54 protein-coding genes and 2 pseudogenes (1 of these 56 running past the window's edge) are annotated in these 57671 nt (G+C 40.3%); 16 read left to right on the forward strand and 40 right to left on the reverse strand.

From position 1 onward, the window contains the following. Window positions 1-20 precede the first annotated feature (20 nt). From ACFE93_RS09930 to ACFE93_RS09945, 4 genes and pseudogenes are all read right to left on the reverse strand, one after another. Entirely contained in the window at window positions 21-389 is a 369-nt protein-coding gene (locus ACFE93_RS09930; RefSeq protein ID WP_375473138.1) for a pentapeptide repeat-containing protein, read from the reverse strand. Continuing rightward, the gene (locus ACFE93_RS09935) at window positions 379-693 is read right to left on the reverse strand and encodes a hypothetical protein (protein WP_375473139.1); all 315 of its coding nucleotides are present in this window, start codon (window positions 691-693) and stop codon (window positions 379-381) included. Before ACFE93_RS09935 ends, ACFE93_RS09930 begins: the two co-directional genes overlap by 11 nt. A 224-nt stretch (window positions 694-917) precedes the next feature. Beyond that, window positions 918-1448 (reverse strand): hypothetical protein, encoded by a 531-nt coding sequence (locus ACFE93_RS09940; RefSeq protein ID WP_375473140.1) that lies wholly within the window; start codon window positions 1446-1448, stop codon window positions 918-920. Between the two features lie 121 nt (window positions 1449-1569). Continuing rightward, window positions 1570-1668, reverse strand: a pseudogene (locus ACFE93_RS09945) (DNA-binding response regulator); the annotation flags it as partial. Window positions 1669-2102: 434 nt separating this feature from the next. Between ACFE93_RS09945 and ACFE93_RS09950 the strand changes: the two are divergent. Genes ACFE93_RS09950 through ACFE93_RS09960 form a run of 3 tightly spaced genes read left to right on the forward strand, consistent with a single transcriptional unit; the run spans window position 2103 to window position 7107 of the window. Further along, on the forward strand, window positions 2103-3080 hold the full coding sequence (locus ACFE93_RS09950; protein ID WP_375473141.1) for an ABC transporter substrate-binding protein: 978 nt from the start codon (window positions 2103-2105) through the stop codon (window positions 3078-3080). A gap of 9 nt (window positions 3081-3089) precedes the next feature. Then, window positions 3090-5750: an ATP-binding protein gene (locus ACFE93_RS09955; protein WP_375473142.1), complete on the forward strand. Its 2661-nt coding sequence runs from the start codon at window positions 3090-3092 to the stop codon at window positions 5748-5750. Beyond that, window positions 5740-7107, forward strand: coding sequence for a diguanylate cyclase domain-containing protein (locus ACFE93_RS09960; RefSeq protein ID WP_375473143.1), 1368 nt, complete (start codon window positions 5740-5742; stop codon window positions 7105-7107). The genes ACFE93_RS09955 and ACFE93_RS09960 overlap by 11 nt, the downstream gene beginning before the upstream one ends. A gap of 76 nt (window positions 7108-7183) precedes the next feature. On the opposite strand, the gene aat is transcribed toward ACFE93_RS09960, so the two are convergent. Beyond that, on the reverse strand, window positions 7184-7759 hold the full coding sequence (gene aat / locus ACFE93_RS09965; RefSeq protein WP_375473144.1) for a leucyl/phenylalanyl-tRNA--protein transferase: 576 nt from the start codon (window positions 7757-7759) through the stop codon (window positions 7184-7186). A gap of 103 nt (window positions 7760-7862) precedes the next feature. Between aat and ACFE93_RS09970 the strand changes: the two genes are divergently transcribed. Then, the gene (locus ACFE93_RS09970) at window positions 7863-8192 is read left to right on the forward strand and encodes a hypothetical protein (RefSeq protein WP_012410384.1); all 330 of its coding nucleotides are present in this window, start codon (window positions 7863-7865) and stop codon (window positions 8190-8192) included. A gap of 76 nt (window positions 8193-8268) precedes the next feature. Here the strand turns inward: ACFE93_RS09970 and rpsN are convergent, their stop codons facing one another. The 6 genes from rpsN to ACFE93_RS10000 form a co-directional block, all read right to left on the reverse strand. After that, complete coding sequence (rpsN, locus tag ACFE93_RS09975) at window positions 8269-8571, reverse strand: 30S ribosomal protein S14 (protein ID WP_292869287.1); 303 nt, start codon at window positions 8569-8571, stop codon at window positions 8269-8271. 76 nt (window positions 8572-8647) lie between these two features. After that, window positions 8648-9337 (reverse strand): endonuclease III, encoded by a 690-nt coding sequence (gene nth, locus ACFE93_RS09980; RefSeq protein ID WP_375473145.1) that lies wholly within the window; start codon window positions 9335-9337, stop codon window positions 8648-8650. Continuing rightward, the gene (gene rseP, locus ACFE93_RS09985) at window positions 9313-10413 is read right to left on the reverse strand and encodes an RIP metalloprotease RseP (RefSeq protein WP_375473146.1); all 1101 of its coding nucleotides are present in this window, start codon (window positions 10411-10413) and stop codon (window positions 9313-9315) included. The genes nth and rseP overlap by 25 nt, the downstream gene beginning before the upstream one ends. 138 nt (window positions 10414-10551) lie before the next feature. Next, complete coding sequence (serS, locus tag ACFE93_RS09990) at window positions 10552-11832, reverse strand: serine--tRNA ligase (RefSeq protein WP_375473147.1); 1281 nt, start codon at window positions 11830-11832, stop codon at window positions 10552-10554. Between the two features lie 196 nt (window positions 11833-12028). Beyond that, window positions 12029-12271: a hypothetical protein gene (locus tag ACFE93_RS09995; RefSeq protein WP_375473148.1), complete on the reverse strand. Its 243-nt coding sequence runs from the start codon at window positions 12269-12271 to the stop codon at window positions 12029-12031. Between the two features lie 416 nt (window positions 12272-12687). Then, the gene (locus ACFE93_RS10000; RefSeq protein WP_375473187.1) at window positions 12688-13266 is read right to left on the reverse strand and encodes a DUF3611 family protein; all 579 of its coding nucleotides are present in this window, start codon (window positions 13264-13266) and stop codon (window positions 12688-12690) included. Window positions 13267-13885: 619 nt separating this feature from the next. Between ACFE93_RS10000 and ACFE93_RS10005 the strand changes: the two genes are divergently transcribed. Both ACFE93_RS10005 and ACFE93_RS10010 read left to right on the forward strand, forming a co-directional pair. After that, window positions 13886-14233, forward strand: a complete 348-nt coding sequence (locus tag ACFE93_RS10005) for a PadR family transcriptional regulator (RefSeq protein WP_104909191.1) — start codon at window positions 13886-13888, stop codon at window positions 14231-14233. Window positions 14234-14285: 52 nt separating this feature from the next. Further along, window positions 14286-14816 carry a cofactor assembly of complex C subunit B gene (locus tag ACFE93_RS10010; protein ID WP_375473149.1) on the forward strand — a complete coding sequence of 177 codons (531 nt, stop codon included), beginning with the start codon at window positions 14286-14288 and terminating at the stop codon, window positions 14814-14816. A 449-nt stretch (window positions 14817-15265) separates the two neighbouring features. Here the strand turns inward: ACFE93_RS10010 and ACFE93_RS10015 are convergent, their stop codons facing one another. Beyond that, window positions 15266-15583: a DUF3155 domain-containing protein gene (locus tag ACFE93_RS10015; RefSeq protein ID WP_041566316.1), complete on the reverse strand. Its 318-nt coding sequence runs from the start codon at window positions 15581-15583 to the stop codon at window positions 15266-15268. 286 nt (window positions 15584-15869) lie between these two features. Between ACFE93_RS10015 and ACFE93_RS10020 the strand changes: the two genes are divergently transcribed. Next, window positions 15870-17225, forward strand: coding sequence for an ATP-binding protein (locus ACFE93_RS10020; protein WP_375473150.1), 1356 nt, complete (start codon window positions 15870-15872; stop codon window positions 17223-17225). A gap of 120 nt (window positions 17226-17345) precedes the next feature. Here ACFE93_RS10020 and ACFE93_RS10025 read toward each other — a convergent pair whose 3' ends face one another. The 5 genes and pseudogenes from ACFE93_RS10025 to ACFE93_RS10045 form a co-directional block, all read right to left on the reverse strand. Beyond that, window positions 17346-20072, reverse strand: coding sequence for a hypothetical protein (locus ACFE93_RS10025; RefSeq protein ID WP_375473151.1), 2727 nt, complete (start codon window positions 20070-20072; stop codon window positions 17346-17348). A 941-nt stretch (window positions 20073-21013) separates the two neighbouring features. Beyond that, window positions 21014-22255, reverse strand: a complete 1242-nt coding sequence (locus ACFE93_RS10030) for an S-layer homology domain-containing protein (RefSeq protein ID WP_375473152.1) — start codon at window positions 22253-22255, stop codon at window positions 21014-21016. A 415-nt stretch (window positions 22256-22670) separates the two neighbouring features. Beyond that, window positions 22671-23312: pseudogene (locus ACFE93_RS10035) on the reverse strand (S-layer homology domain-containing protein); the annotation flags it as partial. A gap of 1635 nt (window positions 23313-24947) precedes the next feature. Then, window positions 24948-25661, reverse strand: a complete 714-nt coding sequence (locus tag ACFE93_RS10040; RefSeq protein WP_375473153.1) for a conjugal transfer protein TrbI — start codon at window positions 25659-25661, stop codon at window positions 24948-24950. Window positions 25662-26065: 404 nt separating this feature from the next. Next, the gene (locus tag ACFE93_RS10045) at window positions 26066-28330 is read right to left on the reverse strand and encodes an NACHT domain-containing protein (protein WP_375473154.1); all 2265 of its coding nucleotides are present in this window, start codon (window positions 28328-28330) and stop codon (window positions 26066-26068) included. A 162-nt stretch (window positions 28331-28492) separates the two neighbouring features. Between ACFE93_RS10045 and ACFE93_RS10050 the strand changes: the two genes are divergently transcribed. Together ACFE93_RS10050 and sbcC are read left to right on the forward strand one after the other, a co-directional pair. Beyond that, window positions 28493-28690 (forward strand): hypothetical protein, encoded by a 198-nt coding sequence (locus tag ACFE93_RS10050; RefSeq protein ID WP_375473155.1) that lies wholly within the window; start codon window positions 28493-28495, stop codon window positions 28688-28690. Window positions 28691-29045: 355 nt separating this feature from the next. Beyond that, window positions 29046-32072: an exonuclease subunit SbcC gene (sbcC, locus tag ACFE93_RS10055; protein ID WP_375473156.1), complete on the forward strand. Its 3027-nt coding sequence runs from the start codon at window positions 29046-29048 to the stop codon at window positions 32070-32072. A gap of 25 nt (window positions 32073-32097) precedes the next feature. Here the strand turns inward: sbcC and ACFE93_RS10060 are convergent, their stop codons facing one another. The 11 genes from ACFE93_RS10060 to ACFE93_RS10110 all read right to left on the reverse strand — a co-directional run bounded on the left by ACFE93_RS10060 (window position 32098) and on the right by ACFE93_RS10110 (window position 42315). Then, the gene (locus ACFE93_RS10060; protein ID WP_375473157.1) at window positions 32098-33519 is read right to left on the reverse strand and encodes a peptidoglycan-binding protein; all 1422 of its coding nucleotides are present in this window, start codon (window positions 33517-33519) and stop codon (window positions 32098-32100) included. 244 nt (window positions 33520-33763) lie between these two features. Next, entirely contained in the window at window positions 33764-34273 is a 510-nt protein-coding gene (locus tag ACFE93_RS10065; RefSeq protein ID WP_375473158.1) for an SH3 domain-containing protein, read from the reverse strand. 282 nt (window positions 34274-34555) lie between these two features. Then, window positions 34556-36067, reverse strand: coding sequence for an AAA family ATPase (locus tag ACFE93_RS10070; RefSeq protein WP_334852993.1), 1512 nt, complete (start codon window positions 36065-36067; stop codon window positions 34556-34558). Window positions 36068-36250: 183 nt separating this feature from the next. Continuing rightward, window positions 36251-37993 carry an AAA family ATPase gene (locus ACFE93_RS10075; RefSeq protein WP_375473159.1) on the reverse strand — a complete coding sequence of 581 codons (1743 nt, stop codon included), beginning with the start codon at window positions 37991-37993 and terminating at the stop codon, window positions 36251-36253. Window positions 37994-38181: 188 nt separating this feature from the next. Then, complete coding sequence (locus ACFE93_RS10080) at window positions 38182-38709, reverse strand: DUF177 domain-containing protein (RefSeq protein ID WP_375473160.1); 528 nt, start codon at window positions 38707-38709, stop codon at window positions 38182-38184. 182 nt (window positions 38710-38891) lie between these two features. Next, on the reverse strand, window positions 38892-39422 hold the full coding sequence (locus ACFE93_RS10085; protein ID WP_375473161.1) for a protein jag: 531 nt from the start codon (window positions 39420-39422) through the stop codon (window positions 38892-38894). Continuing rightward, window positions 39419-40570 carry a membrane protein insertase YidC gene (gene yidC, locus ACFE93_RS10090; protein WP_375473162.1) on the reverse strand — a complete coding sequence of 384 codons (1152 nt, stop codon included), beginning with the start codon at window positions 40568-40570 and terminating at the stop codon, window positions 39419-39421. The genes ACFE93_RS10085 and yidC overlap by 4 nt, the downstream gene beginning before the upstream one ends. 155 nt (window positions 40571-40725) lie before the next feature. Beyond that, window positions 40726-41118, reverse strand: a complete 393-nt coding sequence (locus ACFE93_RS10095; RefSeq protein WP_375473163.1) for a PH domain-containing protein — start codon at window positions 41116-41118, stop codon at window positions 40726-40728. Then, window positions 41105-41527, reverse strand: a complete 423-nt coding sequence (gene rnpA, locus ACFE93_RS10100) for a ribonuclease P protein component (RefSeq protein WP_375473164.1) — start codon at window positions 41525-41527, stop codon at window positions 41105-41107. Before rnpA ends, ACFE93_RS10095 begins: the two co-directional genes overlap by 14 nt. Before the next feature lie 28 nt (window positions 41528-41555). Then, window positions 41556-41690 carry a 50S ribosomal protein L34 gene (gene rpmH, locus ACFE93_RS10105; RefSeq protein ID WP_334918028.1) on the reverse strand — a complete coding sequence of 45 codons (135 nt, stop codon included), beginning with the start codon at window positions 41688-41690 and terminating at the stop codon, window positions 41556-41558. 112 nt (window positions 41691-41802) lie between these two features. Further along, window positions 41803-42315 carry a DUF2808 domain-containing protein gene (locus ACFE93_RS10110; protein WP_375473165.1) on the reverse strand — a complete coding sequence of 171 codons (513 nt, stop codon included), beginning with the start codon at window positions 42313-42315 and terminating at the stop codon, window positions 41803-41805. Between the two features lie 813 nt (window positions 42316-43128). Between ACFE93_RS10110 and ACFE93_RS10115 the strand changes: the two genes are divergently transcribed. From ACFE93_RS10115 to ACFE93_RS10125, 3 genes are read left to right on the forward strand one after another with little or no spacing between them, the layout of a single operon-like run. Further along, window positions 43129-44295 (forward strand): Re/Si-specific NAD(P)(+) transhydrogenase subunit alpha, encoded by a 1167-nt coding sequence (locus ACFE93_RS10115; protein ID WP_375473166.1) that lies wholly within the window; start codon window positions 43129-43131, stop codon window positions 44293-44295. 31 nt (window positions 44296-44326) lie between these two features. Continuing rightward, a complete protein-coding gene (locus ACFE93_RS10120; protein ID WP_322710495.1) occupies window positions 44327-44620 on the forward strand; it encodes an NAD(P) transhydrogenase subunit alpha in 294 nt (97 codons plus the stop codon). Continuing rightward, a complete protein-coding gene (locus ACFE93_RS10125; protein WP_375473167.1) occupies window positions 44617-46023 on the forward strand; it encodes an NAD(P)(+) transhydrogenase (Re/Si-specific) subunit beta in 1407 nt (468 codons plus the stop codon). The genes ACFE93_RS10120 and ACFE93_RS10125 overlap by 4 nt, the downstream gene beginning before the upstream one ends. A gap of 54 nt (window positions 46024-46077) precedes the next feature. Here ACFE93_RS10125 and ACFE93_RS10130 read toward each other — a convergent pair whose 3' ends face one another. The 6 genes from ACFE93_RS10130 to ACFE93_RS10155 form a co-directional block, all read right to left on the reverse strand. After that, window positions 46078-47043 (reverse strand): radical SAM protein, encoded by a 966-nt coding sequence (locus ACFE93_RS10130; RefSeq protein ID WP_375473168.1) that lies wholly within the window; start codon window positions 47041-47043, stop codon window positions 46078-46080. A gap of 87 nt (window positions 47044-47130) precedes the next feature. Further along, window positions 47131-48420, reverse strand: coding sequence for a three-Cys-motif partner protein TcmP (gene tcmP, locus ACFE93_RS10135; protein ID WP_375473169.1), 1290 nt, complete (start codon window positions 48418-48420; stop codon window positions 47131-47133). 98 nt (window positions 48421-48518) lie between these two features. Further along, complete coding sequence (locus ACFE93_RS10140) at window positions 48519-48659, reverse strand: hypothetical protein (protein ID WP_375473170.1); 141 nt, start codon at window positions 48657-48659, stop codon at window positions 48519-48521. A 217-nt stretch (window positions 48660-48876) separates the two neighbouring features. Beyond that, window positions 48877-49089, reverse strand: coding sequence for a type II toxin-antitoxin system VapC family toxin (locus ACFE93_RS10145; RefSeq protein WP_375473171.1), 213 nt, complete (start codon window positions 49087-49089; stop codon window positions 48877-48879). After that, window positions 49086-49364, reverse strand: a complete 279-nt coding sequence (locus ACFE93_RS10150) for a hypothetical protein (protein WP_375473172.1) — start codon at window positions 49362-49364, stop codon at window positions 49086-49088. The genes ACFE93_RS10145 and ACFE93_RS10150 overlap by 4 nt, the downstream gene beginning before the upstream one ends. Window positions 49365-49399: 35 nt before the next feature. After that, window positions 49400-49555, reverse strand: coding sequence for a hypothetical protein (locus ACFE93_RS10155; RefSeq protein WP_375473173.1), 156 nt, complete (start codon window positions 49553-49555; stop codon window positions 49400-49402). A gap of 835 nt (window positions 49556-50390) precedes the next feature. On the opposite strand from ACFE93_RS10155, the gene ACFE93_RS10160 reads away from it, so the two are divergent. Then, a complete protein-coding gene (locus tag ACFE93_RS10160; protein ID WP_375473174.1) occupies window positions 50391-52076 on the forward strand; it encodes a SulP family inorganic anion transporter in 1686 nt (561 codons plus the stop codon). A gap of 463 nt (window positions 52077-52539) precedes the next feature. Here the strand turns inward: ACFE93_RS10160 and ACFE93_RS10165 are convergent, their stop codons facing one another. The 3 genes from ACFE93_RS10165 to ACFE93_RS10175 form a co-directional block, all read right to left on the reverse strand. Beyond that, window positions 52540-53166, reverse strand: coding sequence for a pentapeptide repeat-containing protein (locus ACFE93_RS10165; protein ID WP_375473175.1), 627 nt, complete (start codon window positions 53164-53166; stop codon window positions 52540-52542). A 225-nt stretch (window positions 53167-53391) separates the two neighbouring features. Then, entirely contained in the window at window positions 53392-54066 is a 675-nt protein-coding gene (locus ACFE93_RS10170; RefSeq protein WP_375473176.1) for a cadmium resistance transporter, read from the reverse strand. A 290-nt stretch (window positions 54067-54356) separates the two neighbouring features. Then, entirely contained in the window at window positions 54357-54599 is a 243-nt protein-coding gene (locus ACFE93_RS10175; protein WP_375473177.1) for a hypothetical protein, read from the reverse strand. 73 nt (window positions 54600-54672) lie between these two features. Here ACFE93_RS10175 and ACFE93_RS10180 point away from each other — a divergent pair, with 73 nt between their 5' ends. Then, window positions 54673-55113, forward strand: a complete 441-nt coding sequence (locus ACFE93_RS10180) for a Crp/Fnr family transcriptional regulator (protein WP_375473178.1) — start codon at window positions 54673-54675, stop codon at window positions 55111-55113. Window positions 55114-55181: 68 nt separating this feature from the next. Next, window positions 55182-55529 carry a GNAT family N-acetyltransferase gene (locus tag ACFE93_RS10185; protein ID WP_375473179.1) on the forward strand — a complete coding sequence of 116 codons (348 nt, stop codon included), beginning with the start codon at window positions 55182-55184 and terminating at the stop codon, window positions 55527-55529. Between the two features lie 380 nt (window positions 55530-55909). Here ACFE93_RS10185 and psb35 read toward each other — a convergent pair whose 3' ends face one another. The 3 genes from psb35 to ACFE93_RS10200 form a co-directional block, all read right to left on the reverse strand. Further along, complete coding sequence (gene psb35, locus ACFE93_RS10190) at window positions 55910-56137, reverse strand: photosystem II assembly protein Psb35 (RefSeq protein WP_375473180.1); 228 nt, start codon at window positions 56135-56137, stop codon at window positions 55910-55912. Between the two features lie 380 nt (window positions 56138-56517). Next, the gene (locus ACFE93_RS10195; RefSeq protein WP_375473181.1) at window positions 56518-57177 is read right to left on the reverse strand and encodes a Uma2 family endonuclease; all 660 of its coding nucleotides are present in this window, start codon (window positions 57175-57177) and stop codon (window positions 56518-56520) included. Beyond that, a complete protein-coding gene (locus ACFE93_RS10200; protein WP_375473182.1) occupies window positions 57170-57391 on the reverse strand; it encodes a hypothetical protein in 222 nt (73 codons plus the stop codon). Before ACFE93_RS10200 ends, ACFE93_RS10195 begins: the two co-directional genes overlap by 8 nt. A gap of 129 nt (window positions 57392-57520) precedes the next feature. Between ACFE93_RS10200 and ACFE93_RS10205 the strand changes: the two genes are divergently transcribed. Beyond that, window positions 57521-57671: the 5' end (the start) of a hypothetical protein gene (locus ACFE93_RS10205; RefSeq protein WP_375473183.1), read on the forward strand. It continues 470 nt past the right edge of the window; 151 of the gene's 621 nt are visible here — the first part of the coding sequence; its start codon is at window positions 57521-57523; its stop codon lies off the right edge, out of view.

A 57671-nucleotide genomic window follows, 5' to 3' on the forward strand; every position in this document is an offset into this window, starting at 1 on the left:
CCCCCAGTCCCCAGTCCCCTTCACATCTTCCGCATATTTCTACTGATAGGGTCAAAACCCTTAGAAAACCGCGTACTTTCATCGTAGTAAGCGCCAGTCAGATTCGCTCCATACAACTTGGCATAATTAAGTTTTGCTCCCCGGAGATTTGCTTCATTCAGATTGACACCGCTCAAATTAGCTCTGGTCAAATTCGCTTTAGCTAAATTAGTTCTACTCAAATCTGCTCCCCAGAGTTTAGCTTTAGCTAGGTTAGCTCCACTCAAGTCAGATCCCCATAAATTAATTCCAGGCAAATCGGCTCCAATCAGCTTGTCCTTACTCAAGTTGATGGCTGGAAAATATCTTTCTCCTGCGGCAAAACGCCTTTTTAATTCTTCAGCATTCATGCGTCACGTTGACCTTCTTTAGCAATACAGAAGTTATTTGTTCCCATTCCTGGCTTAGTTCTCCGGAAAATTCTGGCTGACCACTGCGTTGATACCAGAAATGGGCATTTTTCAAATCGCCTTCTTTGCGGTGCAGATAAGCATGAACCCAGGCACTGTCAGCATCACTGGCATTTGCAATTATTTCATGAGCCTTGCTCCAATCACCTTTGTTGTCATACCACATTGCTTGCAGCCCTTTTGGTAGTGTCTGAGGACATGGGGGCTGCTTTTCGATCAATCGCAGGAATTCCTTTGTATTCACGATCGCCACCTAACAAGAATCAAACTTCTATCTCTAAGATACTCCTCAGTTTCAGGGGAAGATGGGATTAGGGACTGAGGAAAATAAGAGAGCAGGGGAGCAGAGGAGACAAGGGGGACAAGGGGGACAAAAGGGAATTATTGAACAAGTCTCTCCCTTGTCTCCCCCCTCTTCTTCGTCTAGCTTGTCTCTTCTCCATGCCCAATGCCCAATGCCCTTCATCTCTACTTAACTGGAATAACTTCAAACTGGAAAGTACCGATCAAACGGTCATTAATATAGACTTCTATTCTATGCTTACCAACTGGATCGCCAGGGGCGATTGTCCAAAAATTTTCAATTACACCTTCTGGAGCCGACTGTGTGCGTCGTGTTACAGATGTCTTCCCGTCTGCTGATATTGAGAAATCTTCACCATTATCTGTTCCCCAAGTTTCTGGAGGTTTTGGTAAATACAAGACTTCACGCCATTTCACTTCATCTTGGTAGTTTTTGAGTTTAATCCGCCATCCGTAGGTGTTTCCTTCCTGAAGTGGCACTCTTGTTGTCTGGAAAATGGTAACGTTTCCTTTGGAGTCAACTCTCTTCAGACCAAACTCGGTGTTACTGACAGTAATCTGTTTTGCATTCGTTGGCGCCGGAGATGATATGGCATTTTCTACCAAAACAGAAGTAGCGTTGATTGGCTCAGAACTGATGATCCCAGATATTAGCCAAAAAGCAGCTAGCACAGCAGTAGTAGTCCAAATTCTCATTAGTATGGTTTTCCTGTCAGACTTTTGGTACTTATTCAAGTAATCTGCCATGTTTTCCGGGTCAAGGTTAGCGATGGTTAGACAAAGACGAAATTGCTTTAAGAAATTTGGCGGATTTAATCAACCCACTGACTTTGGTCAACATCCAATCTAAAATCAGTAAATCATAGTCTTTGCGAAAGGCAAACCATTGCGCCGTCCTTTCTCCATCTGCGTAGGCGTAGTCCGCCGTAGGCATCGCATTTACCAACTCAGTACTGATTGCTGATTATATAGTATTATTTATTACCTAAATACTTTGGTACTATAGTAAATGCCCCGCAAGCTGGTAGCCAGGGTAGTGAAACACACGCTTGAGGACTTTTCAAACATCCTTTTATATAACAGTGGAAAAGAGCGATCGCTCTCTTTGCAATTACAGCCTTTTTGATTGATTTGAACCATAACTCCTTGTTGGGGCGGCTGCAAAACAATAGTGAATAAAATTTTCAAGCCGCTCTTGCGCTCAGAATTTATAAATCTGGAAGCAATACCAACAACCAAAACTCGTTTAATACAATCACTGACGAAATTTACACGGCAATTTAAATTTGAATAATTAGTTTATTTAACTGAATCTTTAATTATCAATAATTAAAAAATATCAAAAGTTCTATGCTTAAACTACTCAGATACATTAGTATCTTACTCATTACCGCCTATTTACTACTTGCTTGTAAGACTTCAACACCAACTGAAGTAAAACGCCCTCCCTTGAAAGTTATATTTGCATCTTTTGTTGGAGAGCTTCCAGGCATCATTGCTCAAGAAAAAGGATTCTTCAAAGCCCAAGGGGTAGATGTGGAACTAATTCATAAACAATACGCCCAATTGGAACAAGCAAACTTCAATGCGGGTAAGTATGATGGTATTACGTCGTCCTTGGGAAAGTTTATCATCTTGAGTGCCACCAATCCAGATATACAAAGCGCGATCGTTATAGATGAATCAATAGGAGCAGATGTGGTAGTCGCTCAATCAAAAATTAAAACTGTCGCTGATTTGAAAGGAAAAAAGTTGGGTACAAATCTAGGCGGTTTTAGTGAAGTTTTCGTGACTGAAATGTTGAAAACTGCCAATTTAACTAGTGATGATGTGAACTTGGTTCAATTAGAGGCTTCAGAAATTCCTCAACGCCTGAAAAATAATACGATTCAAGCCGGACACACTTGGCAACCCTATCTCTCTGAAGCGATGAAATTAGGGGGAAATATCCTATTTACTAGCAAACAAACCCCTGGCTTGATTTTAGATTTGATTATCTTTCGTGGTGAGACAATCCGCGATCGCCCCGAAGACATTCGTGCTTTTGTGCGAGGATGGCTGCAAGCCTCGACCTACTGGAAAGCAAATGTTGAGGAAGGAAAAGCTATCATCAGCAAAGCGTTAAAAATTCCGCTCGATACTCTCTCTCTAAAGGGAATAAACCTAACTGATTTAGGTGAAAATCAAAAATATTTTCAATCTAGCAACCCTAACTCTATCTACAAAACTGCCAAGATATATGCAGACTTTTTTATTCGCTCTGGAAACATTACGCGTTTACCCAATATAGACGAATTGTTCAATTCTTCCTTCTTGAATCCCCCCTAATTTGAAGCTATGCAGCACTCCTTTTTGGGCGGCATCCGTACAAAGTTGATCGCCTCGTTTCTCGTTGTTGCTTTGATTCCATTGCTGTTATTGGCATTTGTCAACAAACAGACAACCGAAAAAGCACTAACTGACAACGCCCGACAAGCCCTATCTGCGGCGGCTAACGAAACCGCTAACAGAATAGATGCCTTTATTGATGGAAATCTCAATGCCGTGCGCGTAGAGGCGATTTTACCAGGTTTGGCACCCTACCTCAGCCTAACTCCAAAACAGCGAGATGACAGCCCCGAAATGCGATTGGCGACAGAAACATTAATCCGTCTCAGTCGCAAAGATATGCTCAATATTCTCTCTTATGCTTTGCTCGACTTAAACGGTAAAAATGTATTAGATACACGTACACTGAATATTGGCAAAGACGAATCAGTTCAAGATTATTTTAAAAACCCGCTAAAAACTGGTTTCTCTTTTGTTTCTAGCATGAAGCAGTCGCCGACAATTCCCGATCTTATAACCCTCTTTTTTAGCAGTCCGGTTCGCAATGCCAAGGGAGATATATTGGGTATATTGCGTGTTTCATATAATGCGACTGTTGTTCAACAGTTAGTAACTCGACAAACTGAACGGGCTGGGGCAAAATCTTTTGCTATTCTTTTAGATGATAATAATATTTATTTAGCACATAGTACTGCACCAGAACTGCTTTTTAAATCAATTGTGTCTCTGCCTGATGATGTAAATCAACTGCAACAGGAAGGTCATTTGCCTAATTCTTTTGTCAAAGAATTGGCAACTAATGAGTTAAAACTTAAACAAGCATTGGATAATAAACAATCTTATTTAATTGCATCTTTGAAAGCAACAGGTAATCAGGTTAATCTGATTGCGATCGCTCGTTTACAATATAAGCCTTGGTCTGTATTGTTTGCACGTCCCTTTGCTGTTGCTCTAGCACCTGTAGAAAAGCAAATTCGCGACGCAATTTTGCTATTTACATTTATTGCAGGAGTAGTGACAATCATCGCTTTTATCATTGGGCAACTGCTAACAAAGCCAATAATTCACCTTACCAATATAGTTTTCCAGTTTACCGCAGGTAACTTAAATATTCGCGCCAAAAATAACTCAAAGGACGAAATAGGTCAACTAGCAAAATCGTTTAACAACATGGCACTTCAGTTACAAACATCTTTTGAAACTTTGGAACAACGGGTACAGGAAAGAACATCAGAGTTAGCCATTGCTAAAGAAAAAGCCGAAGTAGCAAATCAAGCTAAAAGTTTATTTATTGCTAATATGAGTCACGAATTGCGATCGCCCCTCAATGCTGTTCTAGGTTTTTCTCAATTAATGTTACGTGCTAAAAACTTGCCTGCCGATCATTATGAAAATGCCGGGATAATTTATCACAGTGGTGATTATTTACTAACACTCATTAATAATATTCTCGATTTATCAAAAATAGAAGCGGGTAAAACTACTCTTAACCCCAAAGACTTTGACCTGTACCGCTTGCTGGATGACTTAGAAGATATGCTGTATTTACAGGCAAGTAATCAAGGCTTAAATTTAATATTTCAACGTAGTGAAAATGTTCCGTGTTATATTTGCACAGATGAGTTAAAACTCCGGCAAGTATTAATTAATTTAATTGGTAATGCCATTAAGTTTACTCAAAAAGGAACCATTAGTTTAACAGTACATAATAGTAGTAAAGAAATCATAGATATTTTAACTCTTGATTTTAAAGTCAGTGATACAGGAGTAGGGATTGCAGCAGCAGAATTACCCAAACTATTTAATGCTTTTTCTCAAGCACAAGCTGGAAAAGAATCCCAAGAAGGAACGGGTTTAGGTTTAACAATTAGTCGCAAGTTTATTCAGTTAATGGGAGGAGATATTTCTGTTGAAAGTAAATTAGGAATAGGGACAACTTTTAAATTTTATATTCAAGCAAAATTAGGTCAACAAACAAATAGTAATACTTTAGAAGCACATCCAAAAGTATTAGAGCTTGCACCAGGACAACCTATATATAAACTGTTAATAGTAGATGATAAACCCATTAATCGCCAATTATTAATTAAACTTTTACAACCCTTAGGGTTTGAGATGAAAGAAGCTAGTAATGGTAAAGAAGCGATCGCTATTTGGAATGAATGGGAACCCCACCTGATTTGGATGGATATGCGAATGCCTGTCATGGACGGTTACGAAGCTACAAAATATATCAAGTCCACTACCAAGGGGAATGCTACAGCTATAATTGCTTTGACGGCGAGTGTTTTAGAAGAAGAAAAAGCGATCGTCCTTTCAGCCGGGTGTGATGACTTTCTCCGCAAACCTTTTGCAGAACATACAATTTTTGACACACTAGCCAAACATCTTGGTGTCAAATATATATTTGCTGAAAATAATTATTCAAATTCTGAATATACAGAAAAAAAATCGTTAACATCTAACAATCTAATTTGTATGTCTCCAGAATGGATTAATCAATTCTATGAAGCTGCTTTAGAAGCAAATACTAATCGGGTCATAGAATTAATTAGAGATATTCCCAAAACAGAAACTTTTTTAATTCAATCTTTAACAAAACTTGCTCGTCAATTTGAATTTGAGGAATTGGTTGATTTAGCCGAACCCCTGAGAAGCAATGAATCTTGATTCTGATAAAGAAAATAAAGGTAATATTCTCCTAGTAGACGACAGTCCCAAAAATTTACATTTATTAAGTGATTTTCTGGTCAAACTTGGCTACACTGTTCGCAGCGTCACAAGTGGGCAGATGGCACTAAAAACAGTAAAGGTGAAGCGACCAGATATCATTTTTTTAGATATCAAGATGCCAGAAATGGATGGCTATCAAGTTTGTAGAATTCTAAAAGCGGATGAAGTTCTACGCACCATTCCTGTTATTTTTATTAGTGCTTTAGATGATGTTTTCGATAAAGTGATAGCCTTTGAGTCAGGGGGCATAGACTACATCACCAAACCCTTTCAGATGGAAGAAGTTGTAGCGCGTCTAGAAAATCAGTTAACCATTCAACGTCAGCAACGGCTTCTAGAACAAGAAAATATTAAGCGTAGGGAAACAGAAGAGATACTGTATCAGTCCAGGGCAATGCTAGCCAGCATTTTGAATAGTTCGCTAGATGGTATTGCCGCTATGCAAGCTGTCCGCAACCCTGCAACTGGGGACATTGAAGATTTCCGTTGCTTAGTTATCAATCCTGTGATTGCTAGAGCCTTCGGAAGCAAATGTGAAGAGATGATTGGCAAAGTAGTACTCAAAAAATTCTTAGCCCCTCTAGAACCAGAACTCTTCAATCACTTTGTTAATCTTGTCGAAACGGGGGAAGCTTTAAAACGGGATTTTTACCATCCATTAGGCAATTCTTGCTGGTATCACTTTGTCGCAGTCAAACTAGATGATGGTTTTGCTATTACCATACGCGACATCACTGGACGAAAACAAATTGAATTGGCTCTCCAAGATGCAAATCAGAAACTAGAACAACTGGCAAATTTAGATAGCTTGACTCAGGTAGCTAACCGTCGTTGCTTTGATGCACAACTGCAAATAGAATGGAGACGCCTTGCACGAGAACAACAACCTCTGTCACTGATTATGTTTGACGTTGATAAATTCAAACTTTACAACGATTACTATGGTCATCTTGCAGGCGATGATTGTTTAATCAGGATAGCGCAAACAGTGCAACAGACAATTCATCGTCCTGCCGATTTAGTAGCCCGTTATGGTGGAGAAGAATTTTTGGTACTCTTGCCCAATACTGACTTAGCGGGAGCGATTAAAGTAGCGCAAAGTATTCAGCAAGCAATTCATGCTCTGGCTATTCCCCATGTACAGTCTGATGTCAAGAATATCATCACCGTTAGTTTAGGAATTACCTCTCGCATACCCATTTGGAACATCAGATCAGATATACTTATTGCCTCAGCAGATAAAGCACTGTACCATGCCAAACAAAATGGGCGCGATCGCTATTGTAATGATTAAAATATTTTTTATAGCAATACCTTCATTCGCGGCACTATTACATCAGTAACAATCACATCCGGCTTTTCTGGCAAAATTATACTAAGTTATAAGTACGTTGCAACGCTTGCTGAAGTAAAGATTGATATTCTTCATCCCCAACCCGATAAGCACCAAATCTTTCCAAATGGGGATTCATCATTTGGGCATCAAAAAACACAAATTTTCTCTGACGCAATCTTTCTACCAACTTTACCATCGCCACCTTTGAACCTTCGGGAATGCGGTAAAACATCGACTCACCAATAAAAGCCCCACCAATTACAATCCCTAAAATTCCCCCAGCTAGTTCGTCACCTTGCCAAGTTTCAAAACTATAAGCGTAACCACTCTGGTAAAGCAGCCAGTAAATCTTTTGCAATTCCGGTGAAATCCAGGTTGTCTCTCTGTCAGCACAGCCAGTCACCACAGCCTGAAAGTCTCGATTAATCGCCACAGTAAACCGCTCTTGATTCAGAACGCGCTGCAAAGACTTAGGATAGCGAAACCTCTCATCCAAAGGAATCAAAGTCCGATCGCGACTTCGGTACCAACTCAAGCGATCGCGCTCATCAGCCATGAGAAAATAGCCTTGTGCATAGCCCTCAACAATAGCGGCGATATCATATTGCATAAATAAATATAAAAAAACACTCTTAGAAACGCAATTTGATGCTAAAAAATCAACCTCAGCGTTCCTCTGCGTTTCCCTCCGCGTCCCTCTGCGTTTAAAAAAGATGACTCAACCAATTCCACCCATCACCCTACCACCGCCTGAAAATCCGTTGCTCGAAGGTGAATGGTTACGAGAACGCTTACAACGGTGGTTAGATACAGAATTTATCCCCGAAGCAGTCAACCAAAATATTGCCCAACGAGCCGCACAGATTTTTGTGCGTCAACGGATGGAAGGAGAAAATGACCTTGGTTCTCTAGTAATTGCTATTGTCACAGAGATGCAGTCCTATGATTTTTCCAATAGCTTCTACGGAGAGTTTGCGATCGCCAACGCCGTCAGCGATCTACTCTTAGAAAGTCTGGGAATTGATAAGTGTTGTGGTCAATAATTTTTGTCATTTGTCATTTGTCCTTTGTCATTTGTCCTTTGCAAATGACTAATGACTAATGACTAATGACTCTTGACTACCAACTAGCCTTAACAACTCCGGGCAAAAGACCTTCATGCGCCCATTCTCGCAGTACGTTCCGAGACAACCCAAAATCGCGGTAAACACCTCTAGAACGACCAGTCAACCAACAACGATTACGGTGGCGGGTGGGCGCACTATTCCGGGGTAGCTGTTGAATCTTCCGGTGGATTTCTAGCTTATCCAAAGGAGATGCTGCACTTCTGAACTCTTCTAAAAGAGCTTCTCGCTTGTCAGCATACTTTTCGATCAACTTGGTGCGCTTTTTCTCGCGCTCAATCAAGCTCTTTTTTGCCATATATTCTCTAACTTATTTAAAGACACCGTTTTCCATTCTACAGTCTCTCTATCAATTCTGGGGTTACTTATGTTGCTTACCCTACAACCACTGGCTTATTCGCAGCAGGACATAAATCGGCAAGTTCACACGCAACGCAGATGGGAGAGCGGGCTTTACAAATAGCACGGCCGTGATAAATCAGCCGAATTGACCAATTTTCCCAATCAGGCTGAGGCAATAAACCCATTAAATCTTGCTCAATCCGAAGGGGATCTTTTGCTTCAGTTAAACCCAAACGTTCGCACAGGCGCTTAACGTGAGTATCTACTGTCACCCCAACATTAATGCCATAACCATGACCCAAGACTACATTTGCTGTCTTTCGCGCCACACCTGGAAGCTTTAATAATTGCTCCATTTGGTTGGGGACAACAGAGTTAAACTCAGTGACAATCATCCGACAGGCGGCTTGAATGTTCTTGGCTTTGTTGCGATAAAATCCGGTTGAACGCACCAAACTTTCTAATTCTACTAAGTCAGCGATCGCTAAACTCTCAGCATCAGGAAACCGATCAAATAAAGCTGGTGTCACCTTATTCACTCGCTCATCAGTACACTGAGCAGAGAGAATCGTTGCCACCAACAGTTGTACAGGCGTTGAGTAGTTCAAAGAGCAGGTAGCATCTGGATAAAGACGCTTCAGCCGAGCTAAAATTTCTATCGCCCGTTGCTTTTTAGATAACGATTTGCGGGTAATGCTCACTGGAACAATTTTTGTACCCATTCCAATTGGCTAGTTAATTGGGTAGTTTCTTTGACGATCAGAAAAATTCCTAAGCCTAAGAGTAACACCAAACCGGTTTGCATTACACCTTCTTGAATCCGGGCGGGTACAGGCTTACCGCGTAAACCTTCAATCAGCAGAAAAGCGAGTTGTCCGCCATCCAAAGCCGGTAAAGGCAAAATATTGATAATAGCCAAGTTAATGCTGATAATTGCCGCAAAAGACAACAAGTTTACAGTATTGTCCTCAGCTAATTTTGCACCGATTTTGACAATATTAACTGGACCAGAAACTTGTCCAGCAGTTTGTTGAAAGTTGGTAATTAACTGCCCAAAACCACTGAGTGTCCCCACAAATAATTGTTGAAACCTGTTAGCAGCAATGCCGAAAATTTCAAAAGGACTATTAGGACGGCGATAAACTGCTGTACCATTGGGGCCAAGTTCAATGCCAATTACACCTTGGCCTTTATCTCCCAGCTTTGGGGTTAATTTTAGAAACTTTGGTTGGTTTTCATGTTTTATTTTTAGTTCGATTTGCTGATTGGCATGAGTTTGAATTTCTTTGGTGAGAAAAACTGTCGCTTTTTCAGAAGCGGGGAGTTCCTGACCATTAACAGCCAGAATAATGTCTCCTTCCCTAACACCTGCTTGGTAGGAAATAGATTGTTCATTAACCGGCTTGACGATGACACCAGGTTGAAAGTTAATCTTCTCTGGAATGCCGACAATACCCAATTGCAGAGCCAACACCAAATAGGCAAATATTAAATTGGCGATTACTCCGGCACTGATAACTATCGCCCGGTCTAAAACTGGACGGTTACGCAGCAGATTTGGGTCATTGGGTGGAACATCGCTATCGGGGTCATCATCGGGAAAGCCGACAAAGCCGCCCAAGGGAAAGGCGCGGACAGCATATTCGGTTTGTGAACCTTGGTACTTCAAAAGAACTGGGCCAAAACCCAAAGAAAAGCGGTTAACGAGAATGCCTTGAGAACGTGCTGCAACAAAATGTCCCAACTCGTGTACCAAGATCAAAACAGCCAAGACTGCGATCGCTGCTAAAACTGACATAGAGTAAATTAGTGAAGATATTAAGCTATAGTTATCTCCATTCTAATTGGGCATTGGGCATTGGGCATGGGGCATGGGGCATTGGGCATTGGTCATTGGTAAATAACAAAGGACAAAGGACAAATGACTAATGACAAATTATAAAACTTCACGTCCCAAGTAAGGTTGCAACACTTCTGGTATCCTTACCGTCCCATCAGTTTGTTGATAATTCTCCAAAATTGCTGCCATCGTCCTTCCCACCGCCAAACCCGAACCATTTAGAGTGTGTACGAACTGAGTACCTTTCTTCCCCGCCTCTTTGAAGCGAATATCAGCCCGTCGCGCCTGGAAATCTATAGTATTGGAACAGCTAGAAATTTCACGGTATTTGCCAGAAGAGGGCAACCAAACCTCTAAATCATAAGTTTTGGTAGAGGCAACTCCCAAATCCCCAGTACTTAAATTTACTACTCGGTAAGGCAACTGCAACGCCTGTAAAATTGCTTCTGCATTCCCCACCAATTTCTCCAATTCATCAAAAGACGTACTGGGTTCGACAAACTTCACCATTTCCACCTTGTTAAATTGATGCAGGCGAATTAATCCCCGCATATCACGCCCATAACTACCAGCTTCGCGGCGAAAACAGGGAGTAAAGGCACAGTGGTAAATAGGTAAGTCTTCAGCAGCGAGAATTTCACCCCGATAGAGGTTGGTAAGTGGAACTTCTGCTGTAGGAATCAGCCATAAGTCATCATCAGCACATTTAAAGCTTTCTTCCGCAAACTTGGGTAACTGACCGGTTGCTGTCAAAGACTCAGTATTCACTAACAGCGGTGGACTGACTTCTACATATCCAGCTTGAGTATGGAGAGTCAACATAAATTGAATTAGTGCCCTTTCCAATGCCGCACCAGCGCCCATCAACGTCACAAATCGACTTTGGGCAACTTTTACAGCTCGTTCAACATTGAGAATACCCAGCTTTTCGCCAATTTCCCAGTGAGGAAGAATATTCGGGTTTTGGGGAATGTACTCATCACCCCAACGCCGCACCTCTACGTTATCTTCCTCATTCTTCCCAAGGGGTGTAGAGTCGCTTGGTAAGTTGGGAAGCGCCAACACAAGTTGAGCAATTTCAGCTTTGAGGTCTTTTTCTTGGGGTTCCAGTTGACTCAACGTAGCTTTGAGAGAGTTACCTTCATCCCGCAAAGCTTGAATTTCTGGATCTTGAGGATTGATCCCAGATTTAATCTTCTGCCCGACAATTTTACCAATTTCGTTGCTCCGGGCTTGAAATTGACTACGCCTTCCTTCAAGTTCCCGTTGTTGCCGATCTAACAGTAATATCGGTTCGATGTCGTATTTACCATTACGACTATTCAATCGTTCTTGAACTAATTGCGGATTTTCCCGTATTTGCTTAATATCCAGCACAGATTTTTCTCAGTTTTTAGCCTAAAATCTTCCTGTCAATACAGTTAACACATAAGCATTTAGCATATAGTAATTTTGCTTTGCTGTAACTGCAAAAACAAAGTTTATTAGAAAAATCAGTCTCAATCTCTGAGCAAGATTTTACCCTAGCATCACTGCCAGGGCTAAGAAACCATATAATAATGCATTAAACCAATCATGAATTCGTATTTTGAGTCACTGTCGTTTCAGAAACCTGAGCAAGACTTTGATCGTTACCATTATTGTTATCAACGGCTGCAAACGTCCTTTGAGTGATATTCGGTGGTTCCTTATCGTCTCTAGTTTGTCCAGGTGAAGGTAACCAGTATGCAAGCACACCTGATAAACCACCCCAGTAAAGCGCAATATTCTTATCGTCCTCTGCTGGCGAGCCAAGCTTGAAAATGCACAGCCCCAATACGATGCTACTAAAGAAAACCTGTACGCCAAATCTCCATACGTCTTAATTAAATTTTTGTGCTGGTTGATTTCTCATGGTGTCAAATTGATTTTTCATGGTGTCAGACTTCTAAAAAAGGTATATATTATCCCTGTGCTAGTTTTGGCATCACCTACTACTACAGCTTGGCAAAATTCCTAATTACGCTCGTACCTTTACAGGGATCTTGTTACGCGCAGGGTGCCGCTTTCTTGACTCACTAACGTAATTTGTAATTCCTATACCGCAAGCATCCCATTGATTGGAATTACGCAATGCTGTACTAATAAGATGTTTTTCAAGGATTATGTAGTTGTCTTCACACGCAGTTTTGTCCGTTTCGGAAAAATTCTGATTAACTTCTTTAGACTTTTGAAAACTCAGCACTCATAATATTAGGGTCGGTTAATCCGATTGAGCAACCAAAGTGACGCAATAAGCCCTGCAAAGTGGGCTGAGACGGTGTTAGTGTTTGCCTGCACCACAAGCATATCTAGACCGCTAATAATTCGGGTAGGGTCAAAAAATTGGGTAGTTATAGCTTGGGGAGAAATGGATCTTGCTACCAGTGTACCAACGATCGCTTGCGCCCCCAAAAGAGTTACCAGCGTTCCTCCTAAATTCACCCATACTCCTAAGCGTAATACTTGCACAGTCTCGCTTTTCCGAGGGCGGTTGGTGGGATTGGAGGATTCCAATTGCTTGCCAATCCTAGTGTAACGGTAAGCTAAATAAATGCCCCCACCTAAAACAACTAGTCCACAAATTGCTAAAAATACACCAAAACCAGTCCCAGGATTATTAGTAGGACTGCCAGCTCTTTGATTAAAGATGGCGAACAGCAACACAATTATGCTAGAAACAACGCCTAGTACTAGCTGAATCCAGAAGCTAATCCAACCTATAAGGCGAAAAGTTTGGGCAATTGCCCTAAGAGTTGAGGAAGATGATGGGGCATCGGGAGTTTGTGACATAGCGATCGCCAATGTGCTGGGTGCTTGATTAAGGGAGGCGAGGACGAGGGGACACGGAGAGTTCTTTCCCCTAGTTTTTAGCGCCTTCTTTGATAAATTTACTATCACACTTGCCAAATAAGACAAGAAATTCTGCGATCGTGGAAATCAGAAGTAGTTACTTTAAGTGTGTCTACCGACGTAGCAACTTGATCCCAAATATATCCTTTAGCTTAAGATTTTAGAATTTGCATTGGGAAAATCACTGTAAAACAAAGTGTTTATTAAGTTTTACAGACAAAATAGCATTTTACCTGTAAAATTTCTTCGATGGCATTTTATTGCTTAAGCAGTTCTAACCAGCTCGGCATCAGTTAACACCAAGATAGTGACTTCCTCACTGTCTGTTCGCTCCTCACCACACCGTATCGAGCTTGAGTGGGGTACATTATTTTGTACTCCTAAAACTCGCCAACTCGCCCCACAACTTCACAGGCGTGGGTAGTTGTTTGATGTTTACGCAATGGATATCTAGTCTAAGTAGCTTTATTATGTATTACTCACGTAGTAGTAGCACTGTATACTGACTACAAGGATTGTAGACTTTACCTTAAGGCATTTTTTTAGCCATTCACTAACCATGAAACTTGAGGATATATATCAATTTTTTGAGAATCCTCCGCCAACTTACCTTTGTCAGGAACTAGCAGTTTGTTACATACTGTCTGTTTTATTACAAGGTGAATCCTACGGAACCGAGTTGATCGAGCAATTAGAAACTGAGTATCCCGTCTATCGGCTTTCAGATACCGTACTTTACAGTGCAATTAAATTTCTGGAAGACCAAAGTGCAATCACTGGATATTGGAAGAAACTCGAAGGACGGGGGCGCCCCAGGCGGATGTACCAAGTTTCTCCCGAATGGCAAGTTCAAGCTCAGGATTTAGCTTTTCAATGGCTTGACTACATCAACAGGAGGAAAAAGTAACAAATAATTGATAATGAATAAGTCTCCTCCAGTCAAACACTAACAATTAGTTATGGATACTGCTATTCTGCCATCTACGTTCCTGCTAACCTTGTTGTTATCGGTTGGGCTGTTTTTCTTTATTCGTGCCTCGACTAAAGACCGCACAGAAATGGCCCAACTAGTATCTGAGCAAGATGAAGCTGTTTTAATGTCTCAATTAAAAGAGTATTTTCGATCGCGGTCTTACCGAGTGGCAGCGGTAGACCGAGAACAAAATCAGGTAACTTTTGAAGGTAATGTTCGCCCTAGCTGGTTCTTAGCTATATTTCTAACTTTACTGGCAGCTACTGGGATTGTTTGTCTATCTCTGGTCGCATCCCTGCTTTTTTCTAGCCTCAGTACCCTTGTTCTGGCGATGGTACTGCTATCGCCTTTAAGTGGTCTATTTTATTGGAAAAAATCTGGAAGACTTGAGAAGGTGTCGCTCAAAGTAGAAACAACTCAGAGCGAACAAACCTCCTCAAGTAAGGTAACTGTAGTTGCCCATCGAGATGAACTCAGCGAGTTGCAGAGGACTCTCCAGCTCAAGCCTGGGAAATAATTGTTGATTTTTGCGACCATCTCTTAACTATGATATGCAGACTTCTGACCTGACCTACTATGCAGGCAATGGAAAGTAGTCAGGAGAAAATCAAGATTGCTGCTTTGTCAGTTTTCCCCACAACTTTGGTCGTGGGGAAAAATTTAAATTCATTAACTTAAATTCATTGACAGAGCTTACTTAACCATCTACGGCATAAGAGCGCAACTTCACTCTTCCTTTTAGAGGCACTTGGCTCTATACCCACTCCCTTCTGTACGATCAAAGTAGTATCAACCCATGCAATCTAGCATGGTTTGAAACAGGTTCACTTTCCAACTACCTGGACTAGATTTACTGGCAAATCAGCTACAAACTAAAAAAAAATTAAATTTTGCATAAACTTAGCAATTTTGCCAGTTAATAGTAGTCAGGAGCCACATTCAATGCTCAAGATGACCATCTATGGTTCATCGACTAGCTAAAGCAAGAGGTTCTTGACCTGGTGAAGGTTCTAACACCCTCAAACTAGGAAACAAGAAATGGTTTTCCTCTACGTATTGAGCACCAAACAGTCCCTTTTCTGCCCAGAAATAACGATCTGTAGTGTGTTCATTTCGCTTTACAAGTAGCAACGCCGGTGGCAAAATCCCTTCAGCTTGAATGAATCTTCTCGCTGCTGTCACAGGCTTTTCTTCGCCACTTTCGATGCTATATTGAGGCACGTGCTCCAAAATGCGCCGTCCTTCCTGACGACGACGACTTTTCCTTTTGCGTCTCCTTGCCAATCTATTGTCCTCCTCTTTCAAGCTATAGATTGTAGTGATAGCTACAAAATCCGTCGTCATTATATAGGTTCTAGTTCAGAATATCAATACTTTTTAACCTTTTAATATAAGAAAGTTAATATATTTGAAACATAGAGAAAACAAAATTACCTAAGAATATAATCTCCTAGTACAAACCATCTCTAAGAAAATTTTAGTTAAGCTTTATTAAATGAGCGAGGTAAAAATTAAGTATCCTCTCTTACATCATGACTCAAAATCTATAATCTTGAGCAAAAGCTAAAAAATGTTAATGTCTGCCAGTTCCGATTTTCTTGCTCTGTGTCGAGAGCAAATAGCGCTACTAACCCAAGGGCTGGGAGCGACTTTAAGTATTGTGTACCTAACACAAGAATTGGTAGATACTCCTTCCGGCGATGCCAAACTGATTCCTGTGGTGATTTACCCGGAAACAGCATTATTACCCCAAGGAGAGGAAACTATTGAAGCGACGGCATACAAGCAACTTCAAGTTGGAAATGCGTTTATATTACCCAATCATCAAGGAAGGTTATTGACACCGACTTCAGAATCTCCAACTTCGTCACAGGAGTCTGACATACCAGATGCGTCTCAATCCGATCTTAAAGAGGAATACCTACTTAGTGGCAACCAAATTGTTTTACCTCTGATTTATGAGGGTGTGATGATGGGGTTACTGGTGACACGCAGGAAAGACCGGGCATGGAATGAACACGAGCAAAGTCAGATTCAACGGATAGCCCAAACATTAGCGATCGCTTGTATTTTAGATCAGCGCCGAGCATGGTTTGAGCAACAGTTGCGCGAGCAACAAATTCTCCAAGAAAAACAGCGGGATTTGCTAGATAACTTGTTGCATCAATTTCGTAACCCATTAACGGCGTTGCGGACTTTTGGCAAACTGTTATTGAAGCGACTACGACCAGCAGATGCTAACCGGGATGTGGCAAATAGTATTGTCAGAGAAAGCGATCGCCTCCAAGAATTACTGCAACAATTTGAGCAAGTAATTGACTTGACAGAGGCAGATTTAGCACCACTACATCTACCGGAAGATGGAGTATTTGTAGAAGCAAGTATCCAAAAAGACGCTAAACCGCCGCTATTATTGCCGGGAACGGGAGATAAAGCAGTTGACTGCTCGTTAGCAGATATATTAGAACCATTATTAATATCAGCCAAAGCGATCGCCCAAGAACGAAAGCTAAAACTAATAACTGAAATTCAAGATAATTCATCTCTAGTGCGTGCCAATGTCAAAGCATTACGAGAGGTATTGACTAATATTATTGATAATGCTTTGAAATACACTCCCACTGGCGGCAAAATTTTGATTCAGGCTGGGCAAGAAAAAGCTAATTTTCAGGGAATAGTCATTAGTGATAACGGGCCAGGCATTCCACCGCAGGATTTAGAACATCTTGGAGAACGGCATTACCGGGGTGTACAAGCGCAAACAGAAATCCCTGGCACAGGTTTGGGGTTAGCGATCGCTAAACAATTAATAGAACAAATGCAGGGTGAAATCGAGGTTTTCAGCCCTGCAATCAACTCTAAATTAACTTCACCCAATGCGCCGGGAACTACGTTTATTATTTGGTTGCCTGAAACTAAAAGTTAGTCTATTCAGAACGGGTTATCCCATTTTCCATTAACCTTTAACGCTGCTTAATATCCTAACCTAAGATTATTATTTTTAACAATAAAATAGCTAAGTATTTATTCACATTATAGTTAGCATTTAAAGAGTTAGCATGTCATCCAAGCGCATTGTCATATTACCTGACTGTACTTCAACGAGCGAAGAAGTTAGCTGATCAAACTCTAGAGATACACCTATCTGACTATTATTTATTAATTTAGACAGTGTTGGGATTTCTTCAAGCGACTCATCACTAATATATGATCTAAGAAGGACAGGTTGGATATCATTGGTATTGATAAAATCAGTAATATTCTGCTTGAGTTTCTCAATGTCCTTAAGAAGTGAAGTAATTCGCAACTTATCTTCTGTACCGCTCTTATAATAGGAATTCTCACTTTCCTTAATAGTCAGTTTTAGATACATATAAGCAACTCTTTCAAGAATTTCTTTAATTTTAGACATTTTTACATTTTTTGGCTGCTTGCTGAAAGCAAGGTTATCAAAAAAATTCTTTTTTTGCTCATTATCATTATATGGTTCTCTTATATTTATCTTCTTATTCTTAAGAGAATTATTCATAGTCAAAAGACTATTAATTATGTCATTTATTCCAGGTTTACTGTAAGTATTGTTTTGAATACCTACGAAAAATATATTGTATATATAAATTCCTATCATGTTTAAATAATAAACACAAGGTTCAATATTTTGGTAGTATACAACTTCCCTTACTATCTCACCATTAGTAATATTGTTTATAATTGTCGATACTTCATCTTTATTATCTTCCTTAAACGAGACGTGTTTATAAGTTAAATTAGAGCCTTCGGAAGATTCAACTTGCAACAATATGTTTGTAGTATTATTTTGAGGCTTTAATATAATCCAATCTCCCTTTTCAATATTATTTCTATAAGAAGACGAATCTAAAAATTGATATTCATATTGTTTATTTTCTAATTCTTTAATTTTAATTTTCCGACGCAGAAACGCTAAATAATTTGGAACAAAAGGATTTCCCATATCACGAGTGATTTTTGTATATACAGAGTCACTTCTTAAATCTTTCTTATAATACTCTTCCGTCTTGTATGCCTGAAACCTTATAGTTAGATTTTCTGGTTCACTATTTGTTTCTCTAATAACCAAGTTTGTAGGATGTAACTCACTAAATGAGAATGAATTCTGCAAAGATGAAGATTGCACAGAGCGATTAACTAATTCAGATATTTTATCCAAATACCAAAATCCTCTTACCAAACGAGCAGGTAATTGATCCTTATCCAAGTTCTGTAGTTCTTTGAGTGTTTCTAAAAAACTTGGAGTAAGTGAATTATTTTCCTTTTCCCAATTGCGGCGATAAAGACTATTATTTGTTCTTCTAAATTCAAAATTTTTACTTTGCTCTAATTCCAGTATTTTATCAAGCACAAGCTGCACAGCTATTTTATCAGAACTGTCATCGCTAAGGGTATAAAAAGTATTTCCTGCTTTGTAAAGTATGCACTTTAGAATAATCTCAACAATTTCGCGAGGAGCATATGTTGTTGAATTTTTATGAAGCTTAAAAGGCTCAAATACCTGAACTAAACTTGGCTCACTAGATTGAAGACTAAAAACTTTTTCATAGTCTTCCATTATTTCATCAACTTTTTTCTCCTTTTTGTCATAAATTACTCGAATATTATCATAAAAACGCTCTGGTGATTCTCCACAAGTAAGTAGATCAAAGAAAATAGCTCCCAAACCAAATAGATCGGTTTGTATACCTTGCCGTTTGTACAATAAAATCTGTGTTTTATGATCGTTACTAATATTTTTAATAATCTCATTATTTACATTCAGAAAAATACGTATTGATGAGTTTTCATCAATAGAGATTGAATCAATTTCATACTGTTCTTTATTTTTACTAAAAACTACAAAATCGTTATTTCCAATAATTGAATCACGAAGTTTAGGATCGGTACTAATAAGCTCAACTTTATGGTTTTCGCTATCTACTTGAATATCCGCATCACAAATATCAAAATAGTCTTTTTGTTCAGGTGAACGGTAGTGACGTGTTCCAAGAGGTAGCTCTGCACTAGCTATTGGCAAAGATGTAGTTATTGGATCTCTTTTTGGTAACAGAAAACCAAGATCGCCGATTACAGCCTTAACCTCAGAACCCTCTTCGTTTACGAAAATATTTGCAGGTTTCATATCGAGGTGTAACAAACCAGCTTTATGAAGAGTTACAAGACCTTGAGCAATATCTTTTAAATATGGAAGTATATTAGCTATACGATCTTCAAAGGTCATCTGTCTAAGAATCTCATATCCTGTAAGCTTCCCAGCAGTAGGGTATTGAGATTTTTCCTCTTCTGTATTTTGTTTACCGTCTCTTTCCAAAATGTCTTTCAGTGTTACATCATACTTCTCAGTTACTAAAGCATAGTTTGAGATTCTTAATGGCTCAAAAAACATCTTTAGTGTCTTATATACATTTGATTCTTGAAATGAATCAGTCCAACCAACTGTCCTGATAACACCAAAAATCTTTCTCTCTCCCTTGGCTCGTGTAATTTCTTGTGTTGATTTAATTTCATTGTCAAAACGTGATTGATCGATCTTATGAGCATAAAGAAGCTTAACAGCAAATCTGTCTTCTTGATTGCTATCATGGACTGCAAATACTATGCCAAAAGTGCCGTCACCAAGTTTAATAGGCTGCCCTTTTTTATCCAGTGTCAAATAAAAATTTTGGCTGTTGCCCCCTAACGTTTTAAACGAATAATTGTCATTTTCTTTTTTAAGGTTATCTTGTTTTTCTAAGGACATAATAATTTACTCCTGAGCTAAAATAAAGAGAAAATGTTCTTTCCGAGAGGTTTTGGGTTTATATTCAATTAATATTGTTTTTTTAACTATAATAAATATCGTGAAATTATTGCTGAAACTAAGTTTCAGCAATTTTATAAAAATACTGATTTTAGTGAAAAAACTAGCGTGAGTACTATATATGTACAATATACAGCAATTACACTAATCTTACAATTCAAATTTAAATTAACATTCTTTTATTACTCTCATTAGAGAATATTTAGAACGTTGTTTCTCCGTGCTTGCTTTCAAATAAAAATTTTTTGGCTTTGCCGATCAAGCCTTCTAAAAAGATTCAAGGTCAGCATCTTATTTTTCTCTCCTCAGATATATAAAAGAGGGCTAAAGTCGAGTTACAAGTTATGATCTGGTTACGCTGGAGAGGAAAAAATTTTAAGAGTATCCCAAATTTACAAAATATATTGAGGGAAGATAACTCGTAAGCAATCTCTGCATATTATCAGGACTTAGGAAGTGAAAACTTGAAACCCCATCCTCCAAGCAAGCTTAAAATAGGGGGAGAATCTTAAAAGCCTCCGAATTGTGGGGGTTAGGAGATATTTTCTGTGTAAATCTTAAATTATCTTCCCCTATAAGTTATATTACTCTTATTCAAAGTCAAAACTAAGCTTCAGTAAACTGTTAGCCCAAGAATAATAGACATCTCCAGAAATTAATTATTCGTTAGCTGATATCGTGTCCGGTTAAAGACTATCATTAAGACCGAAGACAACCAGAGGGGAGGGTTTTGTAGGATTTTTGCATAGATTTGGGAATTATAACTAATGAGCCAGACATGATATGAAACCGTAGAGACTTAGCACTGCTACGTCTCTACGGTTTTTGGAGATGTCTAAATCTATGCGAACAGATTGTGGGTTACAACTTTAGACTCATAACTATCTTAGTGAAACCAACAAGTTCTGATTGATAGTCATTTGTAAATCGGTATTTGGGTCAATGGCGATTAAGTCAACACTATTTTTACTGAATAATAGACCAACTAACGCACCGATACCAGCACCACCCAAGACTTCTTCTGTCGCAATGGCGCGATCGCCTGTGACAGCAGATACCGCAGTTGCTGCACCTGCGCCCAATACAGTATTTTTGATAATTGAACCAACACTAGTACCCTTCTTGACGGTTTCAGTTTTAGTAATCACTTCAGAAGTAGCATTAAGCTGATACTCCTGACCACTGGCCAAAACTAGTTTCTCGGCAACGAATTGAGAACCGCCTGTAGCAGGTTTTAGTTGACCAACAACTTGACTACCAGCAGGAATCACTACAGATCCGTCTTGTGTAACCACGTTTTGGGATACTGTCAATGTCAAGGGCGATGTTTCATCCTTTGTAACTAGAATTTTTTCTGCCTTGTCATACTTCACAGGAATAGTAGTCCCTTGAGCAATTGTCACTGATGCAGGTGTTGGGGTAGTAGACCCGACAGCCACAACATAAGGCGAGTTAATTGCTGAGGCTTGATTAGAACTAACCAATGCTTGGTAGATAAAAGCTGCTACCTGGGCGCGAGTGGCGGTTGTAGTTGGATTCAGGAAGTTCACATTCGGATAGTTCACCACAATTCGCTTTTCGGTTGCTGCTGCGATCGGGCTACGGGCATAGCTAGCGATGTTAGAGGCATCGTTGAAGTATTGCAGAGTGCTTTCGGTATTGCCACTAGGACTATATTCCAAACCGTTAGCGAGGGAAACTAAAACCTGTTCGCGGGGAATAGCCTGGTTAGGCTCAAAGCGATTACCGGGATAACCAGATAAGAAACCAATGGTATAAGCTTGCCCAATCGCACTGGATGCCCAATAGTTGCTAGGCACATCAGCAAAATTGATTGCTGGTCGTTGCTGTGCTTTTTGGAAAGCTTTATTGACCATCGCGGCAAATTGAGCGCGTGTCACCGATTCTTCTGGGCGGAAACTACCATCAGGAAATCCGGCAATTACACCTCGCTGAGATAATTGTTGAATAAATTGTGCTGCCCAATAGTTAGATGAAACATCAGAAAAAGTAGTTTGAGCTAAAGATGGTGAAGCTGTAACGAAAGGCGCTACAGTAACGACTGTGACGCTCAAAGCCATGAGTGCAGCTGTTCTCGATTGCCAACGATTTAAGTTAAACATTATTTTTTTACTCCGGTACAATTATTTTTTTACTGTTAATTAGTTAGACATTTACTAAAGTACAAGGTTCCTAATTTTTTTGCTTTTTGTAAAAACCATTACTTTAGTCATATAGTCATAATTAAAAAATATATGCCAAACGAACTAGTTAATAAAAGTAATGTAATCACCCTATTACCTATTAGCAATTTTTCAAAAACATAGATATTCAATGAGACGATACAGAGATATAATAGTTGCTGTTAAATAGAAAATTTTATGGTTAAAAGTCAAGGCGATCGCACACTCTAGTTAAGGTAGCGATCGCCTATTAAATAACTATCTAAGTCAACAGATTCTAATTGTGACTGATACAGGTGTTGAAGTAGTAGACCCGACAACTACTGTATATGACGAGTTAATTGCTAAGTTTTAACACGACATAGGGTGAGTTAATTGCTGAGGCTTGATTAGAACTAACTAATGCTTGGTAGATAAAAGCTGCTACTTGTGCGCGTGTAGCAGTTGCAGTTGGATTCAGTAACTTCACATTCGGATAGTTCACCACAATTCGCTTTTCGGTTGCTGCTGCGATCGGGCTACGGGCATAGCTAGCGATGTTAGAGGCATCGTTGAAGTATTGCAGAGTGCTTTCGGTATTGCCACTAGGACTATATTCCAAACCGTTAGCGAGGGAAACTAAAACCTGTTCGCGGGGAATAGCCTGGTTAGGCTCAAAGCGATTACCGGGATAACCAGATAAGAAACCAATGGTATAAGCTTGCCCAATCGCACTGGATGCCCAATAGTTGCTAGGCACATCAGCAAAATTGATTGCTGGTCGTTGCTGTGCTTTTTGGAAAGCTTTATTGACCATCGCGGCAAATTGAGCGCGTGTCACCGATTCTTCTGGGCGGAAACTACCATCAGGAAATCCGGCAATTACACCTCGCTGAGATAATTGTTGAATAAATTGTGCTGCCCAATAGTTAGATGAAACATCAGAAAAAGCAGTTTGAGCTAAAGATAGCGGGGAACATCCCACTTTGATGAGCTTGTCTTGCAAAGGATAATTCACTGGATCGCAAACAAAATCTGCCGACTTAGCCTCTATAGAAGTCCGCGTTGACGGATTTCTATCTAGCTGTGATTTCCAATCGTCAGATATTTTTTCGATAGTGGGATGCTTACTTAAAAACTCTGAGTCTGCAACAATATCGTGAGACCCCTTAACACTTATCTTAGAACTATTGAGATAGATATTATAGTCATAAACAACGTTTTTGTTTTTAGTGTTGTTATTAATATTTTTCCCAGGAAAAGCATAGAGAATGTTCCTGAGAATTTTGACATCAGATGACGTATGAGCAAATATTTGCCCACCATTAAGTTCTGGACTCTGATTATTTAAAACAGCTGTGTTATTTACAATATCAACATGATCGCTAAAAAATGCATGAATGCCCGAACCACCATTATTAAATGCAAGATTGTTTTGAACTAAAGTACGTCCTTTATATGCATCCAATTTTGAGTTATCTTGATTTCTTGTACTATCGATAATAATGCCATTACCGTCTGTAATCTTTCCGACTGCAATCCAAGGGATGTACATACGATTGTTGTAGGTCTTGTTGTTGGTAACAAACATCTTGTATCCCTGGTTGTTGTCAGAATTCCAATTATTCAACATTGAAATACCACTAGAACCATAAACACCATACCAGGCATTATTAAATACCACATTATTATCTATTGTCACATAGTCTGCTTGAATCGCTGAAATACCTGCTCCTCCACAGTCATGCGCTTTGTTGTTCAAAATACGGATGTGATGAACATGACCATTGGTTCGTCCGTCAACGTTGATACAGTTTCCATTCGTTAGTGGGTTTAGTTTGTTAGTCTTCTCACTCATCGCATAATCAAGGGTTATATTAGCATTGTTTCCTATAACCTCTAGCCCGTTGATCTCGATATATGAAGCTTTATTTGAAATCGTGATCCCATTCCATGTATTGTGCTGAATTTTTGGGAAATGCCCAGGATATGCTTTATACTTAATCCATGCATTTGCAGTTCCAGAACGTTTAATATTTACTACATTTCCAGCTTTGCCTATATTTTTGTATACTCCGTTCATAATCAATACTGTATCGCCAGGGTTAGTAAGGTCTGCTGCCTTTTGAATTGTCCTAAAAGCTGATGAAGTAGAGAGTCCGCTATTATTGTCGTTTCCACTACCACTAACATAGTATGTTTTCGGTGTTGAATTCTGGCTGATTAAGTTGTCGTGGCTGGATAGACTCATTTCCTTGTTTGTGGATATCTGACGGACGTTTTCAACTAAAGATGCTTTTATACTTTCTCCCTGAACCAAAAGACTTAATACTACGGCAATTGTAAGATATGTGCTTAAACCGAAACCTTGAATTACCACAAGAAAAGGCTCCTTAATCGCTACTTACTACTTAACAAAAGTATCAAAATATTCCATAATTTTGAATACTCTTTTGGATACAGAATACAATAGAGCCAACTTTTAAATAAGTATTCCAATAAATATTCATACTGATTAAGACGATATAGAGGTGGAATAGTTGCTGTTCAATAAAATTTTTTAGGGTTAAAAATAAAGGCGATCGCACACTCTAGTTAAAGTGGCGATCGCATATCAGGGATGATTAAATTCACAACTTGAATGAAGTTAAATCTAGTAGCGGGATTGTGGTACTAAATTCAAGTTAGAATTCAGTGTGAGCCTTAAATCCTGTTCAGGTCTGAGGACAAAAGCATCTCTTTCTTTGTTCCGCAAAAGCACACTCGCACCTGCACCCGCAGCCGCACCAATAACAGGTTTTAAATCGTCAATTCTGTTGTTGCCAGTAATTAGTGAACCTAAAACACCAGCACCCCCACCAATAGCTGCATCAGTTAAAACCTGACTGGTGTTGGGCCCCTGTTTAACTCTTTGAGTTGTGGTGTATGTCCGAGAAGTTGCATTAATCGACTGACGCTGACCGTTAGAAAATTCTAATTCTTGAGCGACAAACCTTACGCCTTTTCCTTGGTTATCATCTCTATCTCTAGAATAACCATCTAAGTCAACAGGTTCTAGCCGTCCATTTATTTTAGTACCAGCAGGAATTAAAACATTTCTATTTCTATCGATAATGTCGTTGGCTATTCTCAAGGTTAGAGATTTACTTTCCCCAGGAGCAATAGTAATTGTCTCTTTATCGTAGGTGACAGGAAAAGCAACTCCAGAAGGAATGGTAACGTTTCCGTATTGTCCAATTCTGTCTTGGTTAATTCTATATTGTGCATTAGCAGGAGCCAAGCTCAATAGGGGACTAATGACGGTTGTAGTAACCGCCATTGCCATAAGTGCAGCAGTACCAGATTTCCATTGATGTATGCGAGTCATAAAAGGGTTGTCCTTTATGTATGTGATGTATTTAATGACGAGGATTCACTGAGTTTGTTTCTGACTGTTTTTAAACCTGTCTATAGGCGTATACAAGCACTTATTATGATGGGAAGTCTGTGCGATCGCGCAGGTGTAGCCCGTCCTAGACATCGTTGTTCAGAATTTGTATCCTGCTAATGTGCGTTACTAAAATTAGAAGCGAGACACTCATAAGACGCAAAATGAGTATTATTTTGTTCCAGAATGCTGTTTTATTATTTATGTCCACATATCTTCAGTCATCGAATAGAAGCGAATAGGCTGACTGCGAACTCTATACTTTCATTATAGATTTATTTGCTAGAAATTGGAAAATATTTTTGCTTTCTTAACGAATGATTTAGTATTTGCTATGTGTGTATTTAAGATTGCTGCTGACGCTGTTTAATCTCTGCGATCGGTAATAACAAAGTATCTTCTATGTGCTGTCGCACTTCACGGCTGACATAACAATCGCTATTTAGGAAAGATATCAGTAACAAATTAGCATTGTGGTACTGGTTTAGTAACTCCTTCTGCCGTTCGCTAAACTGCCAATCATGACCAACATTACGATGTTTAATTATTACTGCTCTCAATTCCTCTCTCCAAGCTTGCATATTATCTAACCACCATTTCTGAGATTTTTTCCAGTCTTTTCCGTCTGGTAGTTGCTCTTGAAGTTGTTGCAGTGAATACTTGAGTTCTGAGTTAAGGGTTCTGGAGAGAAGTTGAGAGAGATTGAGATCGAGAGAGAGGTTGACTGGTCGACATAGCTCAAAGTCGAGGTCAAGGTCGAAGTTGAGAGGAAGGGAGACTTCGAGAGTTCGGGAGAGGGAAACAACTCGGGAAAAGGAGAAGGCTCGAAAGAAGGAGAGGGAAAAGTAAAAAGCTCTAACTGTTGCTAGTTTGTAGGAAACCTCAACGGAAATAGATTTCTCTCTTACCCATATAAGAAACTGTTGCAACTTTTGCTCATCAGCCAGACTCGCATCAATTTTCTTTTTTATACACAGCAATAATCGATCTGCACTTGGTGACATTCCAACAGCTAGCAAAAAGACTTCTCGCCAACGTTTCTCGGTCATGTGGCTAACAAGATTTTGCAGCGCCTCTTCTGATGATTGTCTGACAACCACAAATTCTCTAGCAGTGAAATACTCGTGAAATGTAAGGTGACAAAAAGAGTAAATACCTTTTGCCCTGGCTACAACAAGTCCATGATGATGCTCAATTGAATGCAAAACTTGTTCGCTATCAAATTGCAATGCTTCCTCATCAGTATTAGCACCGGGTAAATTGCGGATGTATTCTGTAATGTATTGTTCTGCTATTTTTTGTTTAAAGAAATAGTCACCTAACTCAAAGGTAGCCAGAGCAATTTTACTGAGTAAATCTTCTTTACGTTGGACTGACAGCTTTTTGTAAACTTGATCGCGCTGAATTCCCCGCTTTGCATCCCATTTTTTTAATAGCGTATCTATTCCTTCTTTGTATAGCTCAGAACGATTTGCTGGAAAATCTCCTGACTCTTCAAATGCTAAACATAACAGTGTTAGTAGGAGCGGACTTATAGCGAGTTCTTGAATTCGGTTATTGTCTTTGAGGAGTTTAATAAAAGTCTCTGATTTTATAGCTTTATTCTTAAACCAATTCTTTGCAAAATTAGCAATTTGCTCATCGTCAAAATCAGCAACTTCAACCTCCGTGAACTTTTCAAAGGTATACTCACGTGCTGCAATCCGGCAAGTCATTACAAAGTGATTGTTTGGGAAACGGTCAGAAAACTCACGAATTTCCTTTAATATACGGCTGTTATCTTCTTCTCTAACCTCATCCAAGCCATCGAGTAAAAGTAATACTTTACCGTGAGTTATCACATTTTGAATAGACGCGATAAATTGCGTCTCAAAAATGTTACTTGTTGCAGAAACGTGATTTAGGGCATTTTCACTGATGTATTCCAATAATCCAGGTTGATTTAGGGCTTCAGCGAAGTCTTTGAGTGTGATAAAAATTGGCACGCAATTACCCTGAAATTCACCTTCAATACACTGAATTGCCAAATACTTCAAAAACGTAGTTTTACCTGCCCCTGGCTTACCCAAAATCATCAACTTAGGATATTTTTCTACTGCCTCTAGTCCTAGTACTCGTTTTTGAGTAATTCTGCCCAGTCCAAAGCGGTCAAAATCTTCGCTAGTATACTGTTGCAATAATTCATCAATTCCTAGCCGTTGTCGCCCAGTGATTTTTTCCAGGATATTAACGTTGGTGTAAATGTCATTCAACCCAATGGGCTGAGTCATATCTAGCACTCGCATTGTGCCGCAGCGTTCTTGAATGAGGGGTTTCATTTTTTCGCGTACTGCTTGCACGATCGCATCAATATCAATGCTGTTATCTTGATTAATCTCTGGTTCACTGGCTGGTTCAGCAACTATTTCTTCCCACTCTAAATCTAGCCTGTCGCAAATCTGGACAAAGAGATTGCGGTCAACAGGTTTACCTGTAAAAAACTTTCCGATCGGCTGGCGAGTTACTTTTAACTCTTTAGCTAATGCCTTTTGAGTTAAGGAATAACGAATTAAAGCTCTTTTTGCTTTTTGGATACCTTCTGGAGAACAGGAAAGCGATCGCCCGGACATAAGCTAACCACTACACTTTTGCTGATTCTAACTGCCAAATTGGCAATTCAAGCTCATCGCATACACAAGTCACTCATATCACAAACCTGTATTTAAGCCTAGAACAAACACTCACCTGTCAAAGTATGGATGTAGTGATTCAAACAATTTGGGAGGGAGTCAATGTTATCCAAGAAGTTTCCTTCAAGAGATGAAGTGCTGGCCGTTGTAACACTGATTATGGTAACTGGTTCTCTCACTCTCGCAGTTATCGATGAGAAGAGTCGCCCTCCATTTCTAGATTTAACCAAATTTGCTGTCGGTACATATATTGGATTGTTGATACCTCGGTCAAGGTTAAATGATAGCGATCGCAACTAGCCAATGACAAATTCTCTCTTGGCGACTATCACAATCCTAAATAATTCCTAAGAGAGAAGATCCCTGACAAGCTTTAAGAAGTCAGGGATCTATAACTTTTAATTCTCACAAATCAAATAAGAATGTTTTCTTCTCGCTCAACAGAAAAAAATAACAAAAGCCTCCAGATAAGTTTCATTTTTCTCCGAAGACAGTAAAACTTTTTTATGCAACAAAAAAAATTCACTCAGATAATTGTAAATTTTTGTAAAATTGATGTCTTCAAGACTAGAAACCTGATATCTGGATAGCTAAACTAACAAACAGTGCATCTGTACTGTTAATAATTAAAAGTAGATGTGGCGCTATAGCCTGAATGATCCCAGTACAACTTATCCTCAAAAACTTTCTCAGTTACCGTGATGCAACTTTAGATTTTGGCGGTTTGCATACGGCTTGTATTTGTGGTTCCAATGGTGCGGGTAAATCTTCTCTTTTAGAAGCAATCACTTGGGCAATTTGGGGTGAAAGCCGCGCCACTGCTGAAGATGATGTCATCTATTCTGGTGCGAAAGAAGTTCGGGTTGATTTTACTTTCAAAAGTAACCAGCAAAAATATCGGGTGATTCGTACCCGAATTCGGGGAGGTACTAGTGTCCTCGAATTTCAAATAGAAATACCATCTGGGTTTCGCTCACTCACTTGCAAAGGGGTAAGAGCAACACAGGATTTGATTTTAGAACACATCAAGCTTGATTACGATACATTTATTAATTCTGCCTACTTACGTCAAGGTCGTGCAGATGAATTCATGCTCAAGCGTCCCACGGAACGCAAAGAAATTTTAGCGGAGTTGTTGAAACTCAATCAGTATGATGACTTGGAAGAACGAGCAAAGGAATCTTCTCGTCAGTTCAAAGCCCAAGCACTAGAGTTAGAGCGTTCTTTGGAGTCGATAAAAATTCAGCTGCAACAACGCGAGATCACCCAAGCGCAAAGAGTGGAATTGGAAGCCGAACTCAACCAACTGCAACAGGTACAAGCTTTTGATAATATTCAATTACAAAGTTTGCAAGTTATCCAGCACCAGCGCCAAAATTGGGAACAACAACTTAATTTTATAAAGCAGCAATACCAAAATCTTACACAAGATTGCGATCGCCTCCAACAAGAACAATCAGCTATTGGCTCTCAGCTATCAGATTTAGAAAAAATATTACACCAAGAAGCTGAAATTAAAGCTGGATACGCCCAATATCAAAGTCTACAATCTCAAGAAGAAGCTTTTGCTGTCAAATTTGAAGAGTACACCCGCGCTGGGCAGAATCGCCAACAAAAGCAACAACAGCTTACCAAACAAATTCACGAAATCGAACGGCAACTGCAACAAGCCCAAGCGCAGCTAGAAGCTTTGCAGCAACAAGAGCGAGACATTCAGCAAACTCTCACTAAGTCGGGTGAAGTAGAAGCCGCTTTATCACAACTAGCCGCAGCTCGTCACCATGTTGCTCGTTTAGATCAACTGCAAATGCAAGTTACTCCCTTGTTGCAACAACGAGCAACTTTACAAAGCCAACTCGATCGCACTCATGCTGGTTTAGTAGCGCGACTTGAACAACTCCAAAGTACTGAAAACCAATTGCAACGCCAGCACAGTCGCCAACCGCAACTGCAACAAGCGGTGATGGATGTGGCAATTCAGATTGAGGAACTGGAGAAAAAGCGAGTTTATCTGCAACGAGTCCAAGAAAAAGGGCAAGAAAGGCGACACTTTATCGAACGTCTGCAAGCTCATCAACGAGACTATGAAAAACTGCTGGGAGAATTAGAGCAAAAATTGCAAATGCTGCAAAATCCTGAAGCACTTTGTCCATTATGTGAGCGTCCTTTAGACGAACATCATTGGAGTCGGGTAGTGGAAAAAACTCAAATTGAGTTAGAGGATACTCAAGGACAGTTTTGGGTAGTGCGAGAACAATTGGCTGTGTCTGACAAAGAAATTCAGACACTCAGGCAGGAATATCGCGACATATCCCAACAATTGGCGGGCTACGATGGTTTACGCGAACAGCGGGGACAGTTAGCAGCACAGTTAGAAGCGACAACTGATGTGCAACAACAGTTACAACAAATTGCTGCTGAAAAACAGCATTTAGAGCGATCGCTCCAAGCTGGTGATTACGCTCCCGATAAACAAGTCGAGCTCCAGCAGCTAGAGCAATACTTGCAACAAGTTAATTATAATGAACAAGACCACGCCCTCGCCCGGAGTGAAGTTGAACGGTGGCGATGGGCAGAAATTAAACAAGGGCAAATTAAAGATGCAACTAAGCGACAAGCGCAACTATTAGCCCGAAAACCAGAACTTCAAGCTAGTATTGCCCAATTACAAGCCAGAATCCAGCAAGATCAGATTGATTCTGAATGTGCTAAACAAATCGCGGCTCTTGAGCGTCACATTACTGAAATTGGCTACAGTTCTGAGCAGCACAACAATCTGCGTATGGCTGCAAAGAAAGCTCAATCTTGGCATTTGCGGTATCAACAACTGCTATCAGCCCAGCAACAGTATCCCCAACTCCAGACGAGGTTGCAAGAGTTAGAGGAGTCCAGAAGCGCCAGAGTAACGGAGCGCCAAAAACTCGGCGGACAAATCGAAAGCATTATTCAGCAACTACAAGCAACAGCTAACCCATCTGCCCAAATTCAAACTTTAGAGCAGCAGTTAGCAATCCGCAGACGGCAACTCGATGAGCAAATAGCCAAGTTAGGGCGTTTAGAACAGCTGGCGCATCAACTGGAAACGCTGCAAATTCAGTATGAAGAACAGCAGCAGCAATTACAATCTTGTAAGCAAGAATATCGTGTTTACCAGGAATTAGCGCAAGCCTTTGGTAAAAATGGTATCCAAGCATTGATGATTGAGAATGTGTTGCCGCAACTGGAAGCCGAGACAAATCAACTACTTTCGCGGCTGAGTGGTAATCAGTTTCATGTACAATTTATTACACAAAAAGCTGGGCGCAGTGCTAAATCAACCAAGAAAAATGCCAAGCTGATAGACACCTTAGATATTTTAATCGCCGATTCTAGAGGAACACGAGCTTACGAAACTTACTCAGGTGGAGAAGCCTTTAGAATTAACTTTGCCATCCGTTTGGCTTTGGCAAAACTATTAGCACAACGGGCGGGGGCGGCGTTGCAATTGTTGATTGTGGATGAAGGTTTTGGTACACAGGATGCCGAAGGATGCGATCGCTTGATTGCTGCGATTAATGCGATCGCCTCCGATTTCGCCTGCATCCTCACCGTTACCCACATGCCCCACCTCAAAGAAGCTTTCCAAGCTAGGATTGAAGTGAATAAAACTCAAGAAGGTTCGCAGTTAAGCTTGTCAATTTAATTACGAATTACGAATTACGAATTAGTTAATTGTATTTTACCCGTGCATCAAGACCTAACGAGCGGAGCTTTTTCGTCAGCGTTTCTGCTTGGGCGCGATCGCTAAATGCTCCAGCATTCACATAATCCCCTAAATTGGATTGCTCTGTGACAGCATTGGGTATATATTGTTGCACTTTACTCAGAGTATCATTACTGGAAATGGGAATTATTACTCTGTAAGGATTATTAGCAACTAATGTATTGCCATTGGTAACAGGTACTACATAGTCATTGGCAGGAGGTAATGCATAGCGATTAGTGTCAGCTAATACATAATTATTATTTTGAGTATAATTGCCCCCAGTTGAACCATTCAACCCCAATGCTTCCCAAGTTTGCCAATCTACATTTCCAGTAGAATTAATTCGAGAAGATTGCTGGAATGCAATCACAGATTGTCTGGTGTAATTGTTGAAAAGTCCATCAGGATTAGTATTAGAGAAACCCAACTGCACCAAACGCTCTTGAACTAATCTGACATTTTCTCCGCGATCGCCTACAGTTAGATAACTTCTACCTGGTTGTTGAATACCACCTGTGGAGACTCTACGCACTGAGTCCAAAACTTGGACATTAGCAATGCCATCAACAGGTAGTCCATTATTTCGCTGGAATGCAATTACAGCTTCTCTAGTCATTGGGCCAACATTCCCAGTGGCATCAGCATTTAAATAACCTAGCTGCCGCAAACGCACTTGGAGTTCTCTAACTTGTTGAGTGGAAAGACTCGATCTGTTTGAAGTCGGAGAATAACCCATTAGTGCGTTCCAAGTTTGTCGATTCACAATCCCGCTAGCAGTTATGCGATAATTTCGCTGGAATGCAATTACAGCATCTTTAGTAATTCGTCCAAAATTCCCAGTCGGATTAGCATTAAAGTAGCCTAACTGCCGTAGACGCTGTTGTAATCTTGTGACGGCTGCACCAGTTTTGCCTTGAGAAAGAGTAGGATATTGACCAACTGGCGAGCGCGATGCGCCACCGATATTTCTATTAGAACTTCTACTTTGACACGCTCGTTGCAAGGCTCGTTGAGTACTTATACCCACAACTCCATCAGCAGATATTCTATTGGCTTGCTGGAATTTGATCGTAGCGTTTTTAGTCAAGGCAGCAAACTTACCTGTCACCGGGCCATTAAAATAGCCTAACTTTTTTAAACATCTTTGGGTACTGCTAACTTCAGGCCCGTTACTTCCTATTTTCTGAAGTGCTAAAGCTTGTCCAGCAATACTTAGAAGCCCCGTAATCACAGCCACAGACAAAAAACGCATTGCAACGCTGCTAGATAACTTTTTCCAATTTAAAAATTTGAAATTAACTACGATAGGAACAACCTTGATGCTTTCGGATGCCTCGTAGACTGAGGCAAGCTTGATTAAATGGCTAGCTACCCCTGTTTTCACTTGCTTTTTTCAAGTTGATGACTAGAAAAAAGTATACCACTTACCTGTGTAATAATTACTTTTCGTATGATTCTTTTTAAGTAAGTATCCTGGGGAGTGGGGAGCAGAGAGTGGGGAGATGAGGGAGATGAGGGAGATAGGGGGACAAGGGGACAAGAGGACAAGGGGGTAAACAAAACTCCTAACTCTTAACTCTTAACTCTTAACTCCTAACTCAGCACTCAGCACTCCTAATGCCCCATGCCTATTGTTCATTAACTTTTTCAGTATTACCTGCTTTCACCCAACCTTCTTGTTCGCTACCTTCCAAACGGATCTTTTGCCAAGCTTTATCGTCGCTTTCTGACAAAATAATAATTTTTTGATTAAAACCAACTCCACCAATCTTTTCAGATTCTTGATTTGGTTGCGATCGCAAACTCAAGCCTTCAGCCCAACTAACACGTCCTCGGTAAGCTCCCGCTGGCAATGGTTTTGATGATGGTGTCGCCTTTGGTGATTCTGTGGGAGTAGAGGTTGAGCTTGGAGATGATTGAGCCTGAGTCCCAGGTGTACGAGTAGATTTACCTCCTCCAGGCTCAGTTACTTTTGGAGCTTGGGCTTTCACCGAGGGACTATCGTTGGAAAAAACGGGTTTGGCGGGGGGTACGCCAGTGCGATTCATAAAATAGAGTGCAATTGCAGCACCGCCACCTATTAGCACAGCGATCGCTAAGAAAAACCCCAGTATAAACTTTGTAAAGCCAGACAACATAATTAAAACCTGATTATCAAGAGTCAAGGTGAGCCAGTCATCTGCGTATTTCCCCCATTGAGGAGAGTAGTGTTGAACTGGTTCTCACGGATTACAAGTAAAGAAGTAAGTAACCTATCAGCATAAGAATCAATAGTCCATAATAATTCATCATTAACTATTGACTTTTGACTAACTCATTATTGTAGCTATGCTGAATAGATATCTAGTGAAATTAAATATGCGTTATCGAGATCCCTTGTAGAGACATAGTACTGCTACATCTCTACATTTTTTTGGGGTTCACGTAGTGCGCCGGAGGCGTTCGCTCAAAGGACTGTGTTTGGATGCTAAACGCGCTCTCCCAGCAGCAGCCCATTCTTGGAGTTGCTGAATTTGCTCTACGGCAGTTCGTGCTAAGGGTATAATCTGACTGGCTGCTTCTAAAATGTCATCGGTAGCAAAGTCGCGGTTTTGGCTAAATCCGATATGCATCGCTTCGATTAAAGTTTGCTCAATCTCTGCCCCAGAAAAATCGGGCGTTTCATAAGCTAACCTTTCAATGTCATAACTTTTTAAGTTATGGGGGCGCAATCGGGATAAATGAACATCATAAATTGCTTTTCTCTCTTCTTGGGTGGGCAATCCCACAAAGAAAATTTCATCAAATCGCCCCTTGCGGAGCATTTCCGGCGGTAAGGCTTGAATATCGTTGGCGGTGGCGACAACAAACACGGGTGAGCTTTTTTCAGCTAGCCAGGTAATAAAAGTACCAAACACACGACTGGCTGTTCCTGCATCACCTTTGCTACCAAGTCCGGCAAAGGCTTTATCTATTTCGTCAATCCACAAAATACAGGGAGCAAGGGCTTCAGCTACTTGGATCATTTGGCGAGTGCGAGATTCTGATTCACCCACCAAACCACCAAATAACCTGCCCACATCCAAACGTAGCAAAGGTAAATGCCAGTGATGAGCGATCGCTTTTGCCGTTAATGATTTACCAGTTCCCTGAATACCCACCAACATTAAACCACGAGGGTGCGGTAATCCGTACTGTCGCGCTCTATCAGTAAACGAACCTCCTCGACGAATCAGCCAGTCTTTCAAGTTATCCAGTCCGCCAATATCAGAAATTTGCTCAGTGGCGGGGTAGAAGTCCAAGATTTGGGTTTGGCGGATAGTTTGGCGCTTTTCTTCCAAAACGAGATCCACGTCTTCTGGTTGCAATTCACCGTGAGTAGCGATCGCTTTTGCCAAAACCCGGCGAATCCGTTCCATTGAAAGTCCTTGACAAGAGCGCACCAAATCATCTAAAACTTTTCCAGAAAGGGAGTTACCAGTGCTTTGTAGCAAGCGATCTACCTCAGTTTTAATTTCTGGGGCGGCGGGTAAGGGAAACTCGACGACTGTCAGCACTTCGGTTAAATCGTCAGGAATGGCGATGCGTGGCGACAGTAGGACAATATTTTTTGGTTGTGACTTGAGGAGTCGGGACAGGTTGCGGAGTTTGCGGGCGATCGCTACATCATCTAAAAAGCGATGATAATCTCGTAGAATCAATACCGCAGGTGCGGAAGCTGGTAATTTTTCGATAAATTCTAAAGCTTGCAAGGGGTTACGTCGTCCAAAGCCAACATCATTGGGGTTTCCCTGGTAGCCATCGACAAAATCCCAAGTATATACTGGACGATTACCCTGATTGGTGGCTTCTTCCCGGATAGCTGCTTCTACCCGCTCTTCCTCATAAGTGGGAATATAAATTAAAGGGTAGCGGGCGCGTAGCAGCAGTTTAAACTCTTCACGGAAGTTCATATATAGCTGTGATTATTTGTTCTTCTCTCATTGTTCAGGTTTGTATCACCTCTAACAACTAAAAAACCAACATCTGCCTGTGCATGGCTGTTGGTGGTGCGATCACTCTATGTAAGATATTCCTCAAGGGTGAGCGATCGCTCGGTTGTGGTGATTGGGATTAGATAATCAGTATAAAAATAACTACTTTTTATGTAAAAAATTTCCTAATTCTTCAGCCAGATCAGACAAGAAATCAGGTTTATTCTTAAGTAGCCATTCTGTAAGCTTTTTAGAGTGGTTAGTCTTTCTAAATTCCAATTTATTCTCACATAATTCTTGAAATAAACTTGAAAGTATATTTGCACCATGAATCTTAAATAACCAATTATTATTTGAAACTTCTGTCTTACTTTCTCTATCAAATATAAATCCAATGGCTGGCGGAAATAGAGTTGCTCCCGTTGTGAGTTTTTGATAAATATCAAAAACAAGGTCAGAGCGTTTTCCATCCAAAAGAGCATCAGTGCTATTGACAGATAAAATTTTAATACCCATTAATGTTGTTCTTGCAACTTTCTCCAATATCAGTGGAAAACATATCTCCTCAGTTTGTCCTTCCACCCAGAGAATACTATCAGCACCGAAAACGTCAGATAACCTAACTCCAAGTTCAGCTAAAATTTCGTTTTGTGACTCTATCTCTTTTGGATTTATTACTGATGCAGTTGTTTCACAATCTTGATACTGAAGCTTGATAATAGTAGATGGATTCGCAGATGCGATAATTTCTGGCGAATGAGTAGCAATAAAATATTGGTGCTGCGGAAATTGTTTAATAGTTTCTATAAGTTTTTTAGCTGCACCTGGATGTAAAAAAGATTGTGGTTCATCAATAATCAACGTTCTATGTTCTTCAGAAGAAACTAGAATATACAAAATGGCTAGTACTTGACTAACTCCACTTCCACAGGATGAAAGAGGAAGTGATAAATCATTTCTGTGAAGATTATCTGTATTCCAAACCAGGATTTCAACATTTGTATCATCTCTCATTACAACAGATATCCATTTTATTTCCGGCAAAATATCTGAAACTAATTTATTGAACTGAGCAAACATTCCTGGAATTTTACCCTGTAAGATAAAGAGTACTTCTGCAAGATTAGAAGCGTTTGATTTTAGGTTTATATCAGCTTTGCTCTCACATTTGCAAATCCCAATATTTAGACGTTCAGCCTGAAATCTATAAATACGATTTTGAAATTTATCAAATAATTTATAACCTATGCTTTCTTGAATTTTTCCACTATAATTAACAAAAGGTTCTTGTACAATGCCGTCTTCATCGGAATAAGAAGTAGTCTCTTCAATAACTATCTGGTCGCTATCATCATATTTAATTTTATAAAAAACTTTTTTAAAAGCTTGTTTATATGATTCAAAATTAAGTAACTTTATTAAACTTTTATTTTCCATTTTTAGATTAGGCTGCAAAAATAAACTTGTCAGTATAAAATCAGTATTTTCTAAAAAATCTTTAAATTGTCTAACAGCGTATCTCACAGATTCGTCGATAGCGCTCATATATTGGTCATGATAATCATTTGGCTCATATTCATATTTATCAGCAAAAAAATAATACTTTTCAGTTGCTGCTCTAGGAATTCCAATAATAGATATTTTTATCAAATTTCGCAATTCTTCCTTTTCAATATGCAAAGTAATTTGTATTTTCGATTCTTCTTGTAGACTTGAAAGTTTATTTGGTAAGGTCTTTAAACTTCTGTGAGGATGATTTTCAAAATCTAGCTTTAGTACCTCAAGTAAAGATGTTTTTCCTGCATTATTTCGCCCAACAATAATATTAACACCTGGTGAAAATTCCATTAGGCCAGAATCGAGATATGACTTATAGTTAAATACTTGCAGCTTCTTAATAAACATTTTGTATTATTTGTTGACTAAGTTAATTCTATTATTGGCAATTTAACTTATTTTGCCAAGTAAAACCGAAAAAACCCGGTCTCTTAGAGAAGCCGGGTTTCTATGGAAATGTCATAGATTAGCCTAGTAAACTACTGCATAAGTTGTAAGACTTAAAGTGAACAAGTGATGCACCGTAATGCGTCTTACTATCCTGGAAGTTGTTTTTTCAGTGCTTCCAGAGAAGCCCAACGGTTATCAACTGGAGTTTCAGAACTATCAGAAGTATCAGAACTATCAACAGTACTACTTACAGGAATACCTGGACAATTGCGATCGCACAGTTGGCGTTGAGGTATTGCCAAACACATCTGCTCATATAGCCATTCGTTGGGATAAAAATAACCATCGGGTGGTAAACTTTCCAGCAAATCTTCCATAACCACTTCCCTTTCTAGGGGCAGATCATTTGGCTGATTTGCAGTTTCGTCTAACCAGATGATTTCCTGCGTGTCAAGCCCTAAACGGCGATTGTATTGCTGCAAGCAACGGTTGCAGGTACAAGTAATAATTGTTTCTGCCTTAGCGGATACTTCCAGGTAATTGCCATGATGTTGCACGCGCACATGACCGCGAACTGGTGTTAACGTTTCTAGACCAGGCAGAAATTCTTTAACTCGAACTTCCTCTGTTCGCTCCGATGCTCTAGTTAGCTGCGGAATATAAATTGCGTCCATAGGATTTGTGAGACATCCTCACTAAAATTTATCTCAATTACCAGCAATTATACTGATAGTGAATCTTTATTTTATCCCTTAATAATAAGAGAAATTTTGAAATTATATATGGTTATGAGTTTTCAATTAACTCTAAACTCATAACTCCTAACTCCTAACTCCTAACTCCTAACTCCTAACTCCTAACTCCTAACTCCTTCCAACGAAGCTGGACAGACAACCAGATGACGATGTGGCTCTTTACCGCGACTGAAGGTTTCTAAATCTCCAAATTCCTTCAAGAAGGTATGAACTTGACGCCGTTCAGCAGAACTAAGAGATTTGATTTCCACTTCTCTACCAGAAAAGCGCACTTCATCGGCTGCTGCTTCTGCTAATGCGCGAATTTCGGCTTCTCTTTTGACCCGGTAGCCATTTAACTCAATGGTATAAGAGGCTTGTTCTTCCGGGGGTTGGCTAAGGTTTAAAACCGAATTTGCTAGATACTGAATCGCATCTAACACAGAACCATCAGCACCAATTAATAACTGGATTTGTTCTGATGTCAAATTGGTTTGGTCAATAGTCAACCAATAGTTATCTGGTTCTTCTAGGGAATCGCCGTCTTGAGATTGAGCAGTTTCTAAATGACCCTGAATCTCAGCAGGTATTCCAGTGAGTTCCAGCAGAGTTTTTAACCACTGCTGACCTCGCTGCATCGGAATGTCGCTCATGATCCCCCTGTCGCCTTTTTCTTAGGACTTTTTGGTTCAAACGGTAATGCTTTTTGTTCTGTGACTGCTGCTTGTTTCTCCTGGGTTTCTACAATTTTTTGCAGTTCCTCCGGTAGAGGTTCGCGGGAGAGAAGATAAGTTTGTGCAGTCTGGAAAATATTACCAATCACCATATACATCAGTACCCCAGCTGGTAGGGGGAAGAACAAGAACATCCCAGAAAAGATGACGGGGGTGATTTTGTTAACTGTATCCTGCTGTGGATTGCCACCGCTGGAATTTTGCCCGGAAAGCATTTGGCTAACATAAAGGCTGATTCCAAAGAAGACGATCATGGCAACGATATCCCAATGGATTGTGCCATCTGCATCTTGTGCGCCAACCCTACCTAAAGCATCAATGAATAAAAAGCCTTTTTCTGCTGCTAGTCCAGGAATTGTTCCTTGAATAGTAACTTCTCCCGGTTGCAAGGCTTCTACGTTGCCCTGGGTATCAATTTTTATCCTATCTTCACCTTTGGTAATTTTCCAATCAGGAATCAGCTTATTTTCTGGGTGTTCTGCTAAAAGCACCTGAAATGGTTTACCTGCAACAGTCTGATACTGTATTTTGGTTTGTTCTCCTACCGCTAATTTGTTTCCGCTAGGAATAATAGCAGCTACTTTAACGTGTTCTCCATCTGCAACGTAAATATTTTGCGGAGCAGTGGCAAAGGCTTGCGGTTGAATTTGTTCGATTTGTTCTGCGGGAAGAATTTGCAGGTTAACGCTGTAGTTCGCACTTGCAAAAGGCGAACCCCGCAAAGTGGCAAACAGCGCTAACAAAACTGGCATTTGCACTAGTAATGGAAAACAGCCTGCCAAAGGGTTGCCAAATTCTTTTTGGACATTAACCATTTCCTCCTGCTGCTTTTGCGGTTCATCCTTATAGCGCTCTTTGATTTCTGCCATCCGCTTCTGCATTAGAGGTTGTACAATTCGCATCTTCCGCATGTTGCGAATTGAGCCAGCACTCAGGGGATAGAGCGCGAAGCGGACTATCAGTGTCAAAGCAACGATCGCTAATCCGTAGCTAGGCACAATACCATAGAAAAAGTCTATGATTGGCAGCATCACGTTGTTCGAGAGAAAGCCGATACCAAAATCCATTATTCTGAATTCAACCTGAGGTACTGTAAACTGAATCTAATTTATCTAAATCACGATCTGTCGGCGACTATCTTTCGCTACGGATAGCCGCACATTATAAATGGGGCATTGGGCAATAACCAATAGTTTTTCTTCCCCTGCTCCCCCTGCTCTCATCACTTATTGGCAGTGCCGCTAAATTCGGGATTTTTTGCCGCAATTCTTTCATTGATGTAGTCATAGACTTCCCGAAACTTGGGAATTGCGCGCAATTCGAGACGACTGCCGTTCTTTAGGGTAATCGCCATATCTCCCCAAAAGCCAATGCCACGGGGAACTTTGACGATTTTGACAATTTCTGAGTAAATTATGTCAGTGCGATCGCGCCCCTGCCAACCTCCGGTAACAGTAATTCGGCGATCGGTGATCCGGAAACGCAGCCACAATGCCCTGACAATTGCCCCGACTGTTAATGGTATCCCGACAATGGTTAGCCCAATCAGCAGGTTGACAATTAAATCCCCAATATGGGGGCCACCTTCATAATAAACATCTTCACGAATTCCCATCGAACACCTCAGCTTGTGCCAACAACTGCTCTAATTCTTGCAGAAATTGTGGGCTTACGCACTTAGATTCTGCTGCTGTAGGTTTGACAATGAATACTAGCCGCCATCCTGGTGATAATTTTGGCAGCAGGTTGTGTAAAGCAGCAGTAATTTGCCGTTTGATTCGGTTGCGAACCACTGCCCTTTTGCTGACTTTTGTGCTAATCGAAATGCCAATCCGCGTGCTGGCAAGATGTGCTGAGTCAATTGCTTGTGTAGTCTGGGTGGCAGTGTCCAAAAGAGGTTTTGTTGAACATAAGGGCTTTAAGGCTCTCAATGTTAAATAAGAGCCATGACGCCGAATTCCTTCTCGGAAAACTGCCTGGAAATCCTTTCGGGATTTTAGCCGATTTGCTTTGGGCAAAGCCACAGATGCTCTTTTAGCTTGATGATATGCCCTAAACGCTCAGACGGTGACGTCCTTTTTTTCTTCTAGCCCTAATCACATTTCTGCCGTCTGGTGTCCGCATCCTGGCGCGAAAACCAGAGGTTCTTTTTCTCTTACGATTAGTACCGCCCAGTGTTCTTTTCATATTGTTCTCCCCTTAGATGATTTTTCTAAAAACTCACAATCTCTAATTGTATCACTTTGTTAGGGAATTGCGAATTTGGGATTGGTTCTTCTCCTTGTCCCTTTCCCTACTCTTAAGTAATGCTCACAATCCATGTTCCCATGTAGCGCAGTAGTGGTACATCCCCAGGGGAGAGCACTTGACAGTTAAAATAGTAAACTCCGCCGAAGGATGGGTTTTTGACGTTAGATAGCACTACCTCAACTGCACTACCTGCTGGCACTGGCTCTTCAGGAAAAATATTAATCAGTTTACCTTCTTTGTCCCACTTCACCTCAGAAAGCGGAACTGCTTTTCCTTTGACTCTGACTTCAATTTTTTTCTGGTCAAAAGTTCCTTTGTAATAATCAGGGTAGGTAATGGCAAATTGACCAACTGCCAATTTCATTCTTTTGGCTGGAATCTTTAATATGTATCGATCCCAACCATTAGCTTGTCCACCAAAATCTAACCGGAAGGGTAGCTGATTTTCTTGTTTGACGCCGCTAAAGAGCGTAAATCCAGGTAAGCTTTGCGCCAAAGTTAAGGCTGGTAATCCAGTAACCAAAAAGCTAGTCACGGCTAAAGCAGAAAGTAAACGTCGCATAATTGGGCTTCCTCTACCAAAATATAAATCTGTTATCTAAAATAACTGTGTGTTAGTATTCTTTACTAAACTTTACTACTGGCTTCCTGCCAATGGACGTTTAATTTCCAAAAAAAGTGCCATCTTACCTGATGTTTAGACAACAGCAAAATTACTTAGTATCAACATAAACCTATACTGAACTTACCTCATTACCCTTATGTAGTCCTGATTTGATGCTAAGTTGGTCAAATTTGAACTAGATATAAATACAGCTAGAATTGGATTGTGTTGACAAATATGTATAAGTGTATCTAAACTTGAGAATTTTGTTATAAAATTTGATCCATGTCATCAGCGATCGCCAGTTAACTTGGGCTAAATTGATTAAAATAAGTTGAATTGGAATCGAAGTCGTAATTATTAAAATTTGATTGGGAAATTATAAAGCTTTCAAAATTCGGTCAATATTACTCTATAAGAAAGGAATACCAAAATTTCTCAATCCCGAAAACAAGTTAAAGATAAAGATGCAAAATTTGGGAATCAATTTAGGATGTGCAATACGTAACCCTGTTTGCAACTATCTGAAAATATGACATCTGCGAGCGGCAAAGCCGAAAGTCCGATCGGAGGGAACCTCCGCTCAGAACTTTACAAAAAAATCAGGCTTTGTCTGGAGAGCTAAGAGTGGGAGAGGTAAAGATTCAAAGTTCAATCTACAAGTAAAATTCATGGCTGATGTTCCAGCCTAAGTACTATGAGCGCGGAACATCCCTCGTCTGGACAATCGCTTACTTAGCAGAGATTAGGTATTTATCTTCAGGAGATTTCATGAGAATAGCAGTTGCTAAAGAAATTGAAGTTTGTGAACGTCGTGTGGCATTAATTCCTGACACCGTTGCCCGATTGGTAAAACAAGGTTTGGAAGTGTGGGTAGAAGCGGGTGCAGGAGAGCGCTCTTTTTTTGGCGATCCTGACTATGAAGCAGCAGGAGCCACAATAATCAGCGATACTGCCAAATTATGGGGTGAAACAGATATTCTGCTGAAAGTAAGTCCACCGCAAGAACGAGAAGATGGACGCTCAGAAATTGATTTGTTAAAGGAAGGAGCTGTTTTAGTCAGTTTCCTCAATCCTTTGGGAAATCCGGTTGTAGCGCAGCAACTGGCAAATCGGAAAGTCACAGCTTTGAGTATGGAGATGATCCCCCGTACCACCAGGGCGCAAAGTATGGATGCTTTGTCCTCGCAAGCTTCATTAGCCGGTTACAAGGCTGTATTAATTGCCGCAGCTGCATTACCGAAATATTTTCCGATGTTAACCACCGCCGCAGGCACGATCGCTCCAGCGAAAGTCTTTATTATGGGCGCTGGTGTAGCCGGATTGCAAGCGATCGCCACCGCTAGACGTTTGGGAGCAGTGGTAGAAGCCTTTGATATTCGTCCCGCCGTCAAAGAAGAAGTTCAAAGCTTAGGGGCAAAGTTCGTTGAAGTCAAATTAGACGAAGAAACCGTCGCCGCAGGTGGCTACGCCAAGGAAATTTCTGAGGCTAGCAAACAACGTACCCAAGAAGTTGTCGCCGAACACGTCAAAAATTCTGATGTGGTAATTACCACCGCCCAAGTTCCTGGAAGACAAGCACCACGGCTGGTTACAGAAGAAATGGTGGCACAAATGAAACCCGGTTCAGTGATTGTAGATTTGGCTGCTGATCAGGGTGGTAACTGCGCCTGCACAGAACCCGGAAAAGATATTGTATGGAACGGCGTGACAATTATCGGCCCCATCAATCTCCCGTCATCGATGCCAATTCACGCCAGCCAATTGTATGCCAAGAACGTAACATCGTTGATGCAACTGCTAATTAAAGACAAAGCTTTGCACGTAGACTTTAGCGACGACATCGTTGATGCAGCTTGCGTTACCCACGCTGGTGAAATTCGCAATCAACGCGTGCGGGATGCACTACAAGCTTTAAGCGGCGTTGGAGCAGGTTAGTAGCCAAATTACTATAAGGAGTTTTGATTTCATGACAGAGGCATTACTTGCTGCTTTGTTTGTATTTGTTTTGGCATCTTTTATCGGCTTTGAAGTTATCAACAAAATACCACCGACTCTCCACACGCCCTTAATGTCAGGCTCAAACGCAATTTCTGGCATTTCGGTACTTGGGGCAATAGTGGCCTCAGGTGCTAGAGACACAAGTGTGTCAGTGATTCTCGGTTTGATTGCTGTGGTATTGGCAACTGTCAACGTTGTAGGTGGCTTTCTAGTCACAGATAGAATGCTGCAAATGTTCAAGAAGAAGGAGATTAAGGCGTGAGCGACTTTTTACCAACTGGCATTCAGCTGACATATTTAGTCGCTGCATCCTTATTCATTTTTGGTTTGAAAAAGCTGGGTTCACCAGCTACAGCGCGAAACGGTAATGTGATCGCATCTGTGGGGATGCTGCTGGCAATTGTAGCGACAATGCTGGATCGGCATGTGTTGAACTACGAGATGATATTGTTGGGCTTGGCGATTGGATCGGGAATTGGGGCGATCGTTGCCTATAAAGTCCAAATGACGGAAATGCCCCAAATGGTGGGTTTACTCAACGGTTTAGGTGGTGCGGCTTCAGCATTAGTCGCCGTTGCCGAATTTTGGCGATTATTAGATTCTGGCGCACCCGTACCTCTAGATGTGAATATTTCCATGCTATTGGACGTGTTAATCGGTGGCGTTACCTTCACAGGTAGTTTTTTAGCCTTTGCTAAATTACAAGGTTTAATTAGCGGTTCCCCGATTACATTTCCTTTCCAGCAACCATTTAACCTGTTGCTTCTCGGTGCTTATTTGGTAGGTAGTGCCTATTTAATCATTACACCAGATAGCTTACCCATATTTTTGGGAGTGGTAGCTGTTTCCTTAGTGCTGGGTGTGATGTTCGTCATCCCCATTGGTGGCGGCGATATGCCGGTGGTAATCTCGCTGTTGAACTCGTTGTCAGGTGTGGCGGCTGCTGCTGCTGGTTTTGTGGTGATGAACAATATGTTAATCATCGCTGGGGCTTTAGTAGGAGCATCTGGCTTAATCCTCACCGAAATTATGTGTAAGGCGATGAACCGCTCTCTCTTCAGTGTGCTGTTCAGTGCTTTTGGTACAGGATCTACTTCTGGTGGTGGTGCTGCTGGTGGTGGTGCAACTGATCAAACTGTCCGCAGTATCGATCCTGAAGAAGGGGCGATGATGTTGGGTTATGCCCGTTCTGTGGTAATTGTGCCTGGTTATGGGATGGCAGTTGCTCAAGCGCAACATAGCGTCCGGGAATTGTCAGATCAGTTAGAAAAAATGGGCGTTGATGTCAAGTATGCCATTCACCCTGTTGCTGGGAGAATGCCGGGACACATGAATGTGTTGCTAGCAGAGGCAAATGTGGCTTATACCCAGTTGTACGACATGGATGATATTAATCCCCAGTTTGAACAAGCGGATGTGGCTTTGGTAATTGGAGCAAATGATGTAGTAAATCCGGCGGCGCGAAGTGATGTAAATAGCCCGATTTATGGTATGCCGATTTTGGAAGTAGATCGGGCGAAGCAGACGATTGTGATTAAGCGCGGCATGAGTACGGGTTTTGCCGGTGTAGATAATGAGTTGTTCTACAAAGATAAAACTACGATGCTGTTTGGTAGTGCGAAGGATATGGTGGCGAAGTTGGTTTCGGAAGTGAAGCAACTTTAACGAACCACAGAGACAGAGAGAGTGTAAAAAGTAGAGACGTGATATTTCGCGTCTCTACTTTTTTAAGGATGTCAAGCTATCCCACTTTTCCACTGTTGGCTTATACAACCAATAATCCAGCTTGACATCATCAACAAGTCCTCTAAGTTCAGGATCGGGCCAAATGTGAAGCCGATCCTCACATCCAAGCTCTCTTGCGGCTGTTTCAATGTCATTCCATTGCCTTTTAAAGTATTCCGCCCATGACTTTTTATGCCTTATGGAACCCGTAAAATCCAAGCCTGCCGCTATCATACGTTTTCCATTACTTCCGCGAGCATTAATAGGCTCCCAAAATATAACTTCTGGATTGATACACATTATTTTTTCCAAATGTCTTTTGAAATCATCTAAAGTCATATTTGGAGGAGTAGGAGCAACTGCAACATACATCCTACACCCAGCTTTATGACCTGCCAGCATTGCTTTATAACGTTCTGAAGGAGGAGGAGCTTGAGGTTCAATCTGGCGACTGAGTTCATCATTTAGGTATGGTAAACTCATGCCAACGATCACGTTAGTACGATTAAGAATATCAATATCATTTACCCATAACAGACCACGAGTAAGAATCCGGATTTTTTTCTTATATCTCGATAAAGCCTCAACAACACCCCGCGTAACATTTGCAGTCTGTTTAGTTTGATAAGGATCAGTACCCGAACAGACTAACACTACACCTTTTCCTGCTGGTGTTTCACGCCAAGACCTTTTACGACTCAGGATTTTTTCTAGTTGCTCAGGTATTTCTTCTCGAACAAATAAATACTGTCCCCAATCCATTTGAGGATTGCTTACTCCTTTTGAATGCAATTGCGCTTGTTTAGTCCTAATTGCAGGCGTAGAAGGTACATAACAAAATGTACATCCATGCAAACACCCTGATGCTACATTAACCACATAGTCACATAGCCCTTTTTTGTTAAGAGCGCTCTGTTGCAGAGGATTAACAATTTTTTCAACGCCTTTAACAATAGACATAGCGCACACTTTTATTTATAGAATTTATTATTAGTATTACAATTCTAAAATCCTTATTTTGGTTATTAAGATATAATAAAAAGCATTTTAAAAAATTGAAAGCTGTTTATATTTAGTTAGCTTTATTATATCACTTTTATGTAAATCAATTTTACGCCCTTTTACTATTTCCCCATTTCTCCAAATATCTATTTCTTTTTCATTTCTCAGGAGATTTATATAACTTGTATAATGCTCTTTACTGGCTGGGTTACGTTCCATCGTTTGATGACAAAGCTCATGAAAAATAATTCCGTCTTGATTATTACGTATAATATTGCCCAAATGACTATCTAATTTTTCTAAACAGAAATATTCGCTATTTTTAGTAATATCAAATTTCAATTCCATTTGATTTTCTTCATAAAAATCTGCTGTTCTAAAGCCATGCCCATACAATTCAAAATAATATTGGTAATCTAAGTTATTTTCTTGCCAAAAACTTTCTTTTATTACTTCTAAAGCCGTAAGCTTTTGAGAAAGATGCATTAAATAATATAAAACACTAATATCACCTCTAGGAATCATTGAAAAAGTAAATACGTATTTAGCTTTACCCTTATCTCTAAATAATCTCATAGATTCATTTCTGAGATAACATTGACCTCCAATTCTATTAAAACTATTAAAATTATCAAATTGATAGTATTCTTCTGCATCTAGGATTCTGTTAAATGTATCTTTATCTTTCCCATCCCTATCACAAACAAATCTTTTAATATAATTAATCATATATGTATAAAGTATTTCAGTTCGCTTTAAGTTATTAATTTTTCTAATACTTTGCATAGAAACATCAGTCCATCCATAGGGATCGATAAAAAAGAATGAGTGTCCTTTGCGAAGATCGATTTTGAATATAACTTCATTTACAAAGTTCTCAAATTCGCCACATATAAATTCACACTCTTCTACTAATTTTCCAACTTCGCCTTGAAATTCATGTGGTTGCCCATTAACTAACTCGCCTAAACCAGCCTTTGGCATGGAATAATTTTTAAGACAATCTAAATGTTCTCGATCATTATTTATAAAAATAAATTTAACATTTAAATCATACTCGCGTTTTGATTTTTTATAGCCTGCGCGAATAGCTTCTATAATTCTAATAGGTGATCCTTTCCATTCCCTTTTATTATCCCGATCACAATACATACCACCTCCACAAAATCCATCAACAAAAGTAAACGTTGTTTCTCCATATCTACCTTTGCCATAAAGTGTGTAAATAAGATTTTCAAGATATGTTTCAAGAATTTGATGCTTGGCTTTGGTATGAGGATGTATATCAGGAATATGGCTTCCATCAGCACTCCAAGTTGCTTGTGATTTGCTCACGTTGATTGTCTCCCCAGTAATATTCAATACTAATATAAAATAAGTATATTTAAAAATGATCATACGTGCCAAGTTATCTCAAAAAGGTGATCCCCTCTCTATTCTTCTTTGGTGTCTTGGCAGTTCGTTAAAAAAGCGATCGCCTGCAAAATCTTCACCGTGCGATCGCTTCTGCGCTTCTGTGGTTCGTTAAAAAAAGCGATCGCTCTGGCAATATAATTAAGACTGCGGTGTAACACTGCGCGGATCTACAACTACAATTGCAGAAAAACGTTTAAAATCATCAATATTAAATGTAAGTAGATGTGTAATCTGGTGTGTTATCATCGCCGCAACTAAACGTGCATCATGCACCTTTTTTCCCATGACTTGGTATTTAACAATTAGAGATTATCAGTCACAAAAAATAGCAGGTGTGTCAAGGTATAGTATAAATATCTTCTTGAGTTTATCAGTTTATTCTACTGCTTGAGCCGTGGATAAACCTAAACCATTACTATTAATTGGTCTTGTCGCAACAGCCCAAAACTCAATGAGATTCTGTGAAATTATATATAATAATTCCTCTTGTCTCTTGAGCATCAATATCGCTCTTTGAGTATCAAAGTGCATTGGGCTATTCTTTTGCACCAAACGCAGCAAAATATTAGTATCCACCAAATAGCTCATAACATTTCATCTTCTCTGGTGTAAATACTCTCTCGACTAATTGCTTCATCTGAAAGTGCTGGTGCTAAAGAAAAAGCAGGACTATTTATTAAATCTATTAATATAGCTTCCCATTCTTCCTGAGTTGATACTTGATAAAAAAAACTTTCTTCATGGCTGGTTAAACTGTTTTCAATCAGATATGTAAGATAAGCTTCTAACGATAAACCTTGTGCAGCAGCTTCAGCAATGAGACGAGCCTCTATTTCTGGTTTCAATTGTAGCTGTATGGTCATTTGTTGTCTCCTAATTCCCTGAGTTGTAGAAGTCTTCATCTAGGATCATCGCAAAAGTCTTCTCCCTCTAACTCTGAGAATATATTTAATTCACTACCAGGTGCATAATCTGCAATAGCTGTGATTGCGGCTAGTGTTAATTGGCATTTTTGCTCATCTTTGGTAAGTGAGTGTTTTTCTTGAAGAACCAATTGCAGTGCTGATTCAGCTATCTTTAGGCGATCGCTTATGCTCAGGTTTTGGAATGCTTGGAGAATTTATTTAGTTTCCATATTAATTCATAGAGCAACTTATATTACTAATAGTAGTGAAATTATGATAAGCGATCGCCTGCCAAATCTTCACCGTGCGTAGGCGAAGCGCGCCGTTCGCAGAGCGTCTCGTAGAGAAGGCATCGCCTGCAAAATCTTCAGCGTGCGATCGCCTATCTGTCACAATGCCTTGAAGCGCAAATCCCCCACACTACCACCGCGCAAGTCATGTTCAGATGTGTTTGCCCTTGTTTACCTGCCCGTGCTTTGTGCCAGTTGCGTAAGTCCTGAATAATATTGCACGGGCGCGTTTTGCTAAACCCACAGGAGTTGTTGACTTACGTAGCCAACTGTTTAGTATGTCTTGTTGCTCACCAGTCGTTTCGACCTGGATACTTGAGATACGTCCCTGCATGTCCGATTTTTAGTCCAACCCTACAAAGAATATCTTCCACTATTTCCGACCCGATCGGTTATTTGCTGAACCTCTTCAGGCAGAACATTGTAACTTTCCCAAAACCGATGAGTTGTGTAATGCATCAAATCGTTCGATAGTTCCCCGCCTCGAACTCAGTGATCGCTAACCTTTATATGCACAATATATCTATTATGTCAAGCAAGTCTGCGCTTTTATTAATCAGCAAATAGGCGAATTTAAACCAAAACCCATACGCAATCAGGAAATTATCAACAACCCTGATAAAATCTACCAAAAAGATGGAATAACATTTGTGTGTGCTTCAACAAATTGTGTATAAGAGTTGAAAATGACGATATGGCAACATCTAATATCCTCAAAGAACCACAGCTTTTGCGTCTGGGTAGCTTGTTTGGTGGACTGCGTGGCGATTTTACGGGAGGACTAACAGCAGCAGTGGTAGCATTGCCTTTGGCTTTAGCCTTTGCGGTGGCCAGTGGTGTGGAACCAAAGGCAGGACTTTACACCGCGATTGTGGCGGGAATTGTCGCAGCAATTTTTGGTGGTTCGTCAGTACAGATTACAGGGCCAACAGGCGCAATGGCTGTAGTTTTGGTGGGAATTGTCGCCAAGTATGGCCTTGAGAAAGTTTGGATTGCTGGGGTGATGGCTGGAATTATCCAAATTGCCTTGGGGGTTGCCAAGCTTGGACAGTTAGTAAAGTTTATTCCCTATCCAGTGACGGCAGGTTTTACTAATGGTATTGCCGTGATTATTTTTTGTGGTCAGTTAAATAATTTCTTTGGTTTAAAACTACCGCGTAGCGAACATTTTTTGCCAGGGCTGTGGCAAAGTCTAACTCATGTAGAAGCTCTTAATTGGGCAGCAGTTACCTTAGCAGTTGTGGCGATCGCAACCAATGTTTTATGGCCGAGGATAAATACTACAATACCAGGTTCTTTAGTGGGTCTGGTGTTAGCAACAGCGATCGCTTCTTCCTTCCATCTAAATGTACCAACAATTGGCACGATTCCCCAATCTTTACCGATGCTTCAAGGTATTCCCCACTGGAATGATTTTAGTGTGATTCGAGAACTAATTAATCCGGCTTTGGCTTTAGCTGCGCTGGGAAGTATTGAATCGTTGCTATCGGCGGTAGTGGCTGATGGGATGACAGTCAGCGAGAAACATAATAGCGATCGCGAATTAATTGGTCAAGGTTTGGCTAATATGATTGTGCCATTTTTTGGTGGCATCCCCGCTACAGGTGCGATCGCTCGAACTGCTGTTAATGTCCGTTCTGGCGGTAAAACTCGACTATCTGGGGTAATTCACGGACTTGCATTAGCCATCATCGTTTTAACTTTAGCACCCCTAGCAGAACAGATTCCCTTAGCAGCACTTGCTGGGATTCTGATGGTGGTTAGCCTGCGGATGATTGAGTGGGAAGCCATTGGTTTATTAATGCGTGCTACCTACTCAGACTTTGCTGTGATGATTCTCACCTGGCTAGTGACAATCTTGTTTGATTTAGTTCTCGCTGTAGAAGTGGGATTGATTGCAGCTGGAGCCTTGTTCATTAAACGGATGAGCGATTTAAGTTTAGTTAAAATACCTGAAACCGAAGTATTTCCCCCTGGTACTCCTCTGGAATTAGGTAAGGAAATTGCCGTTTATCGGGTAGATGGCCCTGTATTTTTTGGTGCTGCGGAACGATTTGCTACCTTCCTCCGGGATGAACCGGAAGTGAAATATTTAATTCTGCGGTTGCGGTTTGTGCCAAATATGGACACAACTGGGTTAGTAGCCTTAGAGGATATTTATCACGACTTGGAACGGCACAATTGCCGATTAATTCTCACAGGTTTACAACCCGAAGTCCAACAACTACTAGAACGTACAGGATTGTTAAAAACAATTGGGTTATCAAATTGTTTTGAAACAACCACAGAGGCGATTTGCTTTATCTCTCCTCAGATTGTATGTTCTCAACCTGTAGCGGCTAATTTGAAAACAAAAGAATTGATGGAATTAATTGACTGAAAATATTTTGCTAATTCAACCCCAAAGAACTAAAGCAATGCTTTGTTTTCCCTAAAAGCAGCCTAACGTGCATACAGAAGTCTTCTAACATTGCTGCATAAGCTTTTGATATCCCCAACCCCTTTTCTCTATGAGTGAAAGGCGTCCCGCAGGGATGGGATATCTTTTTAAGGGTAATACCAATTGGAAAAAAGAATGCGACAAATAGACCATTTGTAGAGACGCGATGAATCGCGTCTTTACCCAAGGATGTATTGCAATTATTAATTGAATTGGTATAAGTCCCAAAAGGGATTTCTTAAAAGTCGCAAAGTATACTAAAAACTAAAGCCTGATTCAGCAATGAATACAGGCTTTTAATGTTTTTTATGAAATTTTTGTACAAAGAACTTTAGTTTACAGGAATTTTCAGGTAAATAGACCACGCGGTAGGGGCGCAAGACTTGCACCCCTACAAAAGATGTTACTGAATAGCGAATCCTTCTGGTCTGATTGCATCCTCCAAATCAACGCCCATCAGGTTAGCTCCCTGGATGTTTGCATTTGTTAGATTTGTATCTTCCAAATCTGCGTTTTGTAGGTTAGCGGTTTGCAAATTTGCTCCCAAGAGATTGGCTTTCTCTAGGTCTGCATCAAAAAGGTTTGCTCCTACCAGGTTTGCTCCCCAAAGGTTTACCTTGCCTAAATCTGCTCCTTGAAAGTTAGCTCCTTGTAAGTTTGTTTGCTGCAAGTTAGCTCTTTCTAAGTCTGCATTTTGTAAGTTAGCACCTTCCAAGTTTGCTGCTTGCAGGTTTACATCTTTTAACATTGCCCCAGCCAGGTTACAACCAACACATTCATTGGTCTGTAATAAATGTCTAACATTTTCTGCTACAGACACTATTGGCGATACAACCGGAGATATTACTGGTGGTGTTACAGGCTCCATTGGCAATTCAACTGGAGCTAGTTCAGATTCTGTAGATATGGATGGTGTTAGTGTTTGCGCTCTAGCGCTAGGCTGGATAAGCAAAGTAAATCCCGCGACAACTACCAGAAATACTGCTGTTACGAGCCACTGAGTTAATTTTTTAGAGTTTGATTGATTCATTAGTTCCTTCATATTACGGTTCGTAGTGGTGGGCTTGCTTTTATAAGAGCCATCGATAATGTGCTTTATTCTCACTTTAGATCGCTTGATTGATAAGATTAAATATTATTTCGATTCATATTGATAAACTAAAGTGATTAAAAATCTTTTTGGATGGGAAACAATCGCTAATTTTTTTTGCTTACATCAGGGACATAGCACCCATTAGGAATTGCGGCCTTATACCTAATTCCCAAGCATTGCCAGACTAGGTAAAAGTCGATATGTTTCACTTTTAATTAAGATAGAGAGTCCCAAGTAAATTAAGACAAAAGGGAAGATTTTTCGACCGTAGCGAGTTAGAACGGGAGTCATCAGAGGATTACGAGTCAGATTGTAAGAGAGTAAGCACCACGCCCCAATACTGAAATAGCAAACACAGACAATTACGCTCAAACTTGGAAGATTGCTACTGGCAAACAACGGTACATAAATTCCAATGTTATTTCCGCCATTGGCAATGGTGACAGCGGAAACACGGTAAGTTTGAGGATCGCGGATAGTTGCAAATAGTGATTTCTTTTGGCGTCCAGATTTTACAGGAGAGTTTAAGTCAAGTGACACCGCTTGCACTGTCTCTCCTTCCTCTTCTCGACTAATGAAATTACTGATACCAATGGCAATAGGAAGCAAACCCAGTAAACCAATCCAGGTGCTGGGAATAATCAGACCGCCGAAGAAACCAGGGAGACTAGCACATACTAAGGTAGTAAATCCGAGAAATTCACCGAGAACAATATGCTTAGGACGAAAGCTACGATTGACTTTCCCGAAAAAAGCTGTCAAATATAAGTTGTCGTCAAAGGTGGTTGCAAAAGCGACAGAGATTCCAATAAAAAATGTACTAATTAGCCAAGTCATAATTGTTGCTCACAGTAATTCAATGCTGTTTGTCTTAGTCCTCTCTGCTTCTCAATGTGAGGGCAGGTTAGGAGATTTTGTGACTGTTTTCCTAACGACAACCGATCAGATATTCGTTATTTATTAGCCAATTACCCAATTTTTAGAGGCATCGCCTCCAATCAAATTGGTGATTTTTTTCTCAGCAAGGTACCTTGGGAGCTCATGGAGTCAATATTATGGCTTTCTGCCAAATAAGAGCAAATACTCTTATTTTTTAAAATGATAAATAAAAGTGATTGACAATTTTACTATATGTTTTGGGCTTTGCACCCATTGACACCGATCGCAAGAAAAGGGAAAGAAAAAACTTTTAACCTTTTCCCTAAACCAAATTCTGAGTTCAAAATGCCCAAAGCGAGTAGTATTGAATACTGAGCTATTGTTTGAGAAACTTCTATGCGTAGTTTACCGCCGTAGGCATCGCTCTGATTGAAGAGAACCCTTGTTAGATGGTAAAGCCTGGGATATCCTTGACGGCTAGCATTCAACATCGGTAATATGACTAATCGCCCTCTGACTTCAGTTTTGGGATATTCAGTAATGTTGGATTTTTAACTTGTAATTATGCTAACCAGTGTTGACCGTTTATTATTTGTCCGGCGAGTCCCGATTTTTAAGGAATTGCGGGATGATTTTATTGTGCGGCTCACTTCAGTGATGAACGAATTGTCATTCCCAGCTAATTACACCATCTTTCGACAGGGAGAAGAAGGGCGATCGCTCTATATTGTCGTCTCCGGTCGAGTTAAAGTTCACATTGGGAATAAACAGTTGGCAGAGGTGGAACAAGGAAAATATTTTGGGGAGATGGCAGTATTTGATACTCAACCTCGATCCGCCACCGCAACGACTTTGGAGCCTTGTGAATTTTTAGAACTGACGCAAGAGCAACTATATGATGCGATCAAAGAAACTCCCGAAATTGCAGTGAATATTATTCGTGAGTTATCCCGTCTGATTCGCAGATTGAACGACGATATGAATGTAACCTCTTTGCGGAGTTAATAATCAAGTCAATCTTGAGCAGTCGAGAGTAAATCTAACAAAACTAATAAAAGAGAATCAGAAAAATTATGGCAACAGACGCGGTAATCTTGCGCCTAAAAAAGGTTACGGAACAGCACGCCGAAATTCTGTACTCCCATATAAGCAACCCACATCTGTACGAATACCTTGAGGAGCCAATCCCGACTCTCATGGAGGTTAAGCAAAAATTTAAGTCCACTACCCTAGAAAAATCACCAGATAACGAGACTATGATCTGGCTGAAATGGGTTGCCGTAACTCCCCAAAACCAATATGTTGGTGTTGTCGAGATAGGTATTTTCGACGATCAATATGCGGAAATCGGCTTTATGACATTCGTTGGTTTCCCGAACCGAGGAATACGCCCACGCTTACAGTTCTCTAGCCATTGCTGAAACCCGATAACGCTTTAACTTATCCACACTACACGCATCGCTGAATGAGTACAATCTTGCCTCCCGTAAAGTGGTCGAGAGGCTTGGGTTCCACTTGCACAAAATCAATCGCAATGCAGAGTTTGTTAAAGGCAAACCTTCTGATGAATTAATTTACCGCTTGACCTTTTGAGGTTCTTCTTCTGAAGCATAGGTTTCCATAATGAAAATTTTTCTAATACTTTTTACAGCAGTTTTCATTAGAAATATGAGTGAAAAAGAATGTATAGACGTAGCAATACTACGTCTATACAAGGATTTTGGATAACGCAAGATGTGGTTCAAAATAAATGAATACTGCTGTAAGTTTGATTATTAAACTCAGCACCGATCACTGCTTATTACTTAGGTTCACCCAGACCAGGAGTTTCTTCTTTATCAACCTTAGGCACAAAATCAGGACGTTCTTTGCTTTCCCAACCTGCGGGGCGTTTCGAGTTGTACCAAGCTATTGAGCCAATGCTAACAGCAGCAACAAAACCAACGACATACACCAAGGTAAAAGCAACAGGAAAATGAGGGGCAGCATCTATAGCTGGTGCTGCTGTTTGCATAAATAATAAATTCATGGGTATATTCTCCACAGTTAAGTGACACTATTGAACACGCTATAAGATGAGCGTATCACCTAACATCCCTCTGTAGTTTAGTTTGAGCAACTTCATATTGCATAAAAAAGGGCAGAGATGCAAAGGAAGTAGCTGATATGTGTAGGTTTGTTGCATTTATTTGTACCTGTGACTAACTATTAGTTCTTCTTGCCGTGGTATCACCTGTAACCGTAGTGGGCAAAGCGGATCTTCTGGATCGAGTAGTGATGCAAAATATAGGGTTATTGCAATCGCTCAATCTACAACCTGTGTAAATAATGCAGCCAGCTACACCACATTTGATTAGCGTTGGGCGATTGTGGTGAGAAGACGACTAGAATAAATTTCTTCGTTGCTAATCAGCGACTCATTGCAAAAATCTGTTCAGCCGTTAAGGGAATGTTCGGAAACAATCTAAAATCAATTCGATCCTGCCCTCGAAACACCTTTGGGGGTAAATACTCTGCACCTTCAAGTTGGTAGATTGTAATGGTTGGCTGCTTGGGAGAGCCAATGAACCGAATGCCACCAAAAGCAGCATAGTCCACAATGATGTACTCAAAAACGCCCAAGTCTTCATATTCAGCAAGTTTTGTCAGATAGTCGTCCTTCCAGTTGTTGCTAACGACCTCAATGACTCCGGGTGGTGGAATATATGCAGCAGCAGAACTAGAGCTAGTTTTCATCCTCTGCCATTCAACTCTTGCAAATATGACAATATCTGCTTTCCGGCTTTTTTCCTTTTCGCCTGGTGCTGTTTTGAGCCGAACCTGCTTGGACTGCCGCGACACGTAAGGCAGGTCATTTTCTTGGCAGTGATTTTCTAAGTAGGCGCACAGTCGCTCGATCAAATCCTCATGATTTGCATTTGGTTCTGATAATGGCACGGGAATCCCATCCAATAGCTCAAAATCTCTGCCTGAAGCATCATCCCAGGCAAGAAACTCTTCAAAAGTCAGTGGTTGTGTGACGGTTGCATACATCGCCCTCGCTCCCTTGCTGACGGGTACTTCACTCAATCCTACCAAGATGTACAGCTTTGTATATTAGTTTTGGCTGATTTTCCTGCCGTAGTTTTGAAACAACAGCTTGAGGTTGGATAACAAAAGGCGATCGCAATTGGTGAGTGTAGTGCGATCGCCTTTTTGTGAAAATACCTATTTTAATTATCCGATTGTATTCTGTGACTATTAACAGTTTGTAACTTCTGTTGTCTTTTGTTCGGACTAACAAAGCTAAAAAATCAAATCACCATTTATTTAAGTATATACATTTATTGGCTTGGTAAATTTTAGCATTTAATATATGTATTTTTAGCTATAAAAACTTGGCTCAAGTTATGTTGATTAAATAAAATACTCCATGTGGCAGACTCTAATAATTGACCAAAGCCATATTAATCAAAAGATTGATATATTCAAAGCAGCATTACGTGATTACTCTCTAACAGAGAAATTAATTGTTCAAAAATATATAATACATGGTACACCTTATGTTTTTAAAGATGATGAAG

The organism is uncultured Nostoc sp. (assembly GCF_964247315.1).
Lineage (GTDB): Bacteria > Cyanobacteriota > Cyanobacteriia > Cyanobacteriales > Nostocaceae > Nostoc.

Coding starts and splice junctions, on each gene's coding strand:
- ACFE93_RS09930 (WP_375473138.1), bottom strand. CDS start 389: ATGAATGCTGAAGAATTAAAAAGGCGTTTTGCCGCAGGAGAAAGATAT.
- ACFE93_RS09940 (WP_375473140.1), bottom strand. CDS start 1,448: ATGAGAATTTGGACTACTACTGCTGTGCTAGCTGCTTTTTGGCTAATA.
- ACFE93_RS09950 (WP_375473141.1), top strand. CDS start 2,103: ATGCTTAAACTACTCAGATACATTAGTATCTTACTCATTACCGCCTAT.
- ACFE93_RS09955 (WP_375473142.1), top strand. CDS start 3,090: ATGCAGCACTCCTTTTTGGGCGGCATCCGTACAAAGTTGATCGCCTCG.
- ACFE93_RS09960 (WP_375473143.1), top strand. CDS start 5,740: ATGAATCTTGATTCTGATAAAGAAAATAAAGGTAATATTCTCCTAGTA.
- aat (WP_375473144.1), bottom strand. CDS start 7,759: ATGCAATATGATATCGCCGCTATTGTTGAGGGCTATGCACAAGGCTAT.
- ACFE93_RS09970 (WP_012410384.1), top strand. CDS start 7,863: ATGACTCAACCAATTCCACCCATCACCCTACCACCGCCTGAAAATCCG.
- rpsN (WP_292869287.1), bottom strand. CDS start 8,571: ATGGCAAAAAAGAGCTTGATTGAGCGCGAGAAAAAGCGCACCAAGTTG.
- nth (WP_375473145.1), bottom strand. CDS start 9,337: ATGGGTACAAAAATTGTTCCAGTGAGCATTACCCGCAAATCGTTATCT.
- rseP (WP_375473146.1), bottom strand. CDS start 10,413: ATGTCAGTTTTAGCAGCGATCGCAGTCTTGGCTGTTTTGATCTTGGTA.
- ACFE93_RS10000 (WP_375473187.1), bottom strand. CDS start 13,266: ATGTCACAAACTCCCGATGCCCCATCATCTTCCTCAACTCTTAGGGCA.
- ACFE93_RS10005 (WP_104909191.1), top strand. CDS start 13,886: ATGAAACTTGAGGATATATATCAATTTTTTGAGAATCCTCCGCCAACT.
- ACFE93_RS10010 (WP_375473149.1), top strand. CDS start 14,286: ATGGATACTGCTATTCTGCCATCTACGTTCCTGCTAACCTTGTTGTTA.
- ACFE93_RS10020 (WP_375473150.1), top strand. CDS start 15,870: ATGTTAATGTCTGCCAGTTCCGATTTTCTTGCTCTGTGTCGAGAGCAA.
- ACFE93_RS10025 (WP_375473151.1), bottom strand. CDS start 20,072: ATGTCCTTAGAAAAACAAGATAACCTTAAAAAAGAAAATGACAATTAT.
- ACFE93_RS10030 (WP_375473152.1), bottom strand. CDS start 22,255: ATGTTTAACTTAAATCGTTGGCAATCGAGAACAGCTGCACTCATGGCT.
- ACFE93_RS10040 (WP_375473153.1), bottom strand. CDS start 25,661: ATGACTCGCATACATCAATGGAAATCTGGTACTGCTGCACTTATGGCA.
- ACFE93_RS10045 (WP_375473154.1), bottom strand. CDS start 28,330: ATGTCCGGGCGATCGCTTTCCTGTTCTCCAGAAGGTATCCAAAAAGCA.
- ACFE93_RS10050 (WP_375473155.1), top strand. CDS start 28,493: ATGTTATCCAAGAAGTTTCCTTCAAGAGATGAAGTGCTGGCCGTTGTA.
- sbcC (WP_375473156.1), top strand. CDS start 29,046: ATGATCCCAGTACAACTTATCCTCAAAAACTTTCTCAGTTACCGTGAT.
- ACFE93_RS10065 (WP_375473158.1), bottom strand. CDS start 34,273: ATGTTGTCTGGCTTTACAAAGTTTATACTGGGGTTTTTCTTAGCGATC.
- ACFE93_RS10070 (WP_334852993.1), bottom strand. CDS start 36,067: ATGAACTTCCGTGAAGAGTTTAAACTGCTGCTACGCGCCCGCTACCCT.
- ACFE93_RS10075 (WP_375473159.1), bottom strand. CDS start 37,993: ATGTTTATTAAGAAGCTGCAAGTATTTAACTATAAGTCATATCTCGAT.
- ACFE93_RS10080 (WP_375473160.1), bottom strand. CDS start 38,709: ATGGACGCAATTTATATTCCGCAGCTAACTAGAGCATCGGAGCGAACA.
- ACFE93_RS10085 (WP_375473161.1), bottom strand. CDS start 39,422: ATGAGCGACATTCCGATGCAGCGAGGTCAGCAGTGGTTAAAAACTCTG.
- yidC (WP_375473162.1), bottom strand. CDS start 40,570: ATGGATTTTGGTATCGGCTTTCTCTCGAACAACGTGATGCTGCCAATC.
- ACFE93_RS10095 (WP_375473163.1), bottom strand. CDS start 41,118: ATGGGAATTCGTGAAGATGTTTATTATGAAGGTGGCCCCCATATTGGG.
- rpmH (WP_334918028.1), bottom strand. CDS start 41,690: ATGAAAAGAACACTGGGCGGTACTAATCGTAAGAGAAAAAGAACCTCT.
- ACFE93_RS10110 (WP_375473165.1), bottom strand. CDS start 42,315: ATGCGACGTTTACTTTCTGCTTTAGCCGTGACTAGCTTTTTGGTTACT.
- ACFE93_RS10115 (WP_375473166.1), top strand. CDS start 43,129: ATGAGAATAGCAGTTGCTAAAGAAATTGAAGTTTGTGAACGTCGTGTG.
- ACFE93_RS10120 (WP_322710495.1), top strand. CDS start 44,327: ATGACAGAGGCATTACTTGCTGCTTTGTTTGTATTTGTTTTGGCATCT.
- ACFE93_RS10130 (WP_375473168.1), bottom strand. CDS start 47,043: ATGTCTATTGTTAAAGGCGTTGAAAAAATTGTTAATCCTCTGCAACAG.
- ACFE93_RS10145 (WP_375473171.1), bottom strand. CDS start 49,089: ATGAGCTATTTGGTGGATACTAATATTTTGCTGCGTTTGGTGCAAAAG.
- ACFE93_RS10150 (WP_375473172.1), bottom strand. CDS start 49,364: ATGACCATACAGCTACAATTGAAACCAGAAATAGAGGCTCGTCTCATT.
- ACFE93_RS10160 (WP_375473174.1), top strand. CDS start 50,391: ATGGCAACATCTAATATCCTCAAAGAACCACAGCTTTTGCGTCTGGGT.
- ACFE93_RS10165 (WP_375473175.1), bottom strand. CDS start 53,166: ATGAATCAATCAAACTCTAAAAAATTAACTCAGTGGCTCGTAACAGCA.
- ACFE93_RS10170 (WP_375473176.1), bottom strand. CDS start 54,066: ATGACTTGGCTAATTAGTACATTTTTTATTGGAATCTCTGTCGCTTTT.
- ACFE93_RS10175 (WP_375473177.1), bottom strand. CDS start 54,599: ATGTTGAATGCTAGCCGTCAAGGATATCCCAGGCTTTACCATCTAACA.
- ACFE93_RS10180 (WP_375473178.1), top strand. CDS start 54,673: ATGCTAACCAGTGTTGACCGTTTATTATTTGTCCGGCGAGTCCCGATT.
- ACFE93_RS10185 (WP_375473179.1), top strand. CDS start 55,182: ATGGCAACAGACGCGGTAATCTTGCGCCTAAAAAAGGTTACGGAACAG.
- psb35 (WP_375473180.1), bottom strand. CDS start 56,137: ATGAATTTATTATTTATGCAAACAGCAGCACCAGCTATAGATGCTGCC.